The following is a 57,671-nucleotide window of genomic DNA, read 5'->3' as shown; positions in this document are numbered from 1 at the left end:
GCCGAGCATGCACAATACGATGTGGTGCGACGACATGTATATGAGCGTGCCGTTCTTATGCCGATACGCGGAAGCGTCGGGCGACCCGAATTATGTATCCGAAGCGGCCCGCCAGCTGCTGCTATACAAGAAATACTTGTACATGCCGGAAAAGAAAATCATGTCGCATGTGTACGACGTCGCCGCCGGAAAGCCGACGCTGACGCCATGGGGTCGCGGGAACGGCTGGGTGTTCTTCTCGTTGACGGAGCTGCTGACGGTACTTCCCCGCGACCATGACGCGTACCCTGATATTCTACGATTCTATCAAGAGCTGGCCGAAGGCTATTTGGCGCTGCAAGGGGAACGGGGGCTATGGCATCAAGTGCTGACCGATCCGGAGTCATACCCGGAAGCTTCCTGCACTTCGATGTTTCTGTACGGCTTCGCGCGCGGGGTGCGGAACGGCTGGCTCGCGCCCGAGCTGCCGTACCGGAAGGCAGCGCTGGCCGCATGGGAGGGGCTGTGCGAAGCGGCGATCGATAGGCACGGGAATCTGTACGGCGTGTGCCGCGGGTCGAGCTTTTCCTTTTCCAACCACTATTATAAACACGAGCTTTCATGGAACCTCAACGATACGCACGGGATCGGCATCGTCATGTTGGCGGGCGTCGAAACGATGAAGTTGTTGGAATATTTGGGGAGCGACCGGAAAAAGGAGCAAACGATAGGATAAGAGAGCAGCGAGGCGGAAACCGCGGGTGAGGATGCAAGGAGGCGGTCGGAAGCGTTTGCAAAGCCGAAGGCGGTTCGAAGTACAATGGAAGGAACCTGCGAAAGACTGTGAGAGGTGGAACCCGAATGGTCCAGTCTTTGAAAAAATGGCTCGCCTATACGTTGACGAATACGCAAACTCGGCTGGTGCTGTTTCTGACCGTCTCCGTCTGCATCATCATCATGGGGGTCAGTGCGACGTCCTATTACACCTCCAAATCCGTGCTGCAGAGCGAGCTTAGCGAACCGCAGCACCAGATGCTGCAGATCAGCATGAACTTTATCGACGATTATATCGAAAAGGCCGATCAAATCGCGGTTTCCGTGGCGCTGCATGCCAACGTCTATACGTTCTTGACGGCGGACAATCAAAACTCTTACGCCAACATTTCCGGAATTTACGAGTTTTTCTCGACGCTCATCGGCAACACCTCGTATATCGATAGCATTTATGTTTACGACATGGAGCGAGGCAGCTTCGTATCGATGCCGCAGGGCTACAGCTCCAGCAAGGTGACCTTCCCCGATTCCGAGTGGGTCGGCATCGCCGAAGAGTTCGGGGATCAGAAGATGCTGGTTCGAAAACGTTCCGTCCCCCCGGGAGCGAGCGGAGGGATTCGCAACGCCGGCTCGGAGCTTACGCTGTTCCGCAAGGTATTGATTCAAGGGGAGTTCAAAGGCATCGTAGCGATCAATCTGAAGGAGGAGGAGCTGTTCGCGAGGCTCCATCCGCCGCACCGGTCCGAGTTGGAGCGGGCGAGATTCATCGTCGATCTCGACGGCGACATCCTCTATTCCGTTTCGGGCGGCGGCTTCGATGCGGCGCTGGTCCAGGACGCCGTGTCGCAACCCGGCGAAGAAAGCTTGTGGGATTTCCGGCATAACGGCGTTTCGTATTTGGTGAATCGGCTCGTGTCGCCGTTGACCGGCTGGCAGTACGTGTCCTTCGTCTCTCAAGACAGCCTGCTCGCGCGGTCGAAGCATGTCCGCGACGTCGTCATGTCGGTCTCGGCCGCTGCGCTCCTGCTCGGCGCGCTCACGGTCGTCTACATTCAATCCGTCGCCTTCCGTCCGGTTCGGCGGATCCAGCGGCTGTTCCGGCAGAGCAACCGGGACATTCCGAACGCGGACCTGCTCCATCTGGAGCGGCTGACGACCGAGCTGCTCAGCGACCACGCGCAGCTGTCCCAGCTCATCCGTCAGACGATGCCGGAGGCGTCCTCGAAATACCTATTCGATATCTATATGGGCAACGTCAGCAGCATTCGGGAAATGCGGGAGAAATGGAGCAGTTATTTCCAGGATTGGACGGACGAGCCGCTTACGTTCGTCGTCGTCTCGATCGACCGCTACGAAGCATGGGCTCGGCGTTACCCGAGCGCAGATCATTCGCTTCTCAAGTTTGCGATCGCGAACGTCACCGCGGAGTTGTTCTCGCCGGAATGGCGCACCGTATGCGCGGATTTCGGCAAAGACAAGCTGGCTCTGCTGCTGCAGCCGAAGCGCGCTTCGGAGCGCCGCGAGGAGGCGTGCCGGGAGTCGTGCCGGCATGCGGCGGAGGTCGTTCACCGCATGCTGGGCTTCAGCGTGTCGATGGGCGTCAGCGCGGCGCACGCCGACGCGGGCAAGCTGAAGCAGGCGATGCTGGAGGCGGAAAACGCGCTCGGCTATCGGCTGTTCCGCGGCTACGGGAGCGTCATCCTCTTCGACGAGGTATCGGATCACGAGCCGTCCGCGGCGACGATGAAGGATCAGTGGTTGGACGATCTGACCGGGGCGATCGAGGCCGGCGACGAAGCCCGCTCGGTCGCGATCGTCGAGCGCATGGCGGAAGAGCTGCGCGCGGCGGGGTACTACCCCTTCGACACGCTGAAGCTGTTGAAATCGTCCGGGGAACGGCTTCGCCGAATCGGACTGCGCGAAGATGCGGAGGACTGGGCGGAGGAGGGGCCGTTCGAGGAGCTCCATACGCTGAGCCTTGACGATATCGCGTCGCTCTTTACCAGCAAGGCGGCGGAATTGTCGGAGCGGTACCGCAGCCTGATGGAAAGCAAGGATTTCGTCCTCTGCTTAGGCATGGTCGAATTTATGAAGCGGCATCTCGGACAGCCGATCGGGATTCAGGACATCGCCGACGCTGCCGGCGTCAGCGTCAGTCTCGCCAGCCAGCTGTTCAAGCAGGAGATGGACGAGACGATCTACGGCTACTTCACGAAGCTGCGCATGGACCGTGCCGGCGAGCTGCTCGTCGAGACGGAGGAGAAAATATCCGACATCGCCCAGAAGGTCGGTTATCAGCATGAAAACAGCTTCATTCGGGTGTTCCGCAAATATAAGAACATAACGCCGGGCAAGTATCGCGAGATGATGAAGTTCAGAAGCGATGCGGCGAATGTCGAATTGCGAGGGAGAGATGATCTTGAATCGAAAGGAAATCGTGTCGCGCCATAACCCGGTGCTGACGAAGCCGGAGCCGCTAGCCCCGCTGTCGATCGGGAACGGACGATTCGGCTTCAGCGTCGACGCGACGGGGCTTCAGACGTTCTATGACGATTACGAAACGCCGCTCGGCACGCAGTCGAACTGGGGATGGCATTACACCGGGGGACGAGGCGTCTATTCGGAGAACGAAATCGCGTATCAGATGTACGAGACTTACGGCCGCAAGGTCGGTTACCCGATGAAGCCCGAGGACAAGGCCGAAGCGTATCATTGGCTGCGGCAAAATCCGCATCGTCTGCAATTGGGGCGGATCGCGTTCCGCTTGCTTCGCGAGGACGGCTCGGAAGCGCGTCTCTCCGAGCTGGAGCGGCTTCGGCAGGAGCTGGATTTATGGACCGGGATCGTCCGGAGCGAATTCGTCTTCGACGGCCGGCCGGTCGCCGTCGTCACCAGCTGCCATGGGGTACAGGACGCCGTCGGCGTTCGCGTCTCGTCTCCCTTGATCGCCGAAAACCGGCTGCAGCTGTTCGTCCGCTTCCCCGCCCCCGACATGACGAATACCGCATGGGCAAAGTCGGTATTCCCGGATTGGGGGAACGACGACCGGCATCGGACGGAGGCGGACGCCGAGTCGGCGACGTCCGTCGTGCTGCGCCGGACGATGGACGACGACGGCTACCGCGTCCGCTTGGAGTGGACGGCGGGAGCGCTCGAACGCACCGGCGCGCACGAATTTACGCTTCGAGGGGCGAAGGGCGCGGACCGGCTGGAGTGCACGGTCGGCTTCGCTCCGGGCGACCCGGCGCGGACGTCGGCGGAGGAGGCGGAGTCGTCGAGCGCCGAGCGTTGGTCGTCGTTCTGGGAAAGCGGCGGCGCCGTCGATTTATCCGGCTCCGCCGACGAGCGGGCGCACGAGCTGGAACGGAGAGTCGTGCTGTCGCAATATTTGACGGCGATTCACAGCGCCGGTACGATGCCGCCGCAGGAGACGGGGCTGATGTACAACAGCTGGTTCGGGAAGATGCACCTGGAGATGCATTGGTGGCACGCCGCTCACTTTCCGCTTTGGGGCCGGGCGTCCCTGTTGAAGGACAGTATGGATTGGTACAACTCGATCCTGCCGCTGGCGAAGGAGCTGGCGGCCTCCCAAGGGTACGAAGGCGCACGATGGCCGAAGATGGTCGGCTTCGACGGCGTGCAGAGCCCGTCCCCCGTGGCGCCGGGACTCATCTGGCAGCAGCCGCATCCGATGACGTTGGCGGAGCTGATCCACCGCATCGAGCCGAACCGGAAGACGCTGGAGCGTTATGCGGACCTCGTGTTTCAATCCGCGGATTTTATGGTGTCCTACGCGCATTGGAACGAAGAGCGGAAGTCGTTCGATCTAGGGCCGCCGCTCATTCCTGCTCAGGAATGCCACTCCCTGCACGAAAGCATGAATCCGCCGTACGAAGTAGAGTATTGGAAGTACGGGCTGGAGATCGCGCTGCGTTGGGCGGAGCGTCTGCAGGTACGGTCGAATCCGGCTTGGGCGAAGGTGGCGGGCGCGATGGCTCCTCTTCCGCAGCGGAACGGCGTCTACCTTGCGCACGAGCGTTGTCCGGACACCTTCACGCTGAAAAACCGCGACCATCCGTCCATGGTCGGCGCGCTCGGTCTATTGCCGGGTACGCTCGTCGACAAGGACGTCATGCGGAACACGCTGCGGAAGGTGCAGTCCGATTGGCAATGGGAATCCGCCTGGGGCTGGGACTTCCCGATGTGCGCCATGACGGCTGCGCGACTCGGCGACGCGGAGACTGCGGTCGACTTCCTGCTGATGGAAGCCACGAAGAACACGTACCTGCCCAACGGGCATAACTATCAGCGGCCTGGGCTTACCGCCTATTTGCCGGGGAACGGGGGACTGCTGATCGCCGTCGCCATGATGGCCTGCGGCTGGGACGGCGCGGAAACCGGAGATTGCCCGGGCTTCCCGCGGAACGGACGCTGGTCCGTGCGGTGGGAAGGACTGCATCCGCTTATTTAATACGAATGGAGGGGAACCGAATGGGGAAGGGACGGATCTGGCCGGCGGAATGGAAGACGTATACGGATCGATTGACGGGCGTCGAAGTGCTCCAGCTGACCGATTATAAGACGCACAGCTATCATTTATATTTTACGGAAGACGGCTGGTACGACGGCGGCCGGAAGCTGCTGTTCATCTCGGACCGGGACAACAGCACGAACCTATTTAGCCTGAACATGGCCGACGGAACGATCGCGCAGCTCACCGACGTTCCGAATAACGATTATTTGGATGCGTGCTTGCGCCCGCAGGGGGATGCAGTCTTCGTCAAAACCCGGAAGACGATTTCCCGGCTTTCGCTGGACATGCTGGAGGAGCGGCCGCTGTACACCGCTCCCGAAGGATTTCATATCGGAAACTTAAGCTGTACGGCGGACGGGAAGTTCGTGATGACGTGCATTCAAGAGGACTTGTCTCATCGAATCCGTCTCGATCTCGGCAACGGGTATGTCGGGCACCGCGAACTGATGGAGGCGGCGCCGCTCAGCCGCATCATCCGTGTGGACGCGCAGAGCGGCGAGGCGGAGGTCGTTTATGAAGCGAATCGCTTCATCACGCATATTAATGCGTCGACGACGCTTCCTTGGCTCATCACCTTCTGCCATGAAGGGCCATGGCATCTGGTCGACCATCGCATTTGGGGTCTCGATTTGCGGAACGGCGGGGCGTGGAAAATTCGAGAGCGGCTCGAGCCTTCGGAGAAAGTCGGGCACGAATTTTTCTTCCCGGACGGCGAGACGATCGGGTATCACGGCTTCCGCGCGGACGGCACGAACTTTTACGGACAGATTCGATACGACAATACGGCCATGAAGGAGACGAATTTCGGCTTCGACACGTGGCATTCGCATGCGGACGGCTACGGCCAAGCTGTTGTCGACGGCAAGGGGAACGTTAAGACGTTATGCGTCTGGAGAGACACGGACGGCCCTCGCGTGCTGTGCGAGCTGCGCTGCAGCTTCCATTCCCAGAAGGTGCACGCGCATCCGCGTTTCACGCGGGACGGGAAGAAGCTGTTGTTTACGAGCGATAAGAACGGGTACGCCAATCTGTATCTTGCGAATGTTCCGGAAGCGTTCGACACGCTGCCGATCTTGTGAGTCGCACAGCCGGAAGACGGTGAAACACGAAGGAGGCGAAGGGCTATGACGGAAACGGCGGTCAAGCAAGCGCAGTGGTCCGTAAAAATCGCGGATTCGATTCTCGCGGCTTGCGTCGATGGCGTTCATCCGAAGATGGGTAACAAGTGGGGCTATGTCTCCGGGATGGCTCTGATGGCGCTCGACCGGTTGACGGATCATTCGGGAGACGCGACCTATCGCGAAGCGATGCGCCGGCACATGGACCTGTTCGTGCGGGAGGACGGCTCTATACGTACGTACATCCTGGAAGACTACAATCTCGACCATATCAATCAAGGGAAAAACTTGTTTTCCTTACTGAGGCGGACCGGAGACGAAAAGTACGCAAAGGCCGCCAACCGGCTTGCCGTGCAGCTGATCGGTCAGCCGAGGACGAGCGAGGGCGGCTTCTGGCATAAGAAGATTTACCCGTTCCAGATGTGGCTCGACGGCATCTATATGTCGTCTCCGTTCCTGGCAGAGTACGCGAAGACGTTCGGGGAGCCGCGGTTTTTCGACGACGTCGCGAACCAAATTCTGCTGATCGAACGCAAGACGCGCAATCCCGACACCGGTTTGCTGCACCACGCATGGGATGAAAGCCGGGAGCAGCGGTGGTGCGATCGGGATACCGGACGCTCGCTTCACGTCTGGGGCCGGGCGATGGGCTGGTACGCGATGGCGGTCGTCGACGCGCTCGAGCACTTCCCGCTCGATCACCCGCAGCGCGGACAGATCATGGGCATCTTCCATCGGATGGCTCACGCGATCCGGCGCGCGCAGGATTACGAGAGCGGACTGTGGTATCAGGTGATGGATCAGAACGGCCGGGAAGGCAACTACTTGGAGGCGTCCGCCTCGTGTATGCTTACGTACGCGCTGGCCAAGGGCATTCGCTTGAACTATGTCGCGGAGCTCGATTCGGCGGTCGTGCACCGCGCCTTCGAGGGCATCCTGCAGCGGTTCGTCACCGAAGACGAACAGGGCGTCCGCCTGCATCGGATTTGTCACGGCGCCGGCCTCGGCGGCAACGGCAACTATCGCGACGGTTCTTACGAGTATTACTTGAGCGAGGAGATCGTTAGCGACGCGCTGATGGGCGTCGCTCCGTTCCTTCTGGCGAGCATGGAGATGGAGAAGCTGAAGATCGAGGAGAGCCGGCGGGAGTAGCCGGCTTCTTCTTTTTCCAAGGGAGGACCTTTGCATGAAGATGCATCTGAAGTACCCGGCGTCCTGGTGGCGGAATCTGTGGCGCGAGGCGCTGCCTTCCGGGAACGGCACGATCGGAGCTTCCGTATACGGCGCCGTGCAGGAGGAAACCGTCGTCATCAATCACGCGGACCTGTGGCATTGGGGTCGCAAGGACGAGCTGCCGGACGTTCGGTTTCATCTGGCGGAGACGAGAAGGCTGATGGACGAAAAACGGTTTCTCGAGGCCAGCTGGCTGCTGGCGAACGCGCTCAAGGAACGCGGGTATAAGACGACTTTAGCTTCCCGGTTTCCGCACTCGGCCATCCGGCTGCTGATGCCGTGCGCGCAACCTTTCCGCAAGTATGAACGGTCGCTCCGGATGGATACCGGGGAAGTCGAGGTCGGCTGGAATGACGGAGAGACGCGGTATACGCGGACGCTATTCGTCTCGCGCGCCGACGACTGCCTCGCGTACGCGATTCAGGCGGACGCGCCTTCGTCCGTGAGCGGCGACATCGCGCTGCGGCTGCATCCGAGCGACCGCTGGCAGAACGAGCCGGAGTTTCAGGAGCTGGAGCGGTCCGTGACGGTGCGGACGGAGACGGGGGAGGGCGGCGCTTACGTCTTCTACGGGGCCCGCAACGACGACGGAACGGATTTCGGAGCCGTGCTGCGGTTGATTCCGGAGGGAGGCCGCATTGCGGAGGGGCCGGAAAGCCTTCGTTTCGAAGGCGCGGAACGCGTGCTGGCGCTCGTGAAGACGTTCGTGTCTTGCGAGGACCGCGAACGAGAATGGTCTCGGCTGAAGGCGGAATTGTCCGGCGTCTCCCTCGGCTACGAAGAGTTGCTTGCGCGGCATGTCCGCCTTCACGGACCGCTCTTCCGTTCCGCCGCGCTGGAGCTGGCCGACTCCGACGACGATACGCGTTCCAACGAGCAGCTGCTGCTGGAGGCATACGACGGGGAGGCGCCGACCGCGCTCGCGCAGAAGCTGTGGGCGTTCGGCCGGTATTTGTTTATCAGCGGCGTCGGTCCGAAGGATCAGCCGTTCGGCTTATACGGGCTGTGGGGCGGCGATTATCGGCTCGTCTGGTGCCACAACATGGCGAACGAGAACGTGCAGATGATGTATTGGCATGCTCACGTCGGGGGCTTGGGCGGGCTGACGGAATCGTTGTACCGGTATTACTTGAATTTAATGGAAGACTTCCGCGCGAACGCCCGAAAGCTGTACGGCTGCGGCGGCATCTACATCCCGGCCGGATCCACGCCGGGCATCGGCGTTCCGAACCAAATCGTTCCCGTCATTATGAATTGGACGGGGGCGGCCGCCTGGCTTTCCAGTCATTTCTACAAGCATTACGCCTTCACGGGAGACGAGCGGTTCCTGAAGGAAACGGCGTGGCCGTTCATGAAAGAGGCCGCAGCGTTTTACGAGGACTTCCTCGTCGAAGGGGAGAACGGATATTACAAAATGTACCCTTCCGTTTCCCCGGAAAATACGCCTTCTAATTTTATGCCGCAGGACGGGAAAGCGTTGGCGCATCCGATGCCGACGGCGGTGAATGCGACGATGGATTTCGCGCTGCTGAAGGAGCTGCTTACGTCGCTCCTCGAGGCGGGACGCGTCGTCGGCTGCGGCGCGGAGGAGCTGGAGAAGTGGAGGCGCATGCTCGAACGGATTCCGCCGTACCTAGTCAACGAAGACGGGGCGGTGCGGGAGTGGATGGACGAGACGTTCGACGACCGGTACGATCATCGCCACCTGTCGCATCTGTACCCGGTGTTCCCGGGACATGAGGTGCAGCGGGAGGAGCGGCCCGAGCTGTTCGCCGCGTTCGACCGGGCGGTCCGGCTGCGCAACCTAGGCGCCCAGAGCGGATGGTCGCTCTCGCATATGGCGTCGGTCTACGCCCGGCTCGGGGACGGCGACAGCGCGCTCGAGAGCTTGAACGCGCTGGCCCGTTCCTGCTTGCTGCCGAACCTGTTTACGCTGCACAACGATTGGCGCAATATGGGGATTTGCATGAACATGCCGACCGCTCCGATGCAGCTCGACGCCAATCTAGGCTGGGTGAATGCGGTACAGGAGATGCTGCTGTACGTGTCGCCTGCGCTCGTGAAGCTGCTGCCGGCGCTGCCGTCCGCGTGGAAGCGCGGCCGACTGGAAGGCTGGCGCTTCTGCGCCGGCACCGTTTCGATGGAGTGGGACGTCGACGGCGGCCGGTTCGCCGCCGAGCTGCGCGCGGACCGGGTGGCGGAGCTGACGCTGCGGCTGCCGGAACGGTTCGGTTCGCTTGCGCTGTTGGACGACGAATCGCCGCACTCGTTCGAGGAAGAGGAGGCGGGCCGCCGCTTCCGCCTTCGCCTGCAAGCCGGTTCGGTCGTTACGATTCGAAACCGGAAGTAGCGCCGCCGGTCCAGGGAAGCCGAGAACATGGTTTAGAGGGCTCGGCTTCCTTGTACATGCGGAATCCTGCAAACCGATCCTCCGGCGAATGAACAAATCCGCGATCCCGATATTGTAGACGACTTGTAACATCCGACGATTGAAACCGCCGCCGTCGCATCGTAACATGGCAGTTGCAATCGCGGCGCATACGGGGAGAGGAGGCGAGTGATGAACGGAAAGACGAGACGGCCAAGACATCTGATATGTAAGCGATTGCAAAATTATCTAATTCGTAGTCGGAGGGACGATATGAAAAGATGGTTTGCGCTTATGTTATGTGCGGTGATCGGACTGTCCTTGCTTCAACCGATGCCTGCCGCGAGGGCGGCGGGCTATGACGCGCTTCCCGCGTTCCCCGGAGCGGAGGGCTTCGGCTACGCCGCCGCCGGCGGGCGGGGCGGCGAGGTGTACCACGTCACCAGCTACGAGCTGACCGGCCCGGGAACGTTCCACGACGCCATCATGACGGCCGGGGCTGCGCCGCGAACGATCGTATTCGATATATCCGGCGAAATCACGATTCCTCAAATCGTGGCGAGGAACAAATCCAAGATTACGATCGCGGGCCAGACCGCGCCGGGAGACGGCTTGACGATCCGGGGCAACAACATCCGGTTTATCGACTGCAGCGATATCGTCATCCGGTATATGCGCTTCCGCTTAGGGGTGCAGGACTTTAACGACGATACGATGTATTTCGAGGACTGCCGGAACGTCATCATCGATCATTCCTCCTTCTCCTGGGGAACCGACGAGGTGCTGTCCATCAAGAGCAAGGATTACGACAATCCGAGGTCGAAAAACATTACCGTGCAGTGGTCGATCATTTCCGAAGGGCTGCTGACGCACTCGATGGGCGGACTGATCGAGATGAACACGATCACGATGCACCATAATCTGTATGCCCACAACAACGACCGCAATCCGAAAACGAAGGGGCAAATCGACTTCGTCAATAACATTGTTTATAACTGGGGCGGGTTCCCTTACGTGGCCGGCGGCGAATCCGGTACGAAGGGCTACGGCAACGTCGTCGGCAACTACTTCGTCGCGGGACTGAATTCCGCCGATCCCGAGTATGCCGTGGTACGCGGGAACGAGAATTACAGCTTGTACCTCGAGAATAACCGGATCGACAGCAACAAGAACGGGGTGCTGGACGGAACCGATACGGGCAGCGGCATGATGGAGGCCGAAAGACCGAGCGTGCTCGTTCCGGAGCGGTTCGAGTATCCTCCGGTGCATACGGAGGAGCCGGAGGACGCTTATGTGCGCATCCTAGAGTACTCCGGCGCTTCGATCGCGCGCGACGCGGTGGACATTCGCGTCATCGACAGCGTGCGGAACCAAACCGGCGTCATCATCGGGGACGAAGACGACGTCGGCGGCTTCCCGACGTTGGCCCGGGAGACGGCGCCCGCGGATACGGACCGGGACGGCATGCCGGATGCGTGGGAGACGGCGCAGGGACTGGATCCGGGCGACCCGGAGGATCGCAACGGCGACCGGAACGGCGACGGATATACGAATCTCGAGGATTATTTGAACGAATTGGCGGCGCCGGGCTTCCCGGAAGGGTACCCGATGGTTCCGCCGGCATGGTCCGGCACGCCGTTCGAGCCGCCGGTCCTTCCGCAGCCGGAGCCGGAAGAGCCGGAGCCTGTTCCCAGCATGGACGGGGAAGCGATCCGGAACGTGATCGTTAACGACAATAGTAGCAACGGTGCCGTCAACGCCGCCGCTTGGTCGGTGCAGAACAACTTTCAGGTCGGCGACTTGGTCGCCGGGGACCGACTGACCGGCAGCAAGGTATATAAATTCGTAACCGTTCCGGACGCCGTGTCGGGCTCGGAATGGATCCGGACGGCGGTCGGCTCCAGAAGCGCTTCCAGCGAGGACTTGGTTTCCTTTTATGCAGCCGCCGACGTGGACGTATACGTCGCGCACGACTCGAGAATTACGACGAAGCCGCAATGGCTGGCTTCCTCGTACGAGAATACGGGCCTCGCGATTACGGACGACCAACCGGTGACCTATCAGTTGTATAAGAAAACATACCCGGCAGGCTCGCATGTCGTTATGGGGTCGAACGGAAATACGTCCCGCATGAATTATTTCGTCATCGTGAAGCGGACGGAGCCGAACGCGGCGCCTCCCGCCGCATCGCCTTCGGACTTGACGGGAGCGCTCTCGGGCGGTCCGGCGGCGTCGCTGACGTGGTCTCCCGTCGGCGAGGCGGACGCCTATTTGGTGTACCGCTCGTCCACGTTCGATCCTTACTTTAAGGTCGTCGGAAGCTCCGAGTCCGCGGCGTTTACGGACAGGGCCGTCGATCTCGGCGTGACGTATCGATATCGGGTGTCCGCCGTCAACGCGGGCGGCGAATCCCCGCCGGCCGGCGACGCGGAAGTGCTCGCCTACGACGCTTCGCAGCCGAAGCCTCCGGCGCCTTCGGGCCTTGCGGTTACGGCGGCGAGAAGCCTCTCCGTCGAGCTCGCTTGGACGCCGGTCGAGCACGCGGTCGGCTACGGGATCTATCGGGCGGCGGCGCCGGAAGGTCCGTACGTGAAGATCGGGTACACTCGCGCCGAGACGTATACGGATCGGACCGTAAGCCCCTCGACGACGTACTATTACCAAGTATCGGCGACGACGAAGGGCGGCGAATCCGCGCCGTCCGGCAGCGTGAGCGCAACGACGAGGCCGCCTGTGGCGATGCCGGAACCACCCTTGGGCCTTTCCGCAGGCGAGGTGTCCACATCCGCGTTCGAGCTGAGATGGAGCGCGGTCGACGGCGCCGAAAGCTACAACGTCTACCGGATGGGGTATGGCGATAACGGCTTTACCTTGCTGGCCGGGACCGAGTCGCCGGAATTCACGGACGACGGCGTTGGCGCGGGGCAAGCCGGGTACAGCTACCGGATGACGTCCGTGAACGAGGTCGGCGAATCCGCGCCGTCCGAAACGCTCTCCATCGATATGCCGCTCCCCGCGGCGCCGTCGAATTTGTTCGTAGGGCTGACGGGCGAAACGTTCGTCGGACTCATCTGGACGTCTCACGGCGGGGCGACGCAGTACAACGTCTACCGTTCGACCGGCGACGAACCGGCGGTGAACGTGGGGGTTGCGAAGGTGGATACGTTCTACGATCGCACCGCCGAGCCGGGAGTCAAGTACACGTATTATCTAAAAGCGAAAAACGCGGCCGGCGAATCGGAAGCGTCCAACGCGGTCACGGTGAAGACGCGTTCCAAACCGATCGATTCGACGCCGCCGGTCACGACGGCCGATGCCGCGTCCGGCTGGCAAAATACGGCCCAAGTCGTCACTTTGACCGCCGTCGATGCCGAGGGGTCCGAGACGTCGACCTATTACAGCGTGGACGAGGCACCGTTCGTCCCGGGCAATCGGGTCGAGATCGGCGCGGAAGGCGTCCATACGCTGCGTTATTACAGCGTGGACGCGGCTGGGAACGAGGAGGCCGTCCGATCGGTGACGGTGAGCATCGATCGGACCGGACCTGACGTCGAACCTGCCGTAACGACCGCCGTGTACCGCCATGAAGCCGTTCGAATTTCGTTCGACATTACGGATTCGCTCAGTGGCGTGGCCGACGCGAAAGCGACGCTGGACGGGATCGAGTCCGGCCTGCCGATCGAAGCGGCGCCTTACGCATTGTCGGTCGGAGATCACAGGATCGCGATTACGGCTGCGGATGCGGCCGGGAACGTAACGGAGCGGCAATTCGTCTTGAAGGTCGAAACCGGCATCGATGTCCTTGACGAAGCGCTGCAAGCGGCCTTCGACCGAGGCTGGATTTCGAATCAAGGCGTACTCAACAGCTTGCTTGCGAAGGTGTCCGGCCTGCAAGACGAAGATGACGCCGAGAAGCTTCGCAACGGGTTGAACGCGCTTGAACGCGAGGTGTCCGCGCTGGCCGGCAAGCAGCTGGATGCGACGTTCGCGGAACATTTTCTAACGGATCTTGGGGGATTAAAACAATAAATGTATTGAACGGACTGCTCTACGGCGCCGCTTCCTTAAGCGGCAAACTTATGGGATAAGCGACGAACGGATACGATAACGGGTAACGATAGCTTCATAAACAGGAACCGCAAGGCGATGCTGCCCGACCATCATTGAGGATGGTCGGGTTTCTTTGTGCGCTTGACAGCGTATCCGTCGTATTTTCGTAATAAGGGAACCTTGAACGCGGAGCGGGTAAAGTTACAACGGCTTGACCGTGTCGCGAATGACAAGACTCGTGGGCAGCATCACTTTCTTGTTGCCGTAAGAAGAGCCTACGGTGATTTCGAACAGCAGCTTTGCGCTCTCATAGCCGAGGACTTCGAAATACTGCTTCACCGTGCTCAAGGCGACCCTTGCGAATTTGGAGCTCTCGAAGTCGTCGAATCCCATCAGGGATAACTGCTCGGGGATTTGAATCCCGCGAACGGCAAGTTGCTCGAGCACCTCGAGAGCCCGCTTGTCATTGGCGCAAAACAAGGCGGTCAGCTCTCCGTCTTGAATACGGCGCGAAAGCGCCGCATAGTCCAGTTCTCTTTCAGGGAACAAGAGCTCCTTAGGCGTCGGGAGGGATGCGTTCGACATGGCGTTGCAATACCCGTTATAACGTTCTACCTCCGGGGTCAGGTGGAAGTCGTAAGCGGCAAAACCTATCCGTTCATGTCCTTGCCTGATCATGTATTCTACCGCCTCATAGGCGCCGTCGTGATTGTTGCAAGTGACGACGTTGACCGGGTAGCCGGAAGGGGAACGGTCGAGCATAACGAACGGAATCGATTTCTTGCGGATTTCGCCAAGGTAACTTTTCGCCGCGTTGGGATCGGAGGAATAGATAAGCAATCCTCTTAGTTCCGTCTGAATCAGATTCAAAATCAGCTGGCGTTCCTGTTCGAAATCGTTCTCGACAAATTCGATGATCAGCTTGCAACCGTGCTTCCCCAGGAAGGATTGCACGCCTCTCATAATTTGCAAATAAGAGCTGTCGTACATCTCGATGCCGGAGATGACGAAGGCGACCAGATTCGAGGTTTTCTCCGATGCGACCGTTTGGCTTGCGACGAAACTGCCCTTCCCCCGGATACGATAAATCACGCCCTCGTTCACCAGATCCGTCAACGCTTTCCGCACCGTGATCGAACTGACGTCCAGTAGTTTGGAAAACTCCGATTCGCTCGGAATCCGGTCGTCCTTCGAAAATTCTTGCCTCTCGATGTGAGACAAGACATAGTCCTTTACCTTTTGGTACTTCAGCTGAGCCAAGTCTTTCTTGCTCACGTCCGCTCCACCTCGTATCGAAATTTTTTCTATTATAACGCATATACACCGCAAAAGGTATACGAACCTTTCTGTCCTCGTGAATCGTATGCGCTTCGGGGATGAATACATGACGATAGAATGGACATCAGGCTGGGGATTTTGGATTCCGTTTTTTAGCAATGTAGTGAGGTACAGACAAAACATTTTAAAAAAATGATTGAATTTTTTAGGTCTTCGTATTACTATTTGGTCAAACATAGTATGTGTAGATAAATCAATTCACATCATAACATACTTGGCCAATGGCTTACCTTCTCCAGACACTTCGTATGCCGTTCAGATAATAAGTGATTAGCAATAAATCGTTGTGCAAACGCTTTATTTCCAACGTAAACGATCGAAAGTCCAGCGAAGGGGGTGAGGCCAATGAAGAGGAGTGTAAGAGGATTAGCGGAAAAGAGGGGGACATAGTAAGAGCAGGTCAAGCGAGGTGCAAGCAGACAGCTTAGATCCGACATGGGGGGGAAGATGACACGTTAACCCGAAAACGATTGGAGGATTGCACGAATGCGAAGTCGTACGAAAAGAACGATGAGACGTTCGAGCAGCTCTTACAGTTTCCAGAGAAAGACGACTAGCCCACCCGGGCGGTCAGGCCAGCTATTACGAAGAGAACGGTCAAGGGTACTGGTATTCACCGAGCGCAGGACCAGGAGAAGGCCTTAATCGACCTCGGACTGATCAGGAGGCTACTTATACGAATACGTTCGTTCACGAATCATGTCGCGACGCCGCTCTATACAATAGGGTTTAACTCCTGCGGCAAGCGCGAGTAACGGCTGACGCGGACGCATGGCGGCCATGCAGGGACCGTCCCTCCGTCCGTATGCGTCGGAGGGCACTACATACCGATCGGAGGAATAACGGATGAAGAAATCATGGAAGTCATTGGGATTCATGGGGTTGGCCCTGCTGATCGCAGCGACAGCGCCAGCGATGACCGCGGCGGCGGAGGCGGCTAGCCACGCGACGGTGCAGGCTTCGGACGCCGCGTACAAGAGGCAGGCGCCGTTCTCGATCAGGGTTATCGACGAGGAGACGGGCCGGGGCATTCCGGCCGTCGAGCTTCGGACGACGAACCATATCTCATATTACACGGACAGCGCGGGCTTCGTCGCTTTCAACGAGCCAGGGCTTATGAATCAATCGGTATTCTTCCATCTGTCGAGCTTCGGGTACGAATTCCCGGTCGATTTCTTCGGTTACCGCGGCCAGGCGGTCGAAGTGACGCCTGGCGGCAGCATTACGCTGCAGATGAAACGGACGAATATTGCCGAGCGGCTCTACCGGGTCACCGGCCAAGGCATTTATCGGGACAGCGTCTTGCTCGGCATGAAGCCGCAGATGAAGGAGCCGCTCCTGAACGGCATGGTCATGGGGCAGGACTCTGTGCAGACGATCGAGTACCGTAACCGTCTGTACTGGTTCTGGGGAGATACGGATAGACCGGCCTATCCGCTCGGCAACTTCCGAGTGACTGGCGCCACGTCGAAGCTGCCGGATCAGGGCGGCCTCGACCCCGACGTCGGCGTCGATTTGAAATATTTCACGAAAGAGGACGGCTTCGTCAAGAGTCTTGTGCCGCCGCTGCCCGACGGAGCCGGAATTGCTTGGATATTCGGCTTGATGACGGTCCAGGACGATAAGGGGAACGAACGGCTGCTTGCCGCCTACAGCACGCATAATCCCCAACCTACCGCTTACGGCATTCTTATCTGGAACGATGAGAAAGAGGAATTCGAGCACCTCGTCCAATTTCCCTCCAAGGATGACTGGCGCCATGCCGGCGAGGGCGGACAGGCGACCTTCTACGAGGATAATGGCAAAGGTTATTGGATATTTACCCAGCACAAATATCCGAATCTTCGGGTGGAATCGAAGATGAGCGCTATTTTGGACTATACGCAATATGAAGCCTTCACGCCTTTAGCTCCGGGTACCGCGTATGACGGCGCCAATACGACGCTGGATCGCGATGCCGACGGGAAGTTGGTGTGGGGCTGGAAGAAGGATACGCCGCCGATTTCCCAAGACGAGGAGAAAGAGCTTATTCAACTGGGATTGATCAAACCGGAAGACCCCAAATACTTTCAACTGAGAGACGTCGACACGGGCGAGGAGGTCCGCATTTTTCAAAGCTCGGTCGAATGGAACGATTACCGGAAGCGGTACGTGATGATCGGGCAGCAGGGATTCGGGAAAACGTCGCTGCTCGGTGAAATATGGGTTGCGGAGGCGCCGGCGCCGAACGGACCATGGACGACGGCGAAACATATCGTAACGCACACGGAATACTCGTTCTACAATCCTGCTCAACACGAGTATTTCAGCAAAGACGGCGGCCGGATCATTTACTTCGAAGCGACGTACACGAACACGTTCACGCAATCGATGCCGACGCCCCGATACAACTACAATCAGATGATGTATAAGCTCGATCTGGATGACCCGGACTTGGGACTGACGCCGCTTGAGGAGATGACGAGCGGTTAATGGGAATAGCCGTCCCTCCGTTGCGGGATCGCTTCGGAGGGATTGCGAAGACAATATTCGGCATCCGATCCGCGGCAAGGATCCGGGATATTCGATTAATGATCGGTAAGGGGATGTCCTTTTGGAGTCAAAGTATAATAAGCTGCTGTCACGAATTGTGAAGCATCGGTATCTCTATTTAATGGTCCTGCCCGGTTTTCTAACCCTATTAATTTTTCACTACTTTCCAATGTATGGGATTTTGATAGCGTTCAAAGATTATAGCGCTCCGAAGGGGATATGGGGGAGCGAGTGGGTTGGATTGAAGTATTTCAATTCTTTTTTTAAGGATCCGATGGCATTCAGGGTTTTAAAAAATACGTTGCTTTTGGGGCTGTATACCCTGTTCTGGTCGTTTCCCGCTCCGATTATCCTTGCATTGCTTTTTAATGAGCTGAGAAATAAGCATTTTAAGAAGTTGATACAAACCGTTTCTTACTTCCCCCATTTTATTTCTGTTGTCATTGTCGCAGGGATGCTTAAGGAATTTACGGCTAGAGACGGTCTATTTAATGATATAGTCACTTTCTTCGGCGGGACCCCGATTATGTTTCTTCTTGAACCGGATTATTTTCGAACCATCTTTATCTCTTCAGGTATTTGGCAGGGGGTGGGGTTCGGAACGATCATCTACCTTGCTGCCCTGAGCGGAATAGACCCTACGCTATATGATGTAGCCGAAGTGGATGGCGCAGGCCGATGGAAGAAGGTCGTGCACATCACGTGGCCGTCGCTAAAACCTACAACCATCATATTGCTGATTTTCGCCTTGGGGGGAATCCTGGGGACCGATTTCCAAAAAATCATTTTGCTTTACTCGCCTGAGACCTATAGTGTGGCGGACGTCATCGGATCCTATGTTTATCGACAAGGTATACTAGGCGCTCAATACGAATATACGACGGCGATCGGATTGTTCATGTCGATCATATCCTTCGTTATTCTCTACTTGGCGAATCGGGCGAGTCGTAAAGTATCGGAGACGAGTTTGTTTTAGGAGGTGGGACGTTGAGACAAGAAAGCTTGGGCTCCAAAGCTTTTGATGCAGTGAATATTGCGGTGATGCTATTCATCTTCATCGTTGTGTCGTATCCGATCCTACATATTATCGCCACATCGCTGAGCGGCGCACGTTACATCTCCTCGGGAAGCGTAACGGTATGGCCTAAAGGGTTTAATCTAAGCGCTTATACGACGGTATTTCAAGACCCCTATATTTTTAAGGGTTATTTGAATTCAATCATTTATGCAGTCGGTTCAACCGGCATTATGCTTTTCTTTACGGCTTTAATGGCTTACCCGCTTACCATTCCCGGATTCGCAGGCAAAAAATTTCTCACCGTCTTTCTCATGATTACGATGTTTTTCGGCGGGGGGTTAATCCCTACCTATTTGCTTATGCGGAGTCTTAACCTGTTGGATACGGTTTGGGTGATGATTCTTCCCGGCGCCGTCGGTGCCTATAATGTGTTTCTGTTTCGAACCTTCTTCCTGAATATCCCTTCGGAGCTCAAGGATTCTGCGTACATCGACGGAGCGAATGATTTGGTGGTTTTATTCAAAATTGTATTGCCTTTATCGAAAGCGCTGCTCGCGACCTTTGCATTATTCGGTCTGGTAGGAAGCTGGAACAGCTGGTTCGAGGCTTTGATCTACCTCCGCGATCAGGATAAGTACCCTTTGCAAATGGTCTTAAGAAACTATTTATTTACGCTGGATACGACTGCGATTCAAGGGCGAGTCGGGGCAGGCGGCAGCGTTGCCATTAATGCGCCGGGAGATGCGCTTGATCCTAAGGCCGTAAGAATGAGCGTCATCATTATCACCATGTTCCCGATCATGTGTATTTATCCGTTCTTCCAAAAGCATTTCACAAGAGGGATCCTGATTGGCTCAATCAAGGGCTAAGGTGAGGTCGCTATTCAAAGAAAGTAAACAAGTTACTTGGAGGGGTTCGAATGAACAAGTGGGCGAACATGCTTAGCCTTGCAATGGCTGGAGCACTTGCTATGACCGGCTGTACGAACAGTAATATTGGAACGTCCGAGAGCGAGACGCCCGAGAGCGGAAATACGGAAGAGGCAAGCGAAGCGATGCGTTTCTCCGTGACTCTGCCTTCGAACGGGGTGGATAATCCCAATAGTTTAGTCGGCGAAGAATGGCATAAGCAGATGGAAGCCTATATGGGCAAGAAGGTTGAAATTGACTATAACTATATTCCATCGTCCGAGTACGATGAGAAAGTTAAGCTTATGATCGCAAGCGATGATTTGACGGACTTCTTCGTGACTCCTTTATTTTACGATACCACCGAAATGGCCGAGCAAGGCCAGCTCCTTGAATTAAGTCAGTACAAGGAATTAATGCCTAACTATATGAACTATCTTAGTAAGGTGAAGAACGGGATGGCGAGAGTAACGAATGCCGACGGCGAGATGTACACATTCAAGGAAACTTCTACGCCTAGGTTTCCCGAGGATCGCGGCATGCTCATTCAGAATACGTCAGCCTACCGCTACGATGTATTTAAGGCGAATAACATCAGAATTCCAGAAACTCTTGATGAGTTTTACGAGGCTGCAAAAAAAATAAAAGAGCTGTACCCGGAAAAATACCCTGTTGCGACGAGATGGAATAGCTTAAGGTCGCTGTTCTCCGCGAGTCACATCAGGGACGACATTTTCTGGAATGGCGAGAAATACGTATATGGGGTTATGGAAGAAGGATATAAAGACGCGCTGCTCTTTGCGAATAAGCTGTACTCGGAACAACTGCTGGATCCGGAGTATACCATCGATACGGACGATACACTGAAAAGAAAGGCATTGAACGGCGATAACTTCATGTGGTTGACCCAGTGGTTTACGACCCCGGCAGAGTACACGAGGACGGCTAACGACGGCAAAATATTCGCTGTTTCCCTGTATCCCGATAACCCGAAGTACGGAAAAGCGTGGCAGGAAGTCGCGAACGGGAATACGCCGGACTTAGGCTGGGGCGCTTACGCCATTCGTTCGAAAGTGAAACATGCCGAAGAATTGATCAAGTTTATCGACCATCAATATTCCGATGAAATGATCCGGCTTATTACTTGGGGGATCGAGGGCACGACCTATACGATCGGAGAAGACGGAAATCCGACTTTCGTAGATTCGCTGAAAAACGCTGAGGATCCATGGTTAGAGGGTGATAAATACGGTATGCGAGCAAGCAGAAACCATAACCCTGGCTTACAGATGGTCAATGACGCAAGAGCATTCGTAGATTTTGCCGCAACGGATTATACGGTGTTTAACGGCAAATATGAAGAAATTCCGATCGAGAAATCGCCCTTCCTAACGGGTTTGCCGATGCCTGAGAACGAGTATGTTCCATCCTGGTTAAGTGAACCGTCTATTCAGCTCACGAAGGACGAAAGCCAGCAAATATCCGAGATTATGAACCCTGTCAAAACGTTCGTAACGGAAGAACAGGCGAAATTCGTTTCCGGCAAAGCAAGCTTTGACGATTGGCCGACATTTATCGAGCAAATCAAAAGAATGGGCGATGTTGAAAAAGTGCTAGAGATCTATAATAACGCTGCACAAAGAGCCTTGTCGAAATAAACCGAGGTAACATAGTCCCTCCGCAGCGATCGCCGCGGAGGGACGACTTTTGCCGAACTTGCGCCGAGCCCGCCCAGCCAAGATGAAACTATAGGATGTGAGCAGAAGCTTGAATTTAAAAAAAGAGATTCAAAGCCATGTCGAAAAGCTGCTGAAGGATAAGAACCGATACATTTATACGAACATCGGTTCGATCGCATTCACCGGCTTTGTCACGGGGGAGCGCCTCTCCTATACGGATACGCAAACTCGTCGATTCGAAGCCATGCACCCCGGGGAACGATGGGGCGACAACTGGATGTACGGTTGGTTCCGCGCATCGATCGCCATTCCGCCGGAAGCGGCCGGCAAACGAGTGGCGGCGTTGGCCGATTTCGGCTCGGAAGCGACGCTTTACATCAATGGGGTCGTGAGCGGGGCGACGGATCTTCAGCATCACGACGTGACGCTGACGCGCAGCGCGCGGCCCGGCGAACGATTCGAGCTCGTCGCGGAGGCGTACGCCGGCCATACGAATCGGAAGCCGATGATCGGCGAATCGCATCTTTGCATTTTTCAAGAGGATATCTATCAATTTTTCATCGATTTGGAATGTTTGTGGCAGGTCAGCAATCATGTCGATCCGAACTCCCTGCGTACGGCGGAAATCGAACGGGGTTTGACGGAAGTCGTCGCTGCCGTCGATTTCGGGTTATCAGAGGATGCGCTGACTGCGAACGTGAATCGGTGCCGCCGGCTGATGGAACCGCTCTTGGCATGCGTGAACGGTTCGACGTCCCCGCTGCTGTTCCTCATCGGTCAGTCCCATCTCGATATCGCATGGTTGTGGCCGATCGAGGAGACGAAGCGGAAAATCGCCCGGACCATGTCCAACCAGCTTGCGCTTATGGAGGAATATCCCGAATATCAGTACGTTCAGAGCCAGCCGTATTTGTATCAGCTCGCCAAGGACCTATACCCCGAGCTTTACGCACGCATCAAACAGGCGGTCGCGGATGGGCGAATCATCCCTGAAGGCGGCATGTGGGTGGAGTCCGATACGAACTTAGCCGGAGGAGAAAGCCTGATTCGCCAAATCATGCACGGCAAAAGGTTCTTTAAAGAGGAATTCGGCAAAGACAACGAAATGCTGTGGCTACCCGACGTATTCGGCTACTCCGGCAACATGCCGCAAATGATGAAGGGCTGCGGGCTTCGTTACTTCGCTTCCGTTAAAATGTTCCAAACCTACGAGAACGTCTGCGATCCGTTCCCGTACAATACGTTCCTCTGGGAGGGCATCGACGGTACGCAAATTTTGACGCACCTGCTGGATTACGGCGAGTACCCGATTCGCGTGAACCCGTCGTTTCTGATTCGGCAATGGAACGATCGCGTACAGAAGGACGGCATCGCGACAAGACTTGTACAGTTCGGGCATGGCGACGGAGGCGGGGGAGCGAACCGGGACGACCTGGAGTTTCTGCGCCGGCTCGAAAATTTGGAAGGCGTACCGCGAACGAAGCACGGCTCGCCGATCGAATATTTCCAGGACCAGATCCAGCGAGGCATTCCCGATGCGAAATACGTAGGCGAACTGTATTATCCGGCGCACCGGGGAACGTACACGACACAAGCGCAGCTCAAGCGCTTGAATCGGAAAGCGGAGATCGGCTTCCGCGAGGCCGAATTGTGGGGCGCCGCCGCAGACCTGTTACAGAACAGGCCGTACCCGTACCCGGAAATGGATCGTCTGTGGAAGCGGCTTTTGCTGCACCATTTCCACGACATCTTGCCCGGAACTTCCATTCATCGCGTTCATGAGGAAGCGCAGGCCGAGCTGATGGCGTTAAACGAGATCATTTACGGTATGGCCAAGGAAACAAGGGATTCGCTGGCGAACGGCGAGCGGTCGGACGTCACGGTCTTCAATTCGCTGTCCTGGGAGAGGAAAGAGCTGGTTGCCTTGCCTGTCGGCGTCGACGGGCTAATGGACCGGACCGGGCAAGCGGTGCCGGCTCAGCAGCATGACGGCGTATGGTACGCGGAAGTCGAAACCCCTTCTATGGGGTGGTCGACGTATGCGACCTGCGAAAGGAAGGGTCTTGCGGATGCCCCGGTCCCCTCGGCGGTGAATGCAACCGCGACGCGCCTCGAGAACGAGTATTTGTCGATTACCGTTAACGAACTGGGCGAAATCGTCCGGATTGTGGATAAAGAGACCGGAACCGATTGGGCGGCGGGAAATAGCAACGTCATGAAGATGTACCGCGATCAGCCGTCCGCGTTCGATGCGTGGGAGATCGACCGGCGTTATGAGGCATCTCCGGTCGAACTGGATGCGAAAGCCGACATTGCCGTTACGGCGAACGGCCCGCTCTTTGCGAATATCCGCGTCGAACGGACGTTGCATCGATCGACGATGGTCCAGGATATTCGGCTTCGCGCCGGCAGCCGTCGGATCGAATTCCACACGACAGTAAACTGGAATGAGGCGAACAAGATGCTCCGCGTCGATTTCCCCGTGCTCGTCCATGCGAACGAATCGATGCAGGAGATTCAATTCGGTTACGTCAAACGGCCGAATCACGCTTCGCGTCCCCATGACGCGGACCGATATGAGGTGTGCCAGCACAAGTGGGCCGCGCTTGCCGAGACGAATCGCGGCTTTGCGTTGCTGAACGATTGCAAATACGGGATCGCCGTCAAGGATCATACGATGAGCATGACGCTTCTTCGATCGCCGACGTATCCGGACGAGACGTCCGATCAAGGAACGCACCGATTTACATACGGCTTCATGGTTTGGAACGGATCGTTCTTCGACAGTCCTGTCATTAGGGAAGCCTATGAGCTGAACTACCCCGTTACTATTACGGACAGAGGCAGCCGGGACGAACAACGATCGTTGCTTCAAGTCGATCGCGCGAATGTTATTGCGGAGACGGTCAAGCTTGCCGAAGACGGTTCGGGAGATTGGATCATACGCCTATACGAGAGTAAGGGAGCCTCGGTATCATGCGGTCTGCATGTTGGGATATCCGTAACGACGGCGTACGAAACCAACATGCTGGAGGAGGCGAACGTCGAATTACCGCTTGAGGACGGGAAGATCGCGTTCCTTCTTCGCCCGTTCGAAATAAAGACCATCCGGCTCGTCCGAACATCATTCGCAAAATAGGAGGCAAGGGGATGATGACCCTTGAACGCTGCTAAAAATTTATCGAAGGAACGGACGACCGTGAGGTAGGAGCCGTTCCGAACCCGGAGGAACGGCCGATCGGACCTTCAGGCTTGGATCTCGCGACCGGGGAAAAAGTCAATGAGCCGATGAGTCAGGAAAGGATCGATTCCGTTGTTGCCGCCGGCTTGCCGTCGCGCCGTAGGACCCGATTTCCCTATCTTATTGCGGATATCGCAATGGAAATCAAGCGATTACGAGGCGAAGTTGGCAGCCAATCCGGGTGAATTGGACAAATTCCTTGCGCCGCTTGTAGAAGCGGGTGTTGATGCATTTCACTGCTCGACCCGCCGCTTCTGGGAACCGGAGTTCGCCGGTTCCGATCTAAATTTAGCAGGCTGGGTTAAAAAATTAACCGGTAAACCTACAATCACAGTGGGCTCCGTAGGTTTGGATAATGAGTTTCTATCTTCGTTTAGAGGGGAAAACGCGTGGTACGGCGAACGTGGATACCTTGACCGACAAGCTCAACGATCGACAGTTCGATCCGGTTGCCGTCGGCCGTGCGCTGCTGGTCGACCCGGCAAGGGCGGCTAAGGTACGAGATGGCCGGCTTGACGAGCTGAAGCCTTTCACCCCTGAATATATGATCGGGCACTCCGAGTTAGCGGGAGAGCCTTTTTCTTTGTTTGACGACCTGTTACGGGACTTAGGTATCCTTTTGTTTTTTGGATCTCATCCATTCAACGATGAGTTGATCCAGTTCTTTTGATACTTCCAACACAGCGGGATGTTGAAAGTCGAACGCGTTATCGCTAGCGCTATTGATCAACTTGTTTCGTAACGCGTCAATCTTCTCAAGGTTATCCATTTCATCATGCTCCCGCCGGTTGAATATGTAAACCATTTGATAAGGTGATTTCATCATACAAGCCTTAATTTATGGAGTAAACCAAAAGTTTGATGAAAATTTTATAACTGTACTCATAATACAACGGAGTACGGGAGTTTATCCTGTTGAGCCGTCCGGAAGTTATGTGCAGCTTTGAAATAAATCCAGGATATCATTATTGTCCTGAACGGTCAGGTTTTCCTCGTTATGGTAAAGTAATGGTAGGATGATCTATCGGGTGGTTTGGCATGAAAGCGTCAATCCAGAACATCGAAGATGTACTCGCCATGCTCGATGTTTTATGGAGGAGCCTCGGCATCTTTTTATGATGTTATCAATCTTGGTATTATCTTCTGAATCTCGCGAAAAGGTGGTTACTTCATTGATTGCCGAAGCAATTATTGTGCCAAATGATTCTGTTCTAATGGTTAAACAATATGTTCAACGAGGAGATATTGTTTGGAAATTTCCTGGAGGTGGTATTGAAGAGGGGGAGAGTCCTGAACAAGCGTGGGAAAGGACCGAACGATGACAAGCGATTGGAACGACAACAACGCCGAGATTCTGTTCTCTAAATTCCGGATTCCGCAGCCGATTGCCCAGTCTGTGCCGCGCCCCCATTTGATCGCGCGATTGAATGAGGGCATGGCCGGAAAGGCGACATTTCTTATTGCGCCAGCGGGGTACGGCAAAACGACTTTGGTCGGCGAATGGGCACGTCAAGCGGGCATCCCCGTCGGTTGGCTGTCGCTGGACGAAAAGGATAACGATCTGGTCCGGTTTTGGCGTTATGCGACGGCATCCATCGAGCGGGCGATCGGTGAACTGCCGGGCTCCGTCCATGCGGCAGCTGATGCGCTGAATCCCGGACGGTACGAGCCGTTTCTCGTGAATTTGCTGAACGAATTGAACCGCTTGGAGGACCCGCTCGCGCTGGTCTGGGATGATTGGCACCTGATCGTAGATCCGGAGATCGCCGAATCCGTCTCGTTCTTCTTGGAATATTTGCCTTCTACCGTACACCTTCTTTTTGCAAGCCGCGTCGCGGTCGGATTTGCCAAAGCGAGATGGCGGAGCCGGGACTGGATCCGCGAAATCGACTCCGATCAGCTAAGGTTCGATTTGCGGGAGACGGTGGATTTTTTCCGGATTTATGCCGGGCGGGAGCTGCGAAGGGAGCAGATCGAGCGGTGCCTGGCCGAGACCGAGGGTTGGGTGACCGGTCTGAAGCTGATCGCGTTGTCTTGGCGTTATGGAGGGCGAACGGACACCTACGATCGGGGCTATTTCCCGGCGGGCGGGAGCTTGGAACGGTATTTGCTGGAGGAAGTGTTCGAAGCTTTGGATGAGCCGACCAAGCGCTTCTTGCTGGACGTGTCGGTTCTTCGGCGCATGAACGGTCCCTTGTGCGAAGCGGTGGGCGGGAAGAACGGCTCGAAGAAGCTCGCGGAGCTGGGGGACCTCGGCCTGTTTTTGGTCCCGATGGATGACCGCATGGAGTGGTATCGGTTCCACCACCTGTTCGGGGAGTTTTTGCGGAACCGGCTGAAGGGCCAAGATCCCGGCAGAACGGGCCCCTTGTTCCAGTCGGCCGCCGAATGGTGCGAGAGACAGGAGATGCTCGAGGAAGCGGTCGATTATTATTTGGCCGGGCAGCAATATGAGGAAGCCATGCGATTGCTGGAACGGATGCGCAGCGTCATGATCCGCAGGGAGTTCCAGGCGATCCGGTCTTGGTTGTCGGCGATTCCCGAGCCAATGTTGATGCAGCGGCCCTATCTGTACTTTTCGTATATTTTCTCGCTGCTCTGGGCTCAGGATGTGGATACGGCGGAGCGGCATTTGCGACTGGCCGAGCAGCATTACGAGGAAGCTTCGTCGGTCTGGGGACAGGAAGAGAAACAACGTTACCTGGGTTACTTGTATTACGTTCGCAATTTCAAGGCGACTCAGTTCGATATGGACATGATCCGGGGACTGGAGTATATCCGCTTGTCGCTTCAACACAGTCCCGAAGGAACGGATTTGATCTTCGCGTCCCCCTATATGCCGCTGGCGCCGTCCGTTTTCCGATCGTACAATGGCAAACGTGGCAAGCATCTGCCCAGGGGCCTGTCGGACGACTTTTTCGCGGGCATGATCGAATTCATGGGGCTGATGGGCCTGCAAGACCTGACTGTGATCTGCTATGGGGAATTGCTGTACGAACGGAATGAATTGGAACTGGCGGAGAAGTATTTGAAGCAAGGTCTCGCGGGCGGCAGCCACGGGGGGTACCAGCCGGAGAAGGCGTACGTCCCCGCAAGCCTGTTCCTGTCGCGGATCAGGAGAGCGAAACAAGACGTCGCCCAAGCGGAAAAATGGCTGGAAGAGGCCGGCGCAAGAGCGTTGAAGGACGGAGCCGAAGCGGCGCCGATTCTCCTCGAAGCGGAGATGGCCGCTCTGCGGCTGGAACAGGGGGACCTTACGGAGGCTGTCCGGTGGAAGGAACGGTATAAACTCTCCGCGGACGATCCGGTGTCCGTGTATCAGCTTTACATTTACGTTTTCCTCGTCCGGGTGTTGATGGAAACGGGAGAGCGGCGGGAGGCGTGGTCGTTGTCGGAGAAGCTGTTCTCCATCGCGGTAAAGGGCCACCGCCCAATGGACGCGTTGGATCTACAGATACTGCAAGCCATGATGCTGCAATGCGCGGACAAGAATGAAGAGGCGTTGCTCCGGCTGGAGGAGGCGCTGCGGTACGCCGAACCAGACGACTACGTCCGCGTGTTCGTCGACAAGGGTAAGCCGGTCGCGAAGCTGTTGGCGGAATACGTGCGGCAGCGGCAGAAAGGCAATATCCGGGACCGGAACGCGCCCTCTCTCGCTTACGTGCGCAAAATCTTGTCCTGTTACGGAGAAGCGGCCGATTCGCCGAACCTCCCGCCGGTCGCCTTGGAGATGCTTCTGACGCCGAAGGAGTACGCGTTATTCTGCCACATGGAAGAGGGCATGGACAATTCGGCGCTCGCCTCCGCGCTCGGAATCGGCATGGGTACCCTGAAGGCGCACATTAACCGCATTTATAGCAAGCTGCAGGCGAAAAACCGCTTGGAGGCGATTAAGCGCGGACGGGAGCTGCGGGGGTTCCGTTGATGCGTTCGTTCCTATCTCCTATAACCGGGGCTATAACCGCGGTTAGATTCGACAGCCGAAGGTTTCTTATATACTTTCTGTTGAAGGTTGTCGGCTATCGAATGATGCAGGAAGGATAGGGTGGAATGAGACGTATACTCGTATGGAGCGGGATCATGTCGTCGGGGGCTTGGTGGGGATAACGGTTTATGGGTATGTAGGCTGATCCTACTCCACAGGTACGGTAAGTGCCGATAATGGAGACGTCGGCGGAGCACTCGGCGCCAATAACGGCGCCGTGATGGAATACAATTACTGGGAAGCGGAGACTTCCGGGCAGAGCAGCGGTTGCGGCTACAATAACAGCGATTACGGAAAACCGTGCGTCACGGCGAGCCTTTCGACCGCGCAGGCGCTCGGCCAAGCGAGCTATTCGGGGTTCGACTTCTCGGCGGAATGGTTCATTGTCGAAGGTTCAACTCGGCCGTTCCTCCGGTCGGAATGGTCGGAGACGATCGGCAACGCCCATCAGCTGCAGTTGATGGCGATGGATTTGACGTCGAATTATACGCTGGCGGACAACATCGATTTCGGCACAACATTAACGGACGACAGCCGGCTCGACATGTGGGCGACGAGCGCCGGCGAAGGGGCAGGGTTCGCGCCGATCGGCGACTCGAATGCAGGTGCTTTCATCAGGCAAATCGACGGTAAGGGGCATGCGATTCGCGGCTTACGAATCAACCGTCCGGGAACCGGACAGATCGGCTTGATCGGTTACCTCGGCGATGGAGGCCACGTGCGCGGCATCGGGGTGGAAGGCGGCAGCATTCGAGGATCCTATTCGAGCGGCGGGCTGGTCGGAGATAACCGCGGAGGAACGGTCGAACGGTCCTATTCGACGGCCGACGTAAGCGGCGGAAACAATGTCGGAGGCTTGGTGGGCAACATGTTTCCCGGCGTCGTGAGGCAGTCCTACGCGACAGGTGACGTTACCGGAATGTATGCGGTCGGCGGACTGGTGGGCCGCGCCGATTGGGGAGTTTGGTCGAGGATACTTACGCCATCGGGTCCGTCACGGGGAGCGCGGAAGTCAACGGGCTGGTCGGGCGGCATGTAGGAACGATCAACCGGGCATATGCCGCAGGCCGTACCGCCGGTTCAGGTTCCGATATCGGAGGGTTGGCGGGGAGGGATTTCAGACCTGTATCCGTCGTAACCTCGGGATACTACGATGCAATTACGTCCGGCCAAGGCGACTCGGGTAAAGGCGACGGGAAATCGACGGCAGAGTTGAAGCACCAGGTTGTGTTCGATGATTGGGATTTCAGCGAGATCTGGACGATCGGGGAAGGGATGACGTATCCTACCCTGCGGGGAATTGCAACGAATGCTGGCAATGACGCCGCTCCGCCGACCATCGTGAATGCAGTGGTAAGTGTCGAACGTCCCAACATCATCACGGTAACGTTCGATGAAGAGATTCGGATGCCATCTGCGAGCGGGTTCACCGTAAAAGCGGACGGCGTGGATAGAACGGTTCTTGAAACTGTGGTGGCCGGAACGAAAACCATAAAGGCAACGTTAGGCGCAGATGCGGATTTACATAGAGCGCAGGATATTCGGCTGTCCTACGACTCGCAAGGTGATCTGAGGGGCAACCGCTTATTCAGCGCGACGGAACCCGAAAAATCCGGTAGTCGCTCCGTCCATCGCGGATGGGGATCGGATCTCGCGCTGGGCGAGAGATGCCGTCGAAGCCGCGGCGGAACAGGGGTTCCTCTCGGGCTACCCGGACCGTGCGTTTAAGCCCCAAGCCCAAGCAACCCGCGCGGAAGCGGTCAAGGTGATCGCTCAAATCATCCAAATCATCGAAAGCAGATAATGGTCGGATAAGGAGCCGTCTCGTCGGGTCATGAAAGTGACATGAGGGACGGCTTTTTTTCAAGAAACTTTTTCTAACATATTATCGTCTAAATAGCTACTTACCAGTATTCGATTGAGGGGGATGTAATGTTCCTATGAAAAGGGTTCGAAGCTTCGTAATCATCATAATCGCCTCACTCCTCTTATCCGCATGCTGGTCGTCCAAGTCGCACGATGTTACGTCGCCCTCAGAAAGTTCGACGATAACCGGGGATCCGGCTGCGTCGAACGAAAAGGCAAGTGTCGATCCCTCGGAATCGGCCTCGGGAAGTCCGGGCGAGCCGGCGGAGACGGCCGTGTCCGCCGGGCAGAGCCCAGAAGTCTCGCGAAGCCCGCAAACGTCATTGATCGTCGAAGTGAAGTCGGGCGGTTCCGTCATTCAGGCGTATACGTTCAATGATAAGATGGAGAACGCCGTTTTCCGAAAACACACTTCGTTGCCGTACGGAGTTTACGTTCCGGAGTTTATGGATCAACGAGAGTTTTCCGAAGGGGTGGAGTGGGGCTACGGAGAGCCGAGAAACTCTTTCGCCATCATGGAAGGCAGCATGGTCCAACCGGACTTTCAGGAAACCGATCCCGATTTGGCAGCTTATAAGGAATACTTAGGAACAGACCGGAGCGACCCGATGATGGAATACGACTATTTCTCTTTCCATGGCGAATCGCATGAGTTGCTCATACGCTTTGCATATACGTCCGAGGAGAAGGCGAAAGCGCGAAAGCTGTTTCTAGCCATGATTACGTCGCTAAGGGAGACGCATGCGAGCGATGACTTCAAAGCCGGTGTATTCTTGACCTACGACGAATCGGCGCTGGACGAAATCCAGAAAGCGGTGCTGCAATGCGCACTAGCGAGCATGGATGCGATCATTGCCAAGGACGCCAAGGCATTCGCGAAATCGCTGGAATCACAAGGTTTAGCGGTTGCGATAAGTTTTTTAATCGACGGTGGAAGATTATACCGGTTCGAAAAGCTGGAATCGATTACGGCGCTGGACGAGAAAAGATACAATGTCAACGTTGCCTATAGGGCGCTAAGCGAAGAGGGCTTCTTATTTAATTCCGTCTATGCATTCACGGTTAGAAAAAACAAAGCCGGTGAATGGAAAGTCGCGAATATCGACTAGTGGAGCGTGTATGCGAAATTCGATCGTGTTTGGAAGGGTCGGAATGATTCGATAGCTAGCTTCATAAACCATCATGGCAGCCGCCCAGCATCGGCTGCCATTTTAATTAAAGTAACGGGCCGTTTAACCGACCCGGTTTTGGGTAGGTAGAAATCGGGAAGTGTAGTAATAATGGAGAGTTATTTGCCTCGAAGGGTAGGTCCCGATTTGGCGTTATGAAGCATCTGAACATATTAGAGGAAGCTGGGCTCATTACCACGAGAAAAGCAAGCCGCGAAAAGCTGCAAAGCCAGAACAAGTGTGGCAAGCGCTCACGGATCCGAACAAGACGTCGAAATTTAGATGGATCCTCTGAAACCGCCTAAGGGATGATCGGTGGCATCGCTGTACAGAGTTGGCCGGCTGCAAGGGGAGTAAAGCCCCACTCGGGAAGCAAACGGGAGACCTATCCCCCTCGAATATAAGAAGCGGGGAACTGGGAAGGAGAATGCGATCGGAATTTGATATGATTCTAATATATTTCAATCAGCGCAACTCGTACAATGGGGTGGGATGGAAGCATGGGGAATATGCTGGATTATTTGGATTGGCGGGGAGACTTGACGCTGGAGCAAGCTCCGTTCAATGAAGTGGACAATCTTGTCCTCTCTCAGCTGGCCTACGTCAACTTCGATTATATCGTACCGCCCGAATGGATCGACGCGTCGATTTCTATCCGGGAAGCGGCGGAGAGGTATTTCCATCTGTATAGCGAAGATCGCATTCAGAGCTTCGGCCATATGTTACGCAACTCCGTTTCGCTCCTGAGGAAGGTTCGACACTGCTCCCGCTTCGCGAACGCGAAGCTGTCCAAATTCCAAAACATCGTCGATCTAGACCGAACTAAACAGTTCGCGGCGATGCATGTCGAGTTGGAGGACGGCACCCTATATGTCGCCTACCGCGGAACGGACAGTACGATCGTCGGCTGGAAAGAAAATTTCAACATGACCGTTACAACGCCAGTGCCTTCGCAGTTCGAGGCCGTCCGATACTTAGAGGATACAGCAGGTGAGGGAAGCTCGCCGCTTCGGCTCGGAGGCCATTCAAAGGGAGGCAACCTCGCGGCTTATGCGGCGGTTATGTGCCGAGTCGACGTGAAGGCGCGAATCATAGAGGTGTACAATAATGACGGGCCGGGATTTGACGAAAAGATTACGAGGAGAGATGCTTATCTCGAGATGCGCGATCGCATTCGTACAATCGTGCCGCAGGCGTCGGTCGTCGGTATGCTGCTAGAGCATGTGGAGGCGTTTGCGGTCGTTAGGAGCAATCAGTCATTGCTTATGCAACACGATGCGTTTTCCTGGGAAGTCATGGGTCCGAAGTTCGTCCGGGCGGAACAGGTGGCGAGGGAAAGCCGCATGGTTGTGGCTGCGCTGAAGTCGTGGCTGGGACAGCTCGCGAAACCGCAACGTGAGCAATTCGTCGAAGCGCTCTTCCAGATTTTCCAGGCTGCCGACGTCTGGACGATCGAGGATCTATCCCGCGCTAAGTGGAAGAAGGTGACGCACATGATTCGGGCGCTGAATCAGTCTCAGGAGCAGAAGGTCGTGTTGACTAAGACGCTTAAACTTCTGTTCCACGAGGGAAGGAAGAGCCTGATGGCTATGCGGGAGGAGAAGGTACCGTAGTGCCCCCAGACCGATAAAAGGGTTCATTTGATCATATCAACTTCGAACCAAAGTAGTTGCCGGTAGCCCCTAGTCCCGCTTGCAGTGTTCATCCTGGTGATAAGCTGGTTGTTTTGGGAGAAGATGCGACAAAAGGAATTGCGATCTTAAAAAGCGAGGGTTTCTTGGAAATTGCAGATATGATCAGAAAAGCCGAACCGGCGGGAGATGAGTCAGAATGAGCAAAATCGTATTTTTTTCGATACCTGCACATGGTCATACCAATCCGACCATTCCGGTAGTAACCGAGTTAGCAAATAGAGGTCATCAAGTGTGGTATTATTCCTTTCTGGAATTTCAGAAAAATATAGAAGTCGCCGGTGCTACGTTTATTTCTTGTGATGAATTCGTGCCCCGGCAATCGAAAAAAGAAATGGATCGTAAAGTTGGTAAAGATTTTGCGGCATTGATTGAAATGCTCGCCGATACGACCATTGCTTTGGATGATAAGGTATGTAAGGAATTAAGGGAGCTTCAGCCGGATTGCATTGTATCCGACTCTTTATGTTTATGGGGTAAATTATTTGCCAAGAAACTAGGTGTCCCCTATATTTGTTCGACGACTTCCTTTGCTTTTAATCAATATACGGCAAAACTGATGAAGCGGAGTTTCATGGAAATATGGAGAATGATCGTGGGCATACCACGAATAAACAACAAAATACAATTGCTAAAGAATCATGGATTTGAGATAGAAAATTTTGTGTCGATGGTTCAAAATGATAATGAAACGGATACCATTGTTTTCACTTCGAAAGAATTCCAGCCAAGGGCGGATACCTTTTCCGACCGATATTCCTTTGTCGGGCCATCCATCAAGCAGCTTTCACCGGTACAGAATGATAAAACGGATAGAAAAGTAGTTTACATATCCCTTGGAACTATACTTAATAAAAATTATAATTTTTACCAAAACTGTATTAATGCATTTGCAAAGACAGACTATGATATTGTGATGTCAGTTGGTGAAAAAACTGAAATTTCCACTCTTGGTAACATACCACGAAATTTCACAGTGAAAAATTCCGTGGATCAGATATCGGTATTACAAACCGCAGATGTATTTATTACCCATTGCGGAATGAATAGTGTGAATGAAAGCCTGTATTTGGGAGTTCCAATGATACTATTTCCGCAACATAGCGAACAAAGATTAGTGGCTGACCGGGTTGCCGAACTGGGTTCAGGATTAAAACTGAAAGGGAATAAGCCAGAATATTTGGCGACAGCGGTAGCCGAGGTGTTGGAAAAACGGACATATAAGGAAGCTGCACAGAAGCTGTCAGAAGCTTTTCGGAATACTGGCGGTGCGATGGAAGCAGCCAATGTGATTTTGAGTAAAATAGGGGAGTAATCCCTTTGTCCAAGAAAGCCTTGAACTTGGATCTCTCCTTTGGCGATGTCCAGACCGATAACAGGATTCATTTGATCCCGGTATTCCCTAGTCCCGCTTGCAGTGTCTAGCATCGTTTGTTATTCGAGATCAATGCTCAACCAGCCTCAAACATGTTTTAATGGAGTAACCGCCAAAGAATTTTGTCGGCGGTCTCGATGAACGGAGGAAGGGGATATTAGTGTTTTATTGCAGACCGCGGCATAGATGAAAAATTTGGATTGCAATCATAGAGAGCAAAGATTATCATTGTAGCTGTAATTGAAAAACGATAATGGCAAAGCTAATGAAAATTAGCGACGCAAAGCTAAAGGGGCTAAGGAATTTGCGAAATGCAAAGTCTATGCCAGCCAGTTGCCGAATAGTTTGGAAATCCGGGTGCCTCTTTCAGGTTATTTCCCGTTTTTCGAAATCCCCACTTTCGGCAACGAAATCGGGGATTTTTTATTTTTTACCCATCTAACAAACATATTGACGGAAAGGAGGTATCATGCACAGCTGCAACGGACGACTTTAGTCCAAAGATCCAACAAAACTGTTTGAAGAGGAGATGGAATTGTGATTTCGATGCAAGCTAGAAATGTGGTGGCCGAAAAGATAAAGATCTTGAGACAAGACCACAGTCCGAATCTCGTTCTTGTTGGCCCAGTGCAGCTCCCGGTACAACTGGAAGGTCGAGAAATTACTTTCCAATGGTATACATGGTTAAATATGGAAAGCATTCCTTCGCTGGAAGGAGAGATTCTCGACGTACTGTCTGAAATTGATTTCGCATCTTCTCAGCAATCATCCGTACTCGTTTATGGCGACTTCGCCAACAACGACCAAGCGTTGGTCCGGTTTCACAGCATATGCCATACCGGGGACATTTTCGGGAGCAAACGCTGCGACTGCGGCTACCAATTGCAACGTTCCATGAACATGATCGCCCAAAACGGTTGCGGAGCTCTTTTTTATTTGGCCAATCATGAGGGCCGCGGTATCGGGCTTTTTTCAAAGTCTCTTGCTTATTTATTGCAGGAAAAAGGCTACGATACGGTAGAAGCCAATATTGAACTTGGTTACGACGACGATCAGCGCTCCTACGATGAAGCGATTCGCGTACTTCGAAGCATGCGGCGCAAACCGGTCAGTCTTATTACAAACAACCCCAAAAAATTGCATTCACTTCGAGAGAAAGGACTTCTAACCGATCAACACGTCTCTATTTGGGGTAACCCCACGAAGCATAATAAGCGATACTTGAGAACGAAAATTGCCAAATCAGGTCACCTTTACGATCCTCCAACCCGAAGCGTCGAACAGGAAGGATGGGGCGGCAGGTGAATAATGACCAGCATTTTATGAAATTAGCGTTAGACTTGGCTGCCACAGCCAAAGGAAAAACGACACCGAATCCCGTCGTGGGCGCCATTCTTGTCAAAGAAGGGCAGATCGTCGGTATGGGCGTCCATCGGAAAGCGGGGGAACCCCATGCCGAGGTTCATGCATTTCGCATGGCCGGCGAGCATACGAAAGGCGCCACGTTATATGTAACACTTGAACCGTGTTCCCCGTTCGGAGGAACTGCTCCTTGCGCGGAGATGGTTAAGAATGCCGAGGTCGCACGTGTCGTCGTTGCCATGCAGGATCCGAATCCGATGATGGCTGGACGCGGCATTCAACTGTTGAGGGAACACGGGATCCGAGTTGATGTGGGTGTGTTGCAGGCGGAAGCTAAATTGCTAAATGAGCGATATGTGCACAACATGACCAAACACCTCCCGTTTGTTATTTCAAACGTTGCTATGACGCTGGATGGAAAATTGGCTGCGCATACGGGACACTCGCAGTGGATAACGGGGGCTCAGGTACAACAGGAAGTGCATCAGTTGCGAAGCGAAGTCGATGGCATTCTGGTGGGGATCCAAACGGTTTTGGCGGACAACCCCCGCCTAACGGCGCGATTGCCGGAACGTTCGAAGCAGCCCATCCGCATCATCCTCGATACGAATCTGCGCTTACCGATGACGGCTCATGTAGCCGATTGTTCGGAAGTACAGACTTGGATTGTAACGAAAGAAGATGCGGATCCTGAAAAAGTGAGCGCTTTGAAACAAAGAGGGCTGGATATTCTTTTTGTCCCTCAAACTGAATACGGTCTTGATCTGCATGCCTTGATGAGCATTCTTTATCAGAGAGGCATTACCGACCTTCTGGTAGAAGGCGGCAGCGAAATCAATGGATCTTTCTTGCGCACCAAGCTGATTAACAAATGGTTGATCTATATCGCTCCCAAAATACTGGGAGGACGCAATTCCTTCACTCCCTTCGGCGGCACGGACGTGGAAACTGTCGATGAGGCATGGAATGTTACGATCCACAGCACCCGGCAGGTCGGAGAGGATATTTGTATCACGGCATATCCGAACGACTGACCTTGACCGGATGCGGTAGAAGAGATTTCCCGTGTCGAGTAATAAGTAAATAAACAACATGACGAGGCTGCCGGCAGTACGATCGGTGGCCTCGTTCTACTAACTGGCAGCATTCCTATCATGAAGAAATACGAGGTTTGTTATAACTTGGGTAAAGAGGTAATTATCTCCCGTCCATCTGATATAATATTCGTGCATCATAAAAAATCACATGATCAAAGGAGGACATTCATGTCGACACCCCAAACGTTAGGCGGGTTCCAGATGGTAGCCGCCATCACCGAGGACACTATCAACTTCCAGTTCGAACAGCTGTTCAAGAAGAGCATCTTGCCAGATCATCTTAAGCTCAAGGCCGGAGATACAGGAATTGAAATCGATGCCAAGCTGAATGCACCGACCGTTAGCTTCAGCGTACCGGGAACGAACCGGGCGATTCTCTTCATGCTGAATATGCCTTCCGGGAAGTTCACGTACTGGGATGGGTTCGGCTCATCCGCCAAGCAAAAGACGATCGATTTTACGAACTGGGTATACGCCTTCACTGTCAATCTGGATTTGGTCGCCATTGCGTACGACGACGTTAAGAAAGGAAGCGCGGTACCGCAGGAGGTGCAGGATCACCTGCAGCAGTTCAACGACAGTATGTTCACGATCAGTCATCTGTTCACCGACTTCGAGGATGCGGATTTGGCCAGCTTTGATCCTGGCTTGACGAAGATGCCGCTCCCAGACGGCTCCATGATAACGCCAGGGCAAATTACTCAATTCCAACAGGCACTGCAGACTTATTTCACGACACTGCAGGGAACCGACAACCCATACATCCTAGGCTATTGCGTCGATACGAACACCATAGCCCCATCAACTCCGCCGACGTTTACTCCTACAGGAAGCACATTCTCCATTTACAGCGATCCGAGCATCGAAGGGATCAGCACACTGAACTTCCTCGTCATGACCAATCAAACACCTCTACCGACCGATCCGAATGCAGGCATCTTCTCCAGCAATTGGGTGACAAACTCAGAATCCGACGGCAAATTTATTATATCGAGCGATCTGTTTTGGATCAGCTGGCTCCTCCCGTTAATCCAGAATTCACTCGGAATTACCAATGCGCCAACCCCGATTACTGGCGGCTGGTCCTACTCAAGCAATTCGCAGCAGCAATATACATTAAAGGATGACGTTAAGTGTATCTCATCGCTTACGATGGTGGACGCTCATATTACGATGACGGACAACCGGACCGCGAGCGTAAGCTACAGCAACGATACGCCGACCAAGGTGAAGGTCAACCTGAGCGGGAATTTGACGATGACGTACCGGAACGATTTTACTTGCGTATTCTCCGAGTGGATGTCCGAGACGGCCAAGATCGACTGGACGGGCAAAATCACCATCTCCGCGGGTGACGATGGGCAGGTCGCACTCGATCTCGACCTGGATGTGCCGGACGCAACCAAGTCTACAGACGGCAACTGGCTCGGCAAAGGAGATATTGCCCTTATACCGGATAACAAGCAGTTACTAAACGACATCGGCGGCAGCTACGAGAGCAGCATGAAGAACACGCTGAATCAATTCAAGAATCTGCTCGGTCCATTACACAACAGGTTTATTTTACCGGCAGGCGATGTATTCTTCTACGCCAACGCCCAGCTTGATCCGTTCAATAACCTGACGATGGACATTACATACAAATCACAATCTTAAACGCGAAGGAGGAACTCGCAGCATGAATACCTTGCTGTTAACGAAGGATTCAGAGGGCACTAATGCTGTCCAGTTGATCGTCAATTCAGAACTAATGGTCAACCAGGCGGCGGCAACCGTTGTCGACCCGCAAAATATGATGAAGGCCGTGCAGGATCACGCAGGGAATGCGATATTGTTCTCGATCGGCAGCGATCATTCCATGTACGTCATCGTAACGGATGCCAGCAGCACATCCGGATGGTCCCAATATAATATCAGCTCGGGGATCGATTCTAATTTGCAAGCGCAAACGTTCGACGTTGCGCAGAGCGCGGACGGCCAACTGCTCATCGCGCTTGCTATGGCACCGAAGGGGAGCTCGGATAAATCGACTCTCTATCTGACTCCCCTTTTGTCGAACGACCCAACGTTGACAGATTGGTCGAACCTCGCCTCGAAATGGATGAAGCGCCCGTTCCCAAACGGCGATGTGAAGATTAAGGAGATCGTCATCGATTCGGGCAACGATAGTTCGGTGACGCCTCTCGGGATCGCAGCCGTCAAGACGAGCGATACCGATGAGCATTACTGGATCAACATGAACGCATCTGACACGTCTTGGACATGGCAGAAGTTCACCCTTCCCGAGAACGCGCAAAATTTGCAGGATATGGCTATTGGAATTGTGCAGGGCGATATCGGGGTGTACGCGCTATATCAGACAAGCGCAGGACAATCACTCGAGTTCACCTCGCTACCGGATCCGAAATACCATAAGTCGGCGAGCTACTCGTTCTCGCTGCCCGGCAATGTGAACGCAATCGCTGCGCTGCCAGGCAGCGGCAATTCGTACGATCTGTACGCTGCGGGGGACAGCATCTATGTATACCCGTCGTCCACAACATCCGGCGCGACGACCATAGCTTCGGCGACGAATTTGTCCGACATTCATGAGCTTATCGTCACGCAGGATACGGACAACGCTTCGATCTTTACCGTAAGCGGCGACAATGAACTCTATCACTGCGCCGGCGTGCGTAGCGACTATACGAGTTGGGGGACGCCTATTATGATCCGTGACGGCGTGTCGCAGATCACCGCATTCCGCAATACGAGCATGCAGGCGAATACGATTTTTACCGTAAAAAACGATAGTTCACTTACGTTCCAATACCAGGACCCGGCCAGCACGCTCTGGAAGGAAAGCCAGATTCAGCTCAGCCAGCTCGACACGATCCAGAACTTCAACTGCTATACGACGCACATCCATCTGAACGACAGCCTCGGACAGCCGATGATGAACAAGACGATTCAGATGACGGCTTCCTCCTGGACGTTCGCGACGATTAACGGCCAACTGCATAGTATCGATCCGAATACGCCGGTATCGGTCACGACGGATCTGATGGGCAACGTGACAATCATCAACGTCGTGCATGACCTATCGACGCCGGTGTTCCGCTTGCAGGGAAGCTACTTCGACGAGATCGTCGACATCGATCCGTCGGCTCAGATCAACTCTTCTCTGACGCTCATTCAATCATCGGATGATTTGAAAAATGCGAAGCTGCAGGACGGCTCGCCGCTCGTCGACCCGAACACCGACAGCGACAACATCGATGCCGCGGCCGGCGCCCTTCAGCAGCTGACCTCTTATACGTTCAATGCGCCGACCGGCGGGTCGCAAATGACGCCATCTACCCAGGCGCTCTTCGCAACGAATCGTTCGGCGTCAGAGCCGGGGCGGCACCTGCTTCGTCTTCAAGGGCGCCAGCAGCACGTATGGGGGTTGACGTTCACAGGCGGCAAGGCGACGTTCCTCGATCATGCAGCGGCTACGACACATCTGCGAGCGCTCTCGACGGCCGGATCGGAGAACGCGATGTTAACCGGCACAGCGAGCAACGCCTTCGCTGCGCTGAACTGGTTAGAGGTCGCGTTCGGCGATGCGTACGAGTGGATAAAGGAGAAGATCGACGATGTTGAGCAATTCTTCGTTCAAGTGGGGGAGGATGTGCTCGAATTCGTATTCAAGATCGGCGAGCTGTGGTTCAAGTTCGAAATTATGGTGCTGGAGGAAGTTTTCCGTGCCATCAGCTGGGTGTTGAACAAGACGCTTGGCATCGATATTAACAAGTTTATCGACTGGCTCGGCTTTATTTTCGATTGGGACGATATTAAGAGGGTGCATAAGGCGCTGGTCAACCTCGCGAACCAGTCCATGGAGTTCGGCAAGAACGAGCTGAAGCAATTCGAGGATAAGGTCAGCAGCTTTTTTGAGCAGCTAAAGAACGATCTCAAGAACTTAGAAGGGCCTACCGTTCCGCAGGACAACATTTTCGCGGCCAAAAACCAATATGTGACCGAGCAATCCTCCGACACGGTGAGCATGCAGCAGAAGACCAATAACACGCCGGGATCCTATTGGGGACAATATCATTTGATGCATGGCGGCGTCGCGGACAATACGGATGCCGGCGTGATGAATCCGAGCGACGCGATTAATGACTTTTTCAAGGATGTCGTATACCCTACGCTCACATCTATTCAGCAGACGATCACGCAGCTTGGGGAAGATTTGCAGACGGCGTTCTCCGATCAGTCGATTACGTTCAGCCAAGTTCTAGAGATGCTGGGCAGTGACCTGTTGATCGGGATCGTCGATGCCATGGAGACCATTGTAGTCGGCATGATCAAGCTGATGGAGGACTTGATGTCCTTATATAAAGACGGCTTGAACCAGAAGATCGACATCCCGTTCTTCAGCGCCTTCTACAAAACTCTCTCGGATGACGATCTGTCCGCGCTCGACGCCATAATGCTTGTTTATGCGATTCCAGCGACCATCGGCTACAAGCTCATAGTGGAGCAGACACCGATTACCGATGACAATGATCTGTTCATTAAGGGCGACTACAAGCAAATCTTCGGCCTGCTGATGGGAACGGACGGCAGCAGCGATTCGACGTCGTTACTCGCTGCAGTCGCAACTGCGAAAAACAAGAACGATGATAGCTCCGCGGTTTCTGGGCCACAAATGTACTCCTACCTCGGCGGATTAACTTACCTGGTAGCCTCTCTTGCCAGCGACGCCTTGACCTTGTGGGGGGCGGTCACTCAAGCAAGAATTCTCGATGAGCCTAATTTCGAAAAGCAGGAAGCTCTGACGAAAAAGCTGGAGTCGATCGAGCTCTTCAGCATGGCACTCTCGTTCGGCAAGCTTGTTGGCTCCTTCCCGGTAGGCGGCGATAAGGAGGTATGGTATCAGCGAGGAACCTGGTTTACTTATTTGGTAGGCGCGATTGGGGATATGGCTTTACCGACAGCAGTTCGCAAGGCGATCAATGATTCGGCTGTCCCGGTCACGAAGGGCTTGTGGAAAATGTTGATCGGCGCCGTGGTGTTCGGGCTCGAGATCACAACGACTGTAATCGAACTGAAGGAGGAAAATCAGAATGATCCGAATCAGCAGAACGAGAAAGGGGACTCGATCACAAAAATCATCCAGAATACCCTGTATTTTATCTCAGACGAAGCCGGGGGGATCGCAAACATGACGAAGGGTGAACCTCAATGGTTAGCAGCGCTCGGTTCCGGATCGGCCGCCGCCTTCGCCGCCATTTTCAACCTGATCAGGCTGATCATGAATGCGGATGATGCGCTGGAGCATCAGAATTTTTAAACTTAAGGAAACTTGCGGAGAAAGATACCCGCAGGAATAGAATTACACCTAGTCGGGGCATCTGAATTAGATGCCCTAATTCTTTGTCTATGGAGAATGATAGGATGAACCCTACCCTTATTTATACCGCCAGGAATGTGATTCGATTTGAACAGGCGGAAACCGACGATCGTTTTCGTCTAGGGGCAGGAGCAAGGGATATTTTTGGCGAATCCTGCTCTACATAGCTAGTAATGTTGCGCCTCCGATCCATCGCTTTTGGCATTTCGAGCCGTCTCGAGAAAAGGGATGAACGATGCGCTAAGCGAAATGTAACCTTTTTCGGTGTTTTCGGCACTTCAATATCGAAGGCGTTTGCAAAGGGAGATGGTGAAGTGAGGTTGTGGGTAGAGGAAGCGAAGCGGGGTGACCAGGCGGCGTGGGCTGAACTGGTACGGCATTTTTACGGAATGGGCTACGCGGTCGCGATTGCGAAATTGAACGACTCGTCTCGAGCGGAGGATGCGGCACAGGACGCGTTCGCGGAAGCGTTCGCCAAGTTGGACGGACTCTGGCAGCCGGAGGCGTTTCCGGGCTGGTTCCGCACGATCGTGGAGCGTCGCGAACGCATTTGCTCGGATACTCGATCAAAGAAATCGCGGCCGCGCTGAACGTCTCCCCGGCGGTCTTGAAGAAACGTCTATACGACGCCCGACGGACGCTGAGAACGTCGCTCCATGTGTCCAACGTCGTTACGGTATTCCACGATCTATACGAAGGAGGCGCTAAAATGCTGCACATTGTGAACGGGGATCATGTCGGGGAAACCTTGAAGCGGGCTGCCATTCCGGGGGACGTGCTGGTTTGGAGGGAGGTATACCCGGTGGGGCCGGCGTTTCTAGACATGGAAGACCGCGAATGTCGAACGATGCGGGCGGCCTATTTGGAGCGAGAGATGGGCATTCCGGCGAACGACTACGTCCGGGTCTGTGAGGAGCAAGAACGGGAGCTGGGTCGTTTCGGGACGTACGACGAGGTCGTTATGTGGTTCGAGCACGACTTGTTCGACCAGACGATGCTATGGTATTTGCTTCGTTGGTTTGCCGGACGGCCGCTCGGGCGAACCAAGCTCAGTTTGCTCTGCATCGGGGAATTCCCGGGCATTGACCGGTTTCGGGGATTGGGCCAACTGACCGTTGAGCAGTTGGAGACGCTATCGGGCACATGGCGTCCGGTCGGGCGTAGGGAGTTCGAGACGGGCGCGAAGCTATGGGAGGCTTATGCGTCGCCGAGCTTGGAAACGCATGCGCTTGCGCTCTCATGTGATACGTCGGCGCTCCCTTACGCCCGTTCGGCGTTCCGTTGGCATTTGGCACGGTTGCCGTCGGTTCGGAACGGGTTGGGCATCGTCGAGCAGACGACGCTGGTAGCCTTGCGGGACGGCGCGCGCGCGGCGACCGACTTGTTCCGTGACGTAGGGGATCGCATCGGCGATCTCGGCATGGGCGATATGGAATATTGGCATCGGCTGCGAAGCATGGCGGAACGGCCGAAGGCGTTGATCCGGTTCGTTGACGAAGCCGAGCGGCCATCTACCTGCTCCGCAGCCAATACGCTCCCCGTCTCGGCACGCCGGGTCGAGCTGACCGTTTTCGGACGGACGGCGGAGGCAGGAGAGACGGACGCGATTCGCGAAATAGAGATGGACGAATGGTACGGAGGCTTGCGTCTGGATGGACGGATCGATTGGCGGTGGGACGCGAAGACGGAGCGGGCGGTACTCCAAATATAGGACTAAACGGGAGACTGGAGTCCCTTAATCTCGCGGGAATTCCCATCGTATCCTACACGGAGCAGAGGGCTGCTTCGAGATTATGGATAATTATCGGCTTGAACGCCAGCTGCTGTCGTATGACGAATTGATGTCTCTTACGCTCGCGCTGGAAGTCGTAGCCGGACGCCTCGGCCTACAAGAGCGACACACCGGATATAGTCAGGAAATCTTTAACAATTGAATCAAAATGAATAGAAATGTCCCGTAATACTTAAAAGAAGACATGTATTCCAAACTGTATATTTCTAATACACTGTATAGTGCCTTGGAAGAACATGATTGACCTATCTTTACGCAAGTGAAATTTCGAGCGACATTTGGACATTGGAGGTATGGTATGCCGGAAAGGATGAGGCGAAACGAAGTTCCGGAGTCGAGCACGTGGGATCTGAGCGACTTGTTCCCGAATCCTGAAGCATGGGATCGGGAGCGGATACAGGTACAGAACATATTGGATGAACCGGCTCCGTGGAAAAGGCAGGGAACTTTGGATGCGCAAGCGCTTCTGGCTGCGCTAACGTCATTAGAGGCGTTGGGCTTGCGAGTCAATCATTTGGCGGCGTATTCCCGGCTTCGACTCTCAGAAGACAGCAGCGATGCCGAATCGCAAGATATGGCCGGGAAGATCGGGGATGTTACAGCACAGTTTCAGGCCTACACGGCCGATTTAGAATCCAAAGTCCTCCGAATGGAGGACGACAGCATCGAGAAGGCGATGCAGGACGAAGAGGCGCTGGCGCCTTTCCGCAAGTATCTGCACGATATGCGGGAGGCAAAACCGTTCCGCCTGTCAGAAGAAAGCGAATACGTGCTGGCTTCGTTGCAGGAAGTACTGCATATTCCGTATACATTTTATCAGCGCAGCAAGCTTTCCGATATGACCTTCTCCTCTGTGCGCGACAGCGAAGGCGCCGTTCGCCCTGTTTCGTTTGCGTTATTCGAGAACGATTACGAATTGAACCGTGATCCGGTCCTGAGGCGGGAAGCTTATCGATCTTTTACAGCCACGCTTGAGGCCTACAAGCATGGAATCGCCTCCGCCTATGCCGGGGAAGTGAAGCGGCAAACGGTTATCGCCCGGTTGAGAGGGTTTGAATCCGCGACACACATGCTGCTTCATTCTCAGCAAATCAGCGTGGATGTATACCATCGGATCACCGGAACCCTCTTCAGTGAATTGGCGCCGCATATGCGCCGTTTCGTCCGTCTAAAGCAGAAAAAACTTGGATTGGAACAGCTTTCATTTTGTGACTTGAAGGTCCCGTTCGACGATTCTTCCTTCATGGCGACGATTTCCTTTAAAGAAGCTGGCCAAATGATCGTAGAAGCCACGCGGGTGATGGGGACGGAATATACGGAGCTGATGAAGCAGGGGGTTTCCCGTCGGTGGGTCGATTACGCCGACAATAAAGGCAAATCCACCGGGGCTTTCTGCAACACTCCCTACGGGAAACACGCGCGAATCCTGCTGACTTGGACCGGCAATATGAGCAATGCGTTCCTTCTGGCTCACGAGCTCGGCCATGCAGGGCACTTCATGCTCGCCGAGCGGCATCAGCGCTTCGTGAACTACCGTCCGTCGCTGTTCTTCATTGAAGCTCCGTCCACGCTTAACGAGCTTCTCCTTGCGGAACATCTTCGCAATCAGACCGACAGTCGGGTAATGAAGCGCTCGGTCTTGATGAATCAGTTGAACCACACTTATTACCACAATTTTGTGACGCATTTGCTCGAAGCCGAAATGCAAAGACGCGTATATGCGGCGGCGGACAAAGGCGTGCCGCTTACAGCGGAGTCGTTATCCGCGATGAAAGGCAGCGTGTTGTCCGAATTTTGGGGAGACGCGGTGCAGATCGATGCAGGCGCCCGTTTGACTTGGATGCGGCAGCCTCATTATTACATGGGCTTATATCCGTATACGTATGGGGCGGGGTTGACCGTTTCCACGGCCATGATGGCTCAAATTCGTGAGGAGGGGAACACCGCTGTGGAGCGCTGGTTTCGTGTACTGAAGGCGGGAGGATCCATGAAACCGCTTGAATTGCTCCAATTGGCCGGCATTGACTTCTCGGATGCTCGTCCGATTCATAACGCTGCGGCATTCGTCGGCGGCCTCGTAGACGAACTGGAAGCCATATCGTAAGACAGGATTCGTGTTTGAGTATAGTTGAGGGTTGATGTCGAGCGACAAGAACATAACCCGATTAAACCCGCTTAAATGTTTTCTGAAGGAATGTGATAACATTATAGGGCAAGAGTTCCTAAACTTGAGTTCAAAAATGCTGAATCAAGGGAGACAAGCTTTGTGGATTTGCAAACCCATACTCTTTTTCAGCCACGGCAAGCAAACGGTAGAGTAGCAACAAACAAATATATGGAAATCATACCCTCCCCGTTACTAAATTCGTATGTATCTTGTTATTGGGTAAGCGAACCGGTCACAGAAAATCAACAACAGGACTCTTCTCGATCCCTCAATGCGCTTCGTGAGGGAAGCGTTGATCGGGTGCTGCCGGACGGCTGCAGTGACATTATATTTGAACATGATCTTAAGCGAAATAAATATCGCACTTTGTTTTGTGGCTTCATTGATGAGCCTTTTACAATTACCTACGATCAGCATTACCCTCTGCGGAAGTTCGGTGTACGATTTTTTCCAGGTGGAATCTATTCAATGTTAGGCATACCACAACAAGAATTTGCTAATTCTCATGTCGATATAGATCTGGTTTGGGCGAGTATGACTAAAGAGATTGAAGCTCGGATTTTCGAAGAGACATCCTTCGAAAAAAAAGCTAGGATCATGGATGAATACTTACTCTCTTGCGTACGTACCAAAATAATAGCCAACGATAACCTAATAAATAATCTGCTCTATCACATTTTTGTGACCGAAGGAAAAAAAAGTGTACGGGAATTAGCCAGCAAAGAAGCGATTAGTACACGTCAAATGAACCGCATCTTTTATCGTTGGATCGGAACTAGCCCCAAGAGATTTTGTGAAGTTGTGAGGTTCCAATCGATAGTTAACGTCATACAAAGTTCGCCGGTCATTGACAGGACCCTCGCCTTCAATCATGGTTATTTCGATCAAGCCCACATGATACGAGATTTTAAACGCTTTTACGGTGATTCCCTGAGTGTTGCTGTCAGAGAGTTTGGCAATATGTCCGATTTTTACAATAAAAAAGTATAACAATCTATTAAAATGGAGAATGGAACCGTAATAAAAGTTAAATAAGTAACAGATACCGTCAGGCGTAGCATGTTTATTTAATTTTTAAGGGAGGATAAAAATGAAACCGCGAATTACTGTTATTACGTTGGGGGTAGATGACTTGGAGCGATCCTTGGTATTTTATCGCGACGTTCTAGGGTTTCCGACGGAAGGTATTGTTGGCCAAGAATTTGAAAATGGCGCAGTTGCCTTTTTCGACCTGGAAGCAGGCTTAAGGCTCGCAATATTTGAACGTAAAAATCTTGCTCTTGATGCAAAGATCAACCAGACCCAGCCTAACCCTGCTGAATTTACTCTTGGTCATAATGTAAGCAGCAAGGAAGAAGTGGACAAGGTAATGGAAATGGTGAAGAAGGCAGGTGCTATTATCACAGTCCCGGCACATGACACATTTTGGGGCGGCTATTCAGGCTATTTCCAAGATCCTGATGGTCATTTATGGGAAGTGGTCTGGAACCCTCAATGGGAAATCACTGAATAACTCGAAGCAAGTGGTGGAGGATTCAGCTATCGGGTGCGTTAGTTGAACAATAAAGCCAGGTTGTTCCTTCATGCTGAAGGGAGCAGCCTGGCTTTTTTTATCGCGGATTCACCTATAATATCGATGCGCGCACATTCCTCGGTACACTGTAGTTGTAGGTGACATCATGATTGAACCGGAGTTCTTTTTTTAGAGTCAACCTTGAACAGGGCTGGTCTTTATCTCATAGATTTTTTGGAGCGTATGGATATGCTTCGTCTTCTCGTCATCGTCCTCTGTGCCGAGATACCACTCCACAAGCCTATATCCGAATACGAGAAGGATCATCTCGTAGACGCAATGATCGGCGATATGGGATACATCCGCATACTCCGAAAATCCTTTGTAATACGCGGGAACACATCGCTGGTAGTAATCGACCATGTGATCGATATCCGCTTCATCCGCAATCAGGCTTGCGAGATCCTCGCCCAGGTAGCCCCATCCGGCTGTATCCCAGTCGATGAGCGCGATTTTCCCGTCGGCATAGATTAGGTTGGTCACCCAGAAGTCCCGGTGGCAAAGCACGAGGGGCAACTTTTCGATGCGGGCGAGTATCTCGTCTGTGTGCTCATCGATGTCGATGAGCATTTGCCGCACGTGCTGCGGGAAATCGCAGTCCTCCGAGCGTATATAATCGTAGACGACCGGCCATGACCGGTAATGCAGATACGTATTCTTCATGAGATCTGCATGGCTCAGGTTGTTCAGGCTCTGCAGCACAGCGGGCTGCCCCGAATACAGTTTGCCTTGATAGCGCCCTAACTCCAGCGCGGCCTGTTCATACATGTCACCGGTCAAGTCTAAACCGGTTACGCCATCGATATATTCCAGCCACAGCTGGAATTCATTTTCTTCGGCATTGATCTCGGCGTGATAACATGTCGGCCAGCGGAAGGCATCCGAGAACGTCGCTCCCAAGTCGGACGCATAGAGATCATATTCCCGACGCCATGAACCCGGATCTCCGTAACGCTCCCATTTCTTCTGGATTTTCAGCACGATACGGTACGGCAATTTTTCACCATCTGCGGTTTCGGCGATCCCCGTTACTAGGTATACATTTCCCACAGTTCCGCCCTGTAACGGCATGGTTTGGCAGTCGGCAGAGATGATATCCTTCTTGAACCGTCGGCTTAAGGCATAGATCAGCGTTTCGAATTTCATAATCATTTCCATCCCCCGTGTTTCTTCGTTTGCTTGCTCCACATGGCGATCGTTTTGTTTCGAGCCCTCCTGTCGACGAGCTCAGCCTTGGTCAAAATGACGACCGGCTGGGCACCGCTCTGCTTGGCTTGTGTCAGGTACCGCATGATGCGGGTAACCTTGAAATCCAAACTTAGAGGAGAAGGGATAAACACATAGTCAAAGTTGGTTGCAACGACCTGTTCCCGTATGGTTTTGGCATAGCTGAGGCATGCCCTGAGTAATCTGCGCGTGAGAATTTAGAGCGGCGGGGCAGTACCGTAATGATGAGAGAATCTCCGCTCTCGTTGTAGTGTAGCAAGACAAAGTCACCAACACACGGAAAGTCTACACGCGTTTCCGCGCTGTGATAGAACGCTCCTTTGAGTACCGCCGTTACTTCGCCGCGCTCGGTCACGACCGTGAAGCGCTCGCGCCGAAGCTCCGTCACCCTGCCGGGCAATAATCCGTCGGGAATGCTTCTATTTCTGTGTAGCCATAGGTTTTTAAATCCATCAAGTTTTTTTGTTAGCTCCTTTAATGTTGTTTTTTGGACGCAAAAATGCCACGGACAAGCAGCCTCTAAAGAAGCTGCTGTCGCGCGGCATCAGGACGCAAAAAAGATACGACCTTCATCGTATCCTGCAAACAGCAATATTCACGAAAGGTTACTTTGAATGGCATAGCAAATAATACGTGCGTTTTCCCGCCTTTTTCGCATATGCCTGCTATTCAGTTTTAAGACCAAACCACCATAGTAGTTGCCATTAAAACACATCTCCCTTCGTATCAGGAACTTGCTTATCGCTAAGCTAATTGCATAATAACCTTTTATGGAAAGAAAATCTATAACTGACAGTGGGAATTGTATCGGCAGATCGGCGAATTGCAGAAAACGTTCGGTACTGAAATATATTACTCATCCATTGATAAAAGCATTTCTTCGTAAAGCAGCTTCCTCGGAATAAGTAAGTTCGTTACGCTAATGGAGACGTTATTTCCGTCAAACAACCAGGACTAAGCCGCCGGTACGATCGGGCGGCTTCATTGCGTTAACTGGCAGGATACTTTAATAAGTCCGCAACAAAATTAGATTATTGACGTCTATAATATGGTATATATTTACATATAAAACTTGTCAGGGGGCATATCGAATTGTCAAAAAAGCTTGTAGGAGCAGCTGCAATTATAATGGATTCAGACGGGCGAGTTCTTCTAGTGAAACATAACTACGGGAAATTCAATTGGGAACTACCTGGTGGGTTATCGGAGCTGAATGAGTCTGCAGGGGATACTGCTAAGAGAGAAGTACTTGAAGAAACGGGTCTAGACGCTACAGTAGAGCGCTTAACTGGCGTGTATTACGAGCCGAATAACGATATGCACCATTTTGTTTTCACTTGTAAGGTAGTCGCAAATCAACAACCACAGCCTGACACGAAGGAAGTAACGGAATGTAAATATTGGGCTGTAGATGACTTACCTTTGCCGATTAGTGACTTCACAATTTCACGTATACAAGATGCATTGCTCATTGATGGAAATCGTTTATTTCATATCATCGGACCGAGGCAGTGGTATGAATAATTTATGAAAGAACGGCAGCCTGCGCACATTGAAGTAACTGGCAGCTTTATTCATAAAATGCAGGAGTTTATTCAGTCATGTGGAAATCTATGTGATAAAAAGTATGCATGAGCTCCGTCTAATTTGAGAAACGAAGGTGATACGTATGAGTCAAGCAGCTCACCAGTTGGAAAAACAAGTAACAAAGACAGTGCAGGTAAACTATCTGCTGCATTTGCCGGAAGGCTATGGACAGGATAACAAAAGGAAGTGGCCGCTGGTTTTGTTTTTGCACGGTGCAGGCGAACGCGGTGATGATATCCAAAAAGTGAAAGTGCATGGAATCCCAAAAATTGCCGACAATGATCCGAGTCTACCGTTTATCGCTGTCTCGCCGCAGTGTGCTGAGGACTCATTCTGGAATGCAGAGAAAGATGCTCTGCTGGCATTACTCGATGAAATAACGACGAGTTTCAATGTAGACGAAAAGCGGGTTTATCTTACCGGACTAAGTATGGGAGGCTATGGTACGTGGGATCTGGCGTCGTCACACCCAGAAAAGTTTGCAGCTATAGTGCCCATTTGCGGAGGCGGCAATCCGAATCGAGTGCAGGCGTTGGTCAATACGCCTGTGTGGGCGTTTCATGGTGCGAAGGACAATGTGGTAAGGCTTGAAGAATCAGAAAATATGGTCAACGCTCTGCAAGCGTGTGGCGGAAATGTAAAATTAACTGTATATCCCGAAGCTGGCCACGATTCTTGGACGGAAACATATGCAAATCCTGAGTTGTATTCATGGTTATTGAGTCATTCACTTGATTGATATAAGTGAACGATACAGTTACTATGAAGCTAAATTTGAACCAACGGGAATCGAAAGTTCCTTCACGACACGACGGCAGCCGGCCATACATTCGGCTGCCGTTGTTCATTGAAATAACTGGCAGGATTGATTAGTTAAAAAAGTATTTCTCAAAAAAAGTGTGTGGTAGACTGATCGAAGAACGAAACTAGAGGGGTTTAAAGAAACTATGAAGGACTTTGTTATGCAAGCAGAACGAATTGCAGGCGATTTTCTACGAGAACAAATAATAACATCTTATCAAATCATAGGTAAAGGTATCACAAATCAGGTTTGCGTTGTCGAAACTAAGAGCCATAAAGTCGTTGTCCGCATGAACGATAAAGATACATATCCAAGCTTTATCAAAGAAAAATGGTGTATCGAGCAAGCAGTCGCAGTTGGCATTCCTGGACCTGAAGTGTTGTCTATTGGAATTGTTGATGAAACCGCATATATGATTCAAGCCTTTGTTGAGGGAGTCAACGGGTTAGACAGCACTGTTCCCAAGTCCGATGTTTGGAGGAAACTGGGCGAATATGCCAGGCTTATTCATTCTATTCAAGTGAAAGGATATGGAGGGAACCTGATTAATCCAGTCGATGGTGAGTTTCAGTCACCTTCTCATGCCGGATCAGACGGCAGTTGGCAAGGGTATGTGCAGTATAATATTAATAGTTTGACTGAGAATGATCGCTTGATTGAGCTTGGAGTAATCACTCAGATGGAATCGCAGAGAGTAAAAGAACTGTTTGAAAATTTGAAGAGTGAACCGTTCCGCTTCGGGTTAGACCATGGAGATCTCTCTATAAAGAATGCTATTGTCAATCAGGCAAACCAAGTTATATTGCTGGATTGGAATGCAGAAGTAAACGTGGTACCGCATGCAACAGTTGCTCGATTGATGCATTACCAAATATTGGGTATTGAGGAAAGCCCAAATGTTGAGGAATTTACATCGTTTATGGTCGGGTACGGAATAAGTGAAAAAGAACTTTCTGTCACGAGGCATTTTCTGCTATTGAGGGCTTTCGATAACCTCAGGTGGGCTATTGATCGAAGTCCTGATCTGGTCGAACCCTATGCTGCTTTCGCGAAACAAGTCGTTGACATGATTATGGATTAGTTAGCAGAGATAAAGCGATGTTTTAACCAAGGATGAAGAAAATGATTAAGCTAATACCAGCTAATAGCTTGTCAACATTTTTCTCTTAAGTTCTTAAAGAGTAAGCTCTATACTGTTAAATGGCATATCAAATAACCCTCCATTAAGTGTTGGAAGCCTTTTCATCCGATCCTCAACTGTTTAGAGCCACGCTTCGTAATCAACCCTTTAAAAACTGGCTGAACTCATAATACGACGGAGTACGATAGCACCGTAAGTCACCAGGGCAGCTTGCCGACGATCGGTTTCCGTTTTCCGTTGAAGTAATTGGAAGTTTAGTGGCTGAAATGTTTTTGGGTATAGCGATGTGAACCATACCATAAATTACGGCAAGTTTTAAGGTTGTGCAAAGTTGGGTTAAGCCATACATTGCATATATCGCAACCCTGATCCAATGTTATGATTTTCACATATTAGATGCGCACCTGATGAGTGAGTTGAGAATCGAGCAAAGGAGAAATAAGATGAGCAAAGATAATTTCTTAAGATCGATGCTATCTGAGAAAGTCAGTATGACACCGAATGGATTTGTAGCAGATCAATTAACTCCCGAACAGTTCTGGAATTGCCACGAGTTGTTTTTTGACAGTTTATTAGAAATTCATGCTTCGGATATATCGGGAGTAGATGGCTACGGCCGATTCAACGGGAATTATAAACCGGAATATGAGACTTGCAGGGAGTTTTTGATCGACACGTTCGCTGAGGATAAGGAAGGGTATTGGTATAACTGGAGGGAAATGTTCGGTACGACACTCTTACAACGCGATTTCTTTGAGCAGTATTACAAGGAGATGGAGAAGCGAATTCATTATTGCGAGGGAAAGCGTTATTTGGTGAATAACTTCACGTTTTTCGTCAACATGATTACGGATGGGAAGACCACGGTCGGGTTTCCCGATTGGAGCTTCTCCGGCATCGGGGACTTCCTTATCGACTTCGCGATCATGGATTTAAATAAGCCTTATTTACGAATACCGGAGTTGCTCGTGGAGTACTGCAAGAAGAGGGAAATCATCATTCCGGAGTTTAAAGAAAGATTCTTATGTATGGCGTATTACAAGGGGATCGACGTTTTGCGTTGGCATGCGTCGATCGACGACGCAGAGTCCTGCACAACCATTGTGAAATCCATTAGCGAACTGAAAGATCGAATATACGCCTTGTAGACGGTGATTGGATGAAATATGAAAATGCAATTGAGATCCTTCCAAAGGAACTATCAAGGGAAGTTCAAAAATACGCCGCGGGCAAACTGCTCTACATTCCCTCGGGGGAGGGAAAGAGAGCGTGGGGTGAAGCCTCGGGTTATCGGGAGCAGCTGCAGCGAAGAAATCGGATGATTCGAAATAAGTATGCCCACGGGCGCACGGTTTCTGAGCTTGCTGACGAATACTTCTTGTCCCTGGATTCGATTAAGAAGATCTTTTACTCGAAGAAACAGGATTCTCATGCATACGCAGCGACAATCGAGTCGGCTTTGAAATATGCGAATGACGGGATGCTCGAAGAATGGATGAACTGCTACTGGCAGCTTTCCAGGACGGCGACGGCCGGTTCACTGGATTGCGATTTAAATCAGCTCTATTTCGGTATCGTAAAGCTTCCATTGCGTCTCATACAACGGGATGAGCTCGATATCGGTGACGCCTATGCCAACGAAGCCGATAACCATGGTTCTGTCCTTCCACCTCTTATCGTCGAGTACAACCAAGGAAAATTCCACTGTACTGAACAAAGGGGGATTTTGGCAGGTTTGAAACAACGCAAGGTAAATTCCTATCCGGCCATCATCGTATTACGAGAGAGCACCGATTATTCAAGGTTTATGGATCATTTTGGAACCGTACTATTTTTTGTTAACTAAAGCATGAAATCGGCCAGCCGAGAAGGCTGGCCTTTAACTTGCCATTATAGACAGCTCGGTGAACCGTACCATAATTAGCCGATCTATTGCTTGTTTTAATGCTTCTCGCCGCGCTCCGCTAACTGGGGAGTAGTGCTTACAATGAAGGACTAATTCGGGAACGTTTTATGTTGCAAATACAATAAAATGAGGGTGAATTATTATCATTCCGATTTTGTTGATATTACAATAAAAAGGTGTATAAGGAGTTCGTAATGAAGGAAATTCTTCGTGAAATTGGAATGATTGCAAGGGCGTTAGATTCAATAAGTAATATTGAGTTTAAAGAGTACGAACTTACAAAAGGGCAGTATTTGTACCTTGTGCGAGTATGCGAAAACCCAGGAATCATTCAAGAAAAGTTAGCTGAAATGATAAAAGTTGATCGAACAACAGCTGCCCGTGCAGTTCAAAAACTTGAAAATAACGGATTTATTGAAAAGAAAGACGATCCACAAAACAAGAAAATTAAAAAGCTCTTTCCAACAGAGAGAGGGGAAAATGTATATCCATTTATAAAAAGAGAACACGAGTATTCTAATAGCGTTGCACTAAGCGGGTTATCGGAAAAAGAGGCGGATACCCTTTTCACTCTCCTTAAAAGAATAAGAAAAAATATTGAGAAGGATTGGGAATTCGTAAAAAAGGGGAACAAGAGAAATTATTGATCTAATAAAGGGTGAGAATGAAATGACGATAAGAATACAAAAATGTACGTACGAAGATCTAAGCAAACTTCAAGATGTTAGTGTTAAAACATTTACAGAGACGTTTAAGGACCACAATTCAGCAGAAAATTTGAACGCCTATCTGGAAAGGGCACTTAACTTAAAACAGTTAGAAAAGGAATTATCGAATCCTTTATCGCATTTCTATTTTGTTTATTTTAATGATGAAGTTGCGGGGTATCTAAAGGTCAACATCAATGACGCTCAGACCGAAGTAATGGGTGATGAAACCCTGGAAATTGAACGGATCTATTTAAAAAACAAATTTCAAAAACATGGACTTGGCAAATATCTGCTAAATAAAGCGATAGAAACCGCAGTGGAACATGATAAAAAGAAAATCTGGCTTGGGGTATGGGAATATAATGAGAACGCTATAGCTTTCTATAAAAAAATGGGGTTTGTTCAAACTGGAAGACACTCATTCAATATGGGCGATGAAGTACAAATAGATTTTATAATGACGAAAACACTTGTGTAACTATCTCTGAATCGTTGGAATAGGAATCACGACGGATACGATTTCTCATCATGTCGTTTCGATGACCCGATACGGTCAAGGCTCATTGAAAATTGTATGAAATCGCAACAAAAACAGCATGCGCGCGTCAAAGATATTGTCGGACGATGTCGAAGGGCGCAAGTTCCTCGGCTTCGGAGACAATACAAGATTAATAGGGGTAACGGATGAAACACTACGGTTTGGCCGCAATCTTCTTCGTGCTGATAGTTCTATTCGCGCAACCGGGACATGCGTCCGCGGGCGACACAACGGTTTATTTGGACGGACAAGCGCTCGTCTTACCCAAGAACGGGCAAGTCCAAATCGTAAATGACCGGGTGATGATCCCTTTACGGGTCGTCGCCGAGGGGCTGGGTTTTTATGTCGACTGGGAGCAGACGGGTACAATCACCATAAGTCGCGGCGGGACCACACTCCTGCTGAGCGTAAACGAACGGACGGCTTTCGTGAACGGAGCCGAGGTTACCCTGTCGGCCGCACCGATCGTCGCGACGGATACTACGCTCGTGCCTATTCGGTTCGTCAGTGAGCAGATGGGGCTCCTTGTAGATTGGTCCGAGGCTGAAAGAGCCGTGTATGTAACGTCGCCGTCCGAATCGCCGCTCCCGCCGGCAAGCACGGATTTGGCTACGGTTAACGGGATCCGCTTCGGCGACGACCGTTTAGTCATTGCGTTGGACAAACGCGTTACGCCGCATGTGTTTCCCCTTAGCGACCCGAACCGGCTTGTCGTCGATCTGCCGCAAGCGAAGTTCGCCGAGGCGTTGGCGGACGGACTGCCGTTGGACACGCAGCAAAGCGGTTCGTTCGACGTCGCGGATTCCGCGAACGTAACGAAGATCAGATACGCGCTGTTCAACGCCGACCCTTCTACCGTGCGAGTCGTCGTCGATTTGCGCAGCAGCGCCTCGTACACGCTGACCGACAACGGCGACGGGCTTCTGACGGTCGTATTGACGGAAGACCCGCAGGAGCAAGACAGGAAATCGATCGTCGTCATCGATCCGGGCCATGGAGGCAGCGATCCGGGGGCGATCAGCGTGACCAAGAAGTTGGAGAAACAATTTACCCTGGCGCTCGGCTTGAAAGTGGAACAATTGCTAAAGCAAGAACCGGGGCTCGAAGTCGTTATGACCCGTAAGGAAGACTTCGCTTTATCCCTGGCGGAGCGTGTGCGGGTCGCCCATGACGCAAACGCCGACTTGTTTGTGTCCATTCACGCCAACAGCATCAATCCCCCGGCAAACCCAAGCGGGACGGAAACGTACTATACCCGGAGCGGGAGCTTGCCGTTAGCCGAGGCGATGCATCGCCATCTATTGGCGGCTACGGGCCTGCCAGATCGGAAAGTAAGGCAGGCTAGCCTGCATGTCACCCGGGAGACGAGGATGCCGGCTGTTCTTCTCGAGATCGGATATCTCAGCCATGCGACCGACGAGTCTCTTATGTATACCGAGGCCTTCCAGCAGCGCGTTGCCGAAGGCATTGTCGCAGGCATCAAGGATTATTTAAGTTTATAATAGGAGTTGAAACTAACGTTAAGGGGGAG

At 53.0% G+C, this 57,671-nt stretch carries 40 protein-coding genes, 1 pseudogene and 1 riboswitch (1 of these 42 only partly in view); of the genes and pseudogenes, 37 read left to right on the top strand and 4 right to left on the bottom strand.

The features are described 5' to 3' along the window. The 7 genes from RIN49_RS06280 to RIN49_RS06250 all read left to right on the top strand — a co-directional run. On the top strand, window positions 1-715 hold the final stretch of the coding sequence (locus tag RIN49_RS06280) for a glycoside hydrolase family 88/105 protein (RefSeq protein WP_309119307.1). The gene continues 1,514 nt to the left of window position 1, outside the view; only the last 715 of its 2,229 coding nucleotides appear in the window; its start codon lies beyond the left edge, outside the window; it ends in the stop codon at window positions 713-715. 125 nt (window positions 716-840) lie between these two features. Continuing rightward, a complete protein-coding gene (locus tag RIN49_RS06275) occupies window positions 841-3,204 on the top strand; it encodes an AraC family transcriptional regulator (RefSeq protein ID WP_309119306.1) in 2,364 nt (787 codons plus the stop codon). Beyond that, entirely contained in the window at window positions 3,167-5,224 is a 2,058-nt protein-coding gene (locus tag RIN49_RS06270) for a glycoside hydrolase family 65 (RefSeq protein ID WP_309119305.1), read from the top strand. The genes RIN49_RS06275 and RIN49_RS06270 overlap by 38 nt, the downstream gene beginning before the upstream one ends. 20 nt (window positions 5,225-5,244) lie before the next feature. Further along, window positions 5,245-6,366: an oligogalacturonate lyase family protein gene (locus RIN49_RS06265; RefSeq protein WP_309119304.1), complete on the top strand. Its 1,122-nt coding sequence runs from the start codon at window positions 5,245-5,247 to the stop codon at window positions 6,364-6,366. Between the two features lie 45 nt (window positions 6,367-6,411). Next, complete coding sequence (locus RIN49_RS06260) at window positions 6,412-7,557, top strand: glycoside hydrolase family 88/105 protein (protein ID WP_309119303.1); 1,146 nt, start codon at window positions 6,412-6,414, stop codon at window positions 7,555-7,557. A 34-nt stretch (window positions 7,558-7,591) separates the two neighbouring features. After that, on the top strand, window positions 7,592-9,988 hold the full coding sequence (locus RIN49_RS06255) for a glycosyl hydrolase family 95 catalytic domain-containing protein (RefSeq protein ID WP_309119302.1): 2,397 nt from the start codon (window positions 7,592-7,594) through the stop codon (window positions 9,986-9,988). A gap of 291 nt (window positions 9,989-10,279) precedes the next feature. Beyond that, window positions 10,280-14,035 (top strand): OmpL47-type beta-barrel domain-containing protein, encoded by a 3,756-nt coding sequence (locus RIN49_RS06250; protein ID WP_309119301.1) that lies wholly within the window; start codon window positions 10,280-10,282, stop codon window positions 14,033-14,035. A 222-nt stretch (window positions 14,036-14,257) separates the two neighbouring features. On the opposite strand, the gene RIN49_RS06245 is transcribed toward RIN49_RS06250, so the two are convergent. Continuing rightward, on the bottom strand, window positions 14,258-15,331 hold the full coding sequence (locus tag RIN49_RS06245; RefSeq protein ID WP_309119300.1) for a GntR family transcriptional regulator: 1,074 nt from the start codon (window positions 15,329-15,331) through the stop codon (window positions 14,258-14,260). Window positions 15,332-16,240: 909 nt separating this feature from the next. Here RIN49_RS06245 and RIN49_RS06240 point away from each other — a divergent pair. The 6 genes and pseudogenes from RIN49_RS06240 to RIN49_RS28920 all read left to right on the top strand — a co-directional run. Further along, the gene (locus RIN49_RS06240; protein ID WP_309119299.1) at window positions 16,241-17,866 is read left to right on the top strand and encodes a glycoside hydrolase family 183 protein; all 1,626 of its coding nucleotides are present in this window, start codon (window positions 16,241-16,243) and stop codon (window positions 17,864-17,866) included. A 181-nt stretch (window positions 17,867-18,047) separates the two neighbouring features. Next, complete coding sequence (locus tag RIN49_RS06235) at window positions 18,048-18,902, top strand: ABC transporter permease (RefSeq protein ID WP_375295218.1); 855 nt, start codon at window positions 18,048-18,050, stop codon at window positions 18,900-18,902. A gap of 11 nt (window positions 18,903-18,913) precedes the next feature. Beyond that, complete coding sequence (locus RIN49_RS06230) at window positions 18,914-19,813, top strand: carbohydrate ABC transporter permease (protein WP_309119297.1); 900 nt, start codon at window positions 18,914-18,916, stop codon at window positions 19,811-19,813. A 50-nt stretch (window positions 19,814-19,863) separates the two neighbouring features. Further along, window positions 19,864-21,510, top strand: coding sequence for an extracellular solute-binding protein (locus RIN49_RS06225; protein ID WP_309119296.1), 1,647 nt, complete (start codon window positions 19,864-19,866; stop codon window positions 21,508-21,510). A gap of 109 nt (window positions 21,511-21,619) precedes the next feature. Beyond that, entirely contained in the window at window positions 21,620-24,670 is a 3,051-nt protein-coding gene (locus RIN49_RS06220; protein WP_309119295.1) for an alpha-mannosidase, read from the top strand. A 59-nt stretch (window positions 24,671-24,729) separates the two neighbouring features. After that, a pseudogene (locus RIN49_RS28920) lies at window positions 24,730-25,442 on the top strand (beta/alpha barrel domain-containing protein); the annotation flags it as partial. Here RIN49_RS28920 and RIN49_RS28765 read toward each other — a convergent pair. Then, the gene (locus RIN49_RS28765; protein ID WP_375295213.1) at window positions 25,380-25,541 is read right to left on the bottom strand and encodes a Spo0E family sporulation regulatory protein-aspartic acid phosphatase; all 162 of its coding nucleotides are present in this window, start codon (window positions 25,539-25,541) and stop codon (window positions 25,380-25,382) included. The pseudogene RIN49_RS28920 and the gene RIN49_RS28765 sit on opposite strands and share 63 nt — an antisense overlap. A gap of 346 nt (window positions 25,542-25,887) precedes the next feature. Here RIN49_RS28765 and RIN49_RS06210 point away from each other — a divergent pair, with 346 nt between their 5' ends. The 16 genes from RIN49_RS06210 (at window position 25,888) to RIN49_RS06130 (ending at window position 48,169) form a co-directional block, all read left to right on the top strand. Then, window positions 25,888-26,094: an NUDIX hydrolase gene (locus RIN49_RS06210; RefSeq protein ID WP_309119294.1), complete on the top strand. Its 207-nt coding sequence runs from the start codon at window positions 25,888-25,890 to the stop codon at window positions 26,092-26,094. Beyond that, window positions 26,091-28,697, top strand: a complete 2,607-nt coding sequence (locus RIN49_RS06205; RefSeq protein ID WP_309119293.1) for a winged helix-turn-helix domain-containing protein — start codon at window positions 26,091-26,093, stop codon at window positions 28,695-28,697. Before RIN49_RS06210 ends, RIN49_RS06205 begins: the two co-directional genes overlap by 4 nt. A gap of 280 nt (window positions 28,698-28,977) precedes the next feature. Next, complete coding sequence (locus RIN49_RS06200; RefSeq protein ID WP_309119529.1) at window positions 28,978-29,796, top strand: GLUG motif-containing protein; 819 nt, start codon at window positions 28,978-28,980, stop codon at window positions 29,794-29,796. 591 nt (window positions 29,797-30,387) lie between these two features. After that, on the top strand, window positions 30,388-30,561 hold the full coding sequence (locus RIN49_RS06195; RefSeq protein WP_309119528.1) for an S-layer homology domain-containing protein: 174 nt from the start codon (window positions 30,388-30,390) through the stop codon (window positions 30,559-30,561). Window positions 30,562-30,697: 136 nt separating this feature from the next. After that, window positions 30,698-31,732, top strand: coding sequence for a hypothetical protein (locus RIN49_RS06190; RefSeq protein WP_309119292.1), 1,035 nt, complete (start codon window positions 30,698-30,700; stop codon window positions 31,730-31,732). 560 nt (window positions 31,733-32,292) lie between these two features. Then, the gene (locus tag RIN49_RS06180; RefSeq protein WP_309119291.1) at window positions 32,293-33,405 is read left to right on the top strand and encodes an Mbeg1-like protein; all 1,113 of its coding nucleotides are present in this window, start codon (window positions 32,293-32,295) and stop codon (window positions 33,403-33,405) included. 217 nt (window positions 33,406-33,622) lie between these two features. Then, the gene (locus tag RIN49_RS06175; protein WP_309119290.1) at window positions 33,623-34,798 is read left to right on the top strand and encodes a macrolide family glycosyltransferase; all 1,176 of its coding nucleotides are present in this window, start codon (window positions 33,623-33,625) and stop codon (window positions 34,796-34,798) included. Window positions 34,799-35,103: 305 nt separating this feature from the next. Further along, window positions 35,104-35,199: riboswitch (cyclic di-GMP riboswitch) on the top strand. 205 nt (window positions 35,200-35,404) lie between these two features. Then, a complete protein-coding gene (locus tag RIN49_RS06170) occupies window positions 35,405-36,163 on the top strand; it encodes a GTP cyclohydrolase II (RefSeq protein WP_309119527.1) in 759 nt (252 codons plus the stop codon). Then, window positions 36,160-37,254, top strand: coding sequence for a bifunctional diaminohydroxyphosphoribosylaminopyrimidine deaminase/5-amino-6-(5-phosphoribosylamino)uracil reductase RibD (gene ribD / locus RIN49_RS06165; RefSeq protein WP_309119289.1), 1,095 nt, complete (start codon window positions 36,160-36,162; stop codon window positions 37,252-37,254). The genes RIN49_RS06170 and ribD overlap by 4 nt, the downstream gene beginning before the upstream one ends. A 264-nt stretch (window positions 37,255-37,518) precedes the next feature. Continuing rightward, entirely contained in the window at window positions 37,519-38,973 is a 1,455-nt protein-coding gene (locus RIN49_RS06160) for a hypothetical protein (protein WP_309119288.1), read from the top strand. A 22-nt stretch (window positions 38,974-38,995) separates the two neighbouring features. Further along, window positions 38,996-42,637 (top strand): hypothetical protein, encoded by a 3,642-nt coding sequence (locus tag RIN49_RS06155; RefSeq protein WP_309119287.1) that lies wholly within the window; start codon window positions 38,996-38,998, stop codon window positions 42,635-42,637. Window positions 42,638-43,011: 374 nt separating this feature from the next. Continuing rightward, complete coding sequence (locus RIN49_RS06150; RefSeq protein WP_309119286.1) at window positions 43,012-43,287, top strand: RNA polymerase sigma factor; 276 nt, start codon at window positions 43,012-43,014, stop codon at window positions 43,285-43,287. Then, the gene (locus RIN49_RS06145; RefSeq protein ID WP_309119285.1) at window positions 43,248-44,408 is read left to right on the top strand and encodes a DUF1835 domain-containing protein; all 1,161 of its coding nucleotides are present in this window, start codon (window positions 43,248-43,250) and stop codon (window positions 44,406-44,408) included. Before RIN49_RS06150 ends, RIN49_RS06145 begins: the two co-directional genes overlap by 40 nt. Before the next feature lie 379 nt (window positions 44,409-44,787). Continuing rightward, window positions 44,788-46,593: an oligoendopeptidase F gene (gene pepF, locus RIN49_RS06140; protein ID WP_309119284.1), complete on the top strand. Its 1,806-nt coding sequence runs from the start codon at window positions 44,788-44,790 to the stop codon at window positions 46,591-46,593. A 162-nt stretch (window positions 46,594-46,755) separates the two neighbouring features. Continuing rightward, entirely contained in the window at window positions 46,756-47,646 is an 891-nt protein-coding gene (locus RIN49_RS06135; RefSeq protein WP_309119283.1) for a DUF6597 domain-containing transcriptional factor, read from the top strand. 100 nt (window positions 47,647-47,746) lie between these two features. Then, window positions 47,747-48,169, top strand: coding sequence for a VOC family protein (locus RIN49_RS06130; RefSeq protein WP_309119282.1), 423 nt, complete (start codon window positions 47,747-47,749; stop codon window positions 48,167-48,169). A 195-nt stretch (window positions 48,170-48,364) separates the two neighbouring features. Here RIN49_RS06130 and RIN49_RS06125 read toward each other — a convergent pair whose 3' ends face one another. Both RIN49_RS06125 and RIN49_RS06120 read right to left on the bottom strand, forming a co-directional pair. Continuing rightward, window positions 48,365-49,381, bottom strand: coding sequence for an aminoglycoside phosphotransferase family protein (locus tag RIN49_RS06125; RefSeq protein ID WP_309119281.1), 1,017 nt, complete (start codon window positions 49,379-49,381; stop codon window positions 48,365-48,367). Further along, window positions 49,378-49,569, bottom strand: a complete 192-nt coding sequence (locus tag RIN49_RS06120; protein ID WP_309119280.1) for a hypothetical protein — start codon at window positions 49,567-49,569, stop codon at window positions 49,378-49,380. Before RIN49_RS06120 ends, RIN49_RS06125 begins: the two co-directional genes overlap by 4 nt. A 979-nt stretch (window positions 49,570-50,548) precedes the next feature. Between RIN49_RS06120 and RIN49_RS06115 the strand changes: the two genes are divergently transcribed. From RIN49_RS06115 to RIN49_RS06080, 8 genes are all read left to right on the top strand, one after another. Further along, window positions 50,549-50,980, top strand: coding sequence for an NUDIX hydrolase (locus tag RIN49_RS06115; protein WP_309119279.1), 432 nt, complete (start codon window positions 50,549-50,551; stop codon window positions 50,978-50,980). A gap of 145 nt (window positions 50,981-51,125) precedes the next feature. Then, the gene (locus RIN49_RS06110) at window positions 51,126-51,782 is read left to right on the top strand and encodes a carboxylesterase family protein (RefSeq protein ID WP_309119278.1); all 657 of its coding nucleotides are present in this window, start codon (window positions 51,126-51,128) and stop codon (window positions 51,780-51,782) included. A 223-nt stretch (window positions 51,783-52,005) separates the two neighbouring features. Then, entirely contained in the window at window positions 52,006-52,926 is a 921-nt protein-coding gene (locus RIN49_RS06105) for a phosphotransferase (RefSeq protein ID WP_309119277.1), read from the top strand. Between the two features lie 503 nt (window positions 52,927-53,429). Further along, on the top strand, window positions 53,430-54,134 hold the full coding sequence (locus RIN49_RS06100; RefSeq protein ID WP_309119276.1) for a hypothetical protein: 705 nt from the start codon (window positions 53,430-53,432) through the stop codon (window positions 54,132-54,134). 11 nt (window positions 54,135-54,145) lie between these two features. Then, a complete protein-coding gene (locus tag RIN49_RS06095) occupies window positions 54,146-54,832 on the top strand; it encodes a CD3324 family protein (RefSeq protein ID WP_309119275.1) in 687 nt (228 codons plus the stop codon). A gap of 254 nt (window positions 54,833-55,086) precedes the next feature. After that, a complete protein-coding gene (locus tag RIN49_RS06090) occupies window positions 55,087-55,539 on the top strand; it encodes a MarR family winged helix-turn-helix transcriptional regulator (RefSeq protein WP_309119274.1) in 453 nt (150 codons plus the stop codon). Between the two features lie 22 nt (window positions 55,540-55,561). Continuing rightward, window positions 55,562-56,080: a spermidine/spermine N(1)-acetyltransferase gene (paiA, locus tag RIN49_RS06085; protein WP_309119273.1), complete on the top strand. Its 519-nt coding sequence runs from the start codon at window positions 55,562-55,564 to the stop codon at window positions 56,078-56,080. A gap of 206 nt (window positions 56,081-56,286) precedes the next feature. After that, window positions 56,287-57,642: an N-acetylmuramoyl-L-alanine amidase family protein gene (locus RIN49_RS06080; protein ID WP_309119272.1), complete on the top strand. Its 1,356-nt coding sequence runs from the start codon at window positions 56,287-56,289 to the stop codon at window positions 57,640-57,642. Window positions 57,643-57,671 lie beyond the last annotated feature (29 nt).

Source organism: Paenibacillus sp., assembly GCF_031177825.1.
Taxonomy (GTDB): Bacteria; Bacillota; Bacilli; order Paenibacillales; family YIM-B00363; genus Paenibacillus_AE.
The sequence above is the reverse complement of the archived record's forward strand: the minus strand, read 5'-3'. Positions and strand labels throughout refer to the sequence as shown.

Excerpts from the sequence above, each read along its gene's own strand:
- RIN49_RS06275 (WP_309119306.1), top strand. The coding sequence starts at position 841 with ATGGTCCAGTCTTTGAAAAAATGGCTCGCCTATACGTTGACGAATACG.
- RIN49_RS06270 (WP_309119305.1), top strand. The coding sequence starts at position 3,167 with ATGATCTTGAATCGAAAGGAAATCGTGTCGCGCCATAACCCGGTGCTG.
- RIN49_RS06265 (WP_309119304.1), top strand. The coding sequence starts at position 5,245 with ATGGGGAAGGGACGGATCTGGCCGGCGGAATGGAAGACGTATACGGAT.
- RIN49_RS06260 (WP_309119303.1), top strand. The coding sequence starts at position 6,412 with ATGACGGAAACGGCGGTCAAGCAAGCGCAGTGGTCCGTAAAAATCGCG.
- RIN49_RS06255 (WP_309119302.1), top strand. The coding sequence starts at position 7,592 with ATGAAGATGCATCTGAAGTACCCGGCGTCCTGGTGGCGGAATCTGTGG.
- RIN49_RS06250 (WP_309119301.1), top strand. The coding sequence starts at position 10,280 with ATGAAAAGATGGTTTGCGCTTATGTTATGTGCGGTGATCGGACTGTCC.
- RIN49_RS06240 (WP_309119299.1), top strand. The coding sequence starts at position 16,241 with ATGAAGAAATCATGGAAGTCATTGGGATTCATGGGGTTGGCCCTGCTG.
- RIN49_RS06235 (WP_375295218.1), top strand. The coding sequence starts at position 18,048 with ATGGTCCTGCCCGGTTTTCTAACCCTATTAATTTTTCACTACTTTCCA.
- RIN49_RS06225 (WP_309119296.1), top strand. The coding sequence starts at position 19,864 with ATGAACAAGTGGGCGAACATGCTTAGCCTTGCAATGGCTGGAGCACTT.
- RIN49_RS28765 (WP_375295213.1), bottom strand. The coding sequence starts at position 25,541 with ATGGATAACCTTGAGAAGATTGACGCGTTACGAAACAAGTTGATCAAT.
- RIN49_RS06210 (WP_309119294.1), top strand. The coding sequence starts at position 25,888 with ATGATGTTATCAATCTTGGTATTATCTTCTGAATCTCGCGAAAAGGTG.
- RIN49_RS06205 (WP_309119293.1), top strand. The coding sequence starts at position 26,091 with ATGACAAGCGATTGGAACGACAACAACGCCGAGATTCTGTTCTCTAAA.
- RIN49_RS06200 (WP_309119529.1), top strand. The coding sequence starts at position 28,978 with ATGGAATACAATTACTGGGAAGCGGAGACTTCCGGGCAGAGCAGCGGT.
- RIN49_RS06190 (WP_309119292.1), top strand. The coding sequence starts at position 30,698 with ATGAAAAGGGTTCGAAGCTTCGTAATCATCATAATCGCCTCACTCCTC.
- RIN49_RS06180 (WP_309119291.1), top strand. The coding sequence starts at position 32,293 with ATGGGGAATATGCTGGATTATTTGGATTGGCGGGGAGACTTGACGCTG.
- RIN49_RS06175 (WP_309119290.1), top strand. The coding sequence starts at position 33,623 with ATGAGCAAAATCGTATTTTTTTCGATACCTGCACATGGTCATACCAAT.
- RIN49_RS06170 (WP_309119527.1), top strand. The coding sequence starts at position 35,405 with ATGCAAGCTAGAAATGTGGTGGCCGAAAAGATAAAGATCTTGAGACAA.
- RIN49_RS06160 (WP_309119288.1), top strand. The coding sequence starts at position 37,519 with ATGGTAGCCGCCATCACCGAGGACACTATCAACTTCCAGTTCGAACAG.
- RIN49_RS06155 (WP_309119287.1), top strand. The coding sequence starts at position 38,996 with ATGAATACCTTGCTGTTAACGAAGGATTCAGAGGGCACTAATGCTGTC.
- pepF (WP_309119284.1), top strand. The coding sequence starts at position 44,788 with ATGCCGGAAAGGATGAGGCGAAACGAAGTTCCGGAGTCGAGCACGTGG.
- RIN49_RS06130 (WP_309119282.1), top strand. The coding sequence starts at position 47,747 with ATGAAACCGCGAATTACTGTTATTACGTTGGGGGTAGATGACTTGGAG.
- RIN49_RS06125 (WP_309119281.1), bottom strand. The coding sequence starts at position 49,381 with ATGATTATGAAATTCGAAACGCTGATCTATGCCTTAAGCCGACGGTTC.
- RIN49_RS06110 (WP_309119278.1), top strand. The coding sequence starts at position 51,126 with ATGAGTCAAGCAGCTCACCAGTTGGAAAAACAAGTAACAAAGACAGTG.
- RIN49_RS06105 (WP_309119277.1), top strand. The coding sequence starts at position 52,006 with ATGCAAGCAGAACGAATTGCAGGCGATTTTCTACGAGAACAAATAATA.
- RIN49_RS06100 (WP_309119276.1), top strand. The coding sequence starts at position 53,430 with ATGAGCAAAGATAATTTCTTAAGATCGATGCTATCTGAGAAAGTCAGT.
- RIN49_RS06095 (WP_309119275.1), top strand. The coding sequence starts at position 54,146 with ATGAAATATGAAAATGCAATTGAGATCCTTCCAAAGGAACTATCAAGG.
- RIN49_RS06090 (WP_309119274.1), top strand. The coding sequence starts at position 55,087 with ATGAAGGAAATTCTTCGTGAAATTGGAATGATTGCAAGGGCGTTAGAT.
- paiA (WP_309119273.1), top strand. The coding sequence starts at position 55,562 with ATGACGATAAGAATACAAAAATGTACGTACGAAGATCTAAGCAAACTT.
- RIN49_RS06080 (WP_309119272.1), top strand. The coding sequence starts at position 56,287 with ATGAAACACTACGGTTTGGCCGCAATCTTCTTCGTGCTGATAGTTCTA.